Origin of the sequence: Marinobacter sp. MA (genome assembly GCF_048298425.1) — a bacterium.
In the GTDB taxonomy this organism is placed as follows: domain Bacteria; phylum Pseudomonadota; class Gammaproteobacteria; order Pseudomonadales; family Oleiphilaceae; genus Marinobacter; species Marinobacter salsuginis.
Map to the genome: position 1 here is coordinate 56,307 of NZ_CP103059.1, position 53,225 is coordinate 109,531.

The window sequence follows — 53,225 nt, forward strand, 5'->3', positions numbered from 1 at the left end:
GCCTTTTCGTAACGCTGCGGGGTTTTGGAAAACTTGATCGGATTCGCAACTCCCGGAACCTTACCAAGAAGCGGATGTTCCAATTCCAGCTTCATGTTCCGAGCCTTGACCTGCGGATCTTCAAAAACTTCTGCAATATTCTGAATGGGACCGCACGGCACTTGTACTTTACCGAGGCAATCCATCCACTCCCGACTAGTCCTCAAGCGGGTGTACTCACACAGCTTTCCGACAAGCTCCTGTCGATGAACAACCCGCTCCGGATTTGTTGCAAACCGTGGATCCCTCGGCAGTTCTTCGCATCCCATGACGCCACAAAGACGATGGAACTGGGCATCATTACCAACGGCAATGATTACCTGGCCGTCTTTGGTGGGAAACGGCTGGTAGGGTGCAAGATTAGGATGATATTCACCCGTTCGTCCGGGGACACTGCCGCTACAAAAGTAATTCAGAGCCTGGTTCGCCAGCCAACTTACCTGGACGTCCAGTAGGGCCATATCAATATGCTGCCCCTCACCTGTTTTGTTGCGGTGATGAATAGCGGCAAGAACGGCGATCGCTGCATTCATCCCGGTGGTCAAATCAGCCACCGCCATACCCACGCGCTGCGGCCCCGCCCCGGGTTTTCCATCCGCCTCACCGGTGATACTCATTAGCCCTGACTGAGCCTGAATCAGGTAATCGTAGCCTGCGTTATGGGCCATGGGGCCGGTGTGGCCAAACCCTGTGATCGAACAGTAAACAATGCCGGGGTTCAGTGCTGAGAGGTCCCCATAACCTAACCCCTTTTTCTCCAGCCCACCGGTTTTGAAGTTCTCTACCAGAACATCGCAACTTGCGGCTAATTCACGGATCAGCGCCTGGCCCTCTGGCTTACCAATATCGATGGTCACAGAGTACTTGCCACGATTGGCGGAGAGGTAATAAGCCGACTGCTTGGTAGGATTACCGGCCTTGTCCCTAAGCCAGGGAGGGCCCCAATGACGGGTATCATCTCCCTGTTCGGGGCGCTCGACCTTGATGACTTCAGCCCCCAAATCAGCCATGATCTGGGTACACCAAGGGCCGGCCATAACGCGGGACAAATCAAGTACTCGAATTCCTGATAATGGACCAGACATACCAGACTCCTGGATTAGAGTGAGCTTCCAGTGTTGCGAATCATTTGCTTGGCAATGACCAACTGTTGGATTTGGGAAGTGCCTTCGTAAAGCCGGAACAGCCGCACATCCCGGTAGAATCGCTCGACACAATATTCACTGATATAACCGGCGCCACCATGGATCTGCACTGCGCGATCCGCGACACGGCCTACCATTTCGGTGCAGTAGAGCTTGCAGCTGGAAGCATTCATGGACACCGCGGCACCGGAATCATAGGCTCGCGCGGTTTCCTCCACCATGCATTTGCCGGCGTAGTACTCGGTCTGACTGTCAGCCAACATTGCCTGGACCAGCTGAAAGTTGGCGACTTCAGTGCCGAATTGTTTTCTTTGGGTCGAGTAGGCGAGGCTCTCGTCTATCAGCCTTTTGGCTGTACCAACGCTCAGTGCACTTATGTGCAACCGCCCCCTGTCCAGAACCTTCATCGCTGTTTTAAAGCCCTGCCCTTCCTTACCTCCGATCATGGCAGATACCGGCACTCGAACATCTTCGAAGATCACGTCGCAGGTATGAGAACCTTTCTGGCCCATTTTTTTATCGCGCTGCCCCAACGAGATGCCCGGTAAATCCGCGTCCACCAGAAAAGCGGATACACCCCGACTGCCTTCCTCCCGGCTTCCAGTTCTGGCCATCACCGTGAAAACACCCGCCCGAGGCGCGTTAGTTATATAACGTTTGCTGCCATTGATGACGTATTCATCGCCGTCTCGCTTTGCCGTCGTCACGACCGAACCCGCATCGGAACCGGCGTCCGCTTCTGTCAGTGCAAATGAACCAATCAGTTCGCCGGAGGCAAGTTTCGGAAGGTACTTTGCTTTCTGTTCGGGGGTGCCGTCGATGATAATGCCTTGGGAGCCAATGCCTACGTTGGTACCAAACATCGACCTAAACACCGGTGACGTGTACCCCATCTCCTGAATGATGGCCACTTCTTCACTCATGGTCAGCCCAAGGCCACCGAACTCTTCCGGGATTGATAACCCGAAGAGCCCCATCTCTTTCATTTCCTCGATCACCCCTTCGGGTATTTGATCCTCTTCCGCGACCTGCATTTCCAACGGAACCAAGCGACCCCGGACATATCGCCGGACGCTGTCAATAAATTGGTTCAAAGTCTCGTTATCAAGTGGCATCCCGTTCTCCAAAACTTATTAAGTTGTGAATTAAATTAATAATTTATAAACGAAATATCTATTATATGATCAACATATCTTCTATAACTTCTACTGATACCTTTATCTTTGTCCAAAAAAATTAACCACCAACCGGTATAATGGCTATTTATCTTGTGACTATTTTAAAGTTTCATAAAAAAGCCTCGGTAAAACCCAACCGAGGCAAAGGTAGAGACATACTGAAGATTCACGCCTTAATTTAAAACTTGGTCAACGGTTAGCGTTGACCTCAAGTAGCAAGTCTAGGCTCAATTAGTTCTTGAGAATTATTCGTCCGGAAACCTTTCCGTTGGACAGGTCTTCCACGGCAGATTCAGCCCTCTCAAGCGCCCGAATTTCTACGGGAATGTCTAGAAGATCATGTTGATTCGCAAACGTTACCAACTCCTTCATTTCAGCCAGTGTTCCTGTGTAGGAGCCGATTATGGTAACTGCCTTCGTGACCAGGAAAGGAATCGGATAGCGCAGTTCGCCGCCATGTAAACCGATAACGACCAGCTTCCCTCCCTTCTTAAGAACCTTGAGGCCAAACTCAACAGTTTGTTCGTTGCCCACAAAGTCCAGAACAGCCATGCAATTCCCGTCTGCCTCCCGAGTCAACGTGTCAGTCGCATCTAAGCTACGGGGATCGAGGACGACTTTTGCACCGGCCTTCCTGGCAATCTCTCTTTTATCCTCGGAAACATCCACGCCAACAATGTTACTGATTCCGTCGGATCTCAGCGTTCTGATTGCCAATTGGCCAAGCCCACCGCAGCCAATAACAATCACATACTCTTCTTGGTGCAACGGCTGAATTTTCTTGATCGCCGAAAAGGTTGTCAGGCCGGAACAGGCCAACAGAGATGCATTTGCAGGGTTGAGATCGCCAAGATCCACTAGGTAACGCGGATGGGGAACAGTGATGTATTCCGAGTAACCACCGGGTTTAAAAATGCCGAGTGAAGCAGGCTTACCGCACAGATTTTCTTCGCCCCGCTGACAAACAGAACATTCGCCACACCCAATCCATGGATAGATTAACCTCTGCTCGCCGACCGATGCATCGATGGCATCCTCGCCCACGGCCACAATGGTTCCCACAACTTCGTGGCCAAGTGTTACCGGCAGCCTGATTCCACGGTCTCCGAGATTCAGCTTTTTGCCATTGCCAAGGCCGTAATAGCCGTCATGAACATGAACATCACTATGGCAAACGCCGCAGTAATCGACTTTCAGCAAAACCTCATTTCCTTGCGGAACGGGCATCTCATACTTTACAGGTTCCAAGTTTCCCGCGAACTCAGAAAACTCATAACGGATGTATGCTCCGTCAGTCTCAACCTGATTCGACATTGTTATTACTCCCATGGTTCAGATAGGTACCGGTTCGAATAGCACTTATTATGAAACTTGCCCGTACTCGGTACGTCTATCTGGATTATCGGTTTCCTACTTATTCAACTAATAGAAATTCTGTTTGATTATCCCGTTATTTTGCCTTTCTGGATTGAATAGACTTATTTTTCTTTTGTACAAACCTTTGAAGCGAAACCTGTTAATCAACATCAAGACATCTTCGAAATAAAACAACAACCGGGTCATTCTGAAAAAAGCAGGATGCTCCAATATCTGAACAGGAATCTTCAATACTCAGATTTGGCCGGAACTTAATCTGCAGTTGAAAGTCTTCAGCACCAGCGTAATCCGTAAGTCGCAATCTTTTATGTAAGGAGCTGAAAGACGTTGTATTCATCAGCAAAAAACCAAGAGGAAGAACAATGACAATTAGCAAAGAATCCAATGTCTTGCGCGACCTTTATCAGGATTGGACCAATCGCATGACTGCCAATCCTGATCTTTCCATTGAAAACCTGCGCAGCATGTTTGATGAATGGGGCCAGCCTGCTCTGGAACCGGAAAACGTTCGCTATAAGAGCGACCATGTTGGCGGCGTTGAAGCCATCTGGGCATTGCCAGACGGTGCGGATAGCTCACGCGCCATCATTTACACACATGGTGGCGGCTTCGCTGTGGGGTCCGCAGATAGCCACCGTAAAATGGCCGGCCACCTTGCCAAGGCGCTTAAGGTTCAGGCCGTAATTCTCCACTACCGCCGAGCACCGGAACATCCGTTTCCTGCCCAGATTGAGGACGCTGTATCCGCTTACAAAGCGTTGCTGGATCAAGGCTACAAGGCAGACAACCTGATCACCGCAGGCGATAGCGCCGGAGGCAATCTGGCCATTGCCAGCGTGCTCAAGTTCCGTGATCTGGGGCTTCCCCTGCCAGGGGCAGTGATCGCCTATTCTCCGTGGCTCGACATGGCGCTGCGGGGCGCCACTCTGGAATCCAATGCTTCAACCGATGCACTCGTTGGAAAGCCAATCCTGGAAGGCATGGCGGGCATGTTTCTCGGCGACAAAACCGATCCACTCGATCCATTAGCCAATCCGCTGGAAAACGATTTCGACGGTTTCCCGCCGCTTTATATCACCGCTGGAGGCGCCGAAACGCTGCTTAGCGATTCAGAGACCCTTCACGCCAAGGCCAAAGAGCGGGGTGTAAAAACTGTGCTTTCTGTGGTGCCTGGCATGCAGCACGTATTTCCCGCCCTCTCGGGCCGCGCACCGGAAGCAAACGAGGAACTGGATCGTATCGCCGACTGGTATCAGAACCTCTGATACTTCGTCACCCGCGCCGGCAATTGCCGGCGCGGGCATTCCTGAATTAAAAACAAACGAAGAAACGGGGCGCTTCTTGCTCCGGAGATCAATTGTGTTCGAAGAGGAAGCTCACATGAACGAGAAAACCACAAATACAAGAACCGAGACTCCTGATTTTGACGCCGTTGTAGTCGGCGCAGGATTCGGAGGGCTCTATGCCGTTCACAAACTGCGGGATGAACAAGGGCTGAGAGTTCAAGCCTATGACAACGCCAGCGACGTTGGTGGTACCTGGTACTGGAATCGCTACCCTGGCGCGTTATCAGATACCGAGAGCTTCTGCTATCGATTCTCCTTCGACAAGGAGGGATTGGAAAACGCCCGATGGAAGAACCGCTATCTGACGCAGCCCGAAGTTCTGGACTATCTGAACGATGTGGCTGACCGTTACGACCTTCGGCGCAGCTACCAGTTCCACACCAAGGTAACCGCTGCCCATTTCGACGAATCTACCCAACTCTGGCGAGTCTGGACAGACAAAGATCAGATGGTTACCGCAAAATATCTGGTAACCGGCCTGGGCCTTCTGTCAGCAACCAATAAACCGCCTTTCGATGGAATGGACACGTTCAAAGGCGAGATCATCCACACCGGTGCATGGCCTGAAGGAATGGATCTCTCCGGACAGCGAGTTGGCGTTGTCGGCACAGGTTCTACCGGGGTCCAGGTTATCATTGCGATGGCCGAAACGGCAGAACACTTGACCGTATTTCAACGCTCTCCACAGTACGTGGTACCGATTGGAAACTGGCCCGAAAGTGAGGAGAAAATTCAGGAATACAAAGACAACTATGACGCTATCTGGGATCAGGTGAAATCGTCTGCTGTTGCCTTCGGCTTTGAAGAGAGCACAGTGCCTGCCACATCAGTCTCAGAAGAAGAACGTGAACGCGTCTTCGAGGAAATCTGGAACAAAGGCGGTGGCTTCCGGTTCATGTTCGAAACATTTTCGGATATCGCAACAGACCAGGAGGCTAACGACGCTGCAGCAAACTTTATCAAGCGTAAAATTGCTCAGATCGTTAAGGATCCCGAGACCGCCAAGAAACTGATGCCCAGCGATCTCTACGCCAAACGTCCTCTGTGTGGCAATCACTACTACGAGGTATATAACCGCGATAACGTATCCTTGGAAGATGTTAAAGCCGATCCGATTTCAAAGTTCACGGAAAACGGCATTCTTCTTGAAAGCGGCAAGGAGATTGAGCTGGATGCGATCATCTTTGCAACAGGCTTCGATGCCGTTGAAGGAAACTATACGCGGATCGACCTCCAGGGCCGCAATGACGTCACCATTCAGGATAAATGGAAAGACGGCCCCCTGGGCTATTTGGGGGTAATGGAAGCGGATTTCCCGAACTTCTTCATGATTCTGGGCCCGAACGGTCCCTTCACCAACCTTCCTCCAAGCATTGAGACCCAGGTTGAGTGGATTTCCGATGCGATTGCACTGACCGAACGCAACGGCCATAAGACCATCGAACCGAAGCCCGAGGCACAGGAAGCCTGGGTAGAAACCTGCCAATCGATTGCCGATATGACGCTTTTTCCCAAAGCCCAGTCATGGATCTTCGGCGCAAATATACCGGGCAAGAAAAATACCGTCCGTTTCTACATGGCCGGGCTTGGCGCCTACCGGCAAGAGCTTCAGGCCGTCGTTGATGACAACTATTCGACGCTCGAATTCGACAACTGAGCAACGCATGTCCACTACGGAACGGGGCAGTTAAAAAATTGCCCCCTTCTGTCATCGGAGCAGACTCAAGGAAACAATGATGAAACGAGTAACTGGAAAGGTTGCATTGGTTACCGGTGGTGCCATGGGGATGGGGAAATCTCACTCGGAACTACTGGCTGCTGAGGGGGCAAAAGTATTCGTCTGTGACATTGATGTGGAAAACGGCAAACAGGTCGTGGAAGCAATTCGCAGCCAGGGAGGAGATGCTGAGTTTTTGCGACTGGACGTGTCCAATGAAGCTGACTGGAAGGCTGCGGTCACATCGATCAAAGAAAAGGCTGACAGGCTGGACATCTTGGTCAACAACGCAGGAACACTCATTCTCAAACCAGTCCATGAGACTAGTAACGAAGAATGGGATCGCACGTTCGATATAAACGTACGTGGAACTTTTCTCGGCATCCGGGAAGCCGTGCCTCTCATGCAGGAGAGTGGTGGCGGCTCAATTATAAATATTTCATCCATTTATGGCATCATCGGCGCGCCAAGCGCTGGCGCGTACATCGCATCAAAGGGTGCTGTACGTCTGATGACTAAGTCCTGCGCCGTGGACCTCGCAGACTTTAATGTCCGCGTGAATTCCGTGCACCCCGGGGTGATCGATACGCCCATGACTAAGGACTTGCTGCACACGGATGAAGAAACCCGTAAAACGCTTCTTGGCCCCACGCTCATGAACCGGCCCAGCACACCCGACGAGGTATCAAAAGCGGTGCTGTTTCTCGCATCCGACGAATCATCCTTCGTTCATGGTGCAGAAATCATTGTGGATGGAGGATATACCGCGAACTGATTGCACTTCCATCATGGCCTGCTTCAACCCGAAGCAGGCCCCCTTCGACCGTATCTCAATCTTCAAATAGGGGCCGATCATAGTAATGAGCACAAAAGTAAGTAGTGCAAGAATTGGTCGCAAGTTGCAGGAGAACTTCAAAGTATTAATAAACGAGATCAATAAGAAAGTTATAACTCTCGACGGGCTCGCCATAGCGCCGATGATGATACATATCAGCCTTGATATTCTGGCCCGATTTCTATTCAACACCCCCCGCCCGGAATAATCACCATAGTTGCTTACTTATACATCATCATCGCGATCTTCCTGCCACTGCCGTACGCCGAGCGGATCAACTCGTCGATTGCCGTGGAAATACTGACCACAAATTTCTCTCGCAAAACTCAAAACCGCCTGAACGAGTAGATCTACCTGTTGATCAGTACAACCGTATTTGTGATGCCCCTCTAAGCCCTCAGAGTAGCCCTGAATAAATACCGGTCCAACACGTCAATTACTGCAGAGTAAAGTGTCCGGTAAAGAGGGCTACCCTTATTCCCAAGCCATTCTTGAATATATAATGATCAGCTGCCCGGAATATCAGAGTGAATTCGCGTCAAGCAACCAAGTCTATACCCCGATTGTATCTATACCCTCTTACGTAATGTTCTGTAATGCTATAGTAAATACGGTTGAAGAACTAAACGGCAAGCGCTTGCGAATATCTGGGGCTTCCTGGGCTCGCTGGGCGAAGAATTTCGGGAGATTATCGGTAGCAATCCCGGTACATGAAGTTTATGAAGTACTCGAGCAAGGTTTTGTGGATTGCACCTTCCTCTCACCCGCAGAACTGGCCAACTTCAATCTCCATGATGTTGTCAAAAACATAACTACCGACGTTCCAGGTGGTCTATATGCCGCAGGTCGAGCAGCAACTCTTAATCGTGACCCGTGGAATCGTTTCAACACCAGAGAAAATGAGGGTCCGCTGAAGGCCGGACGGATTATGGCTGCCTATGTTAGCTTCCTCTATCAGCAACAAGCTGATAGCGACATGATTAAAGCAGAAAAGAAAGGCATCAACATCCTGGATGGCAGAAGGCAATTTCCTCGAAAAATCAAGAGATCTTATCAAAGAAGATCTAAAATTTTCCCCGGAATTCTACGCAGACGAATATAACATTGATGGGGCGAGAACCAAGAAGCTTGCAGACAAGATGTCCGAACTGATAGAAAAATGGAACGGACTTGTCGGAGTTATCGAGGCAGCAGATCAATTGGCTGAACTTTACTGGAATTAAATTTATTCGAAACCTGATCCTGCTCCTTATGGGACATAAAAAACGACACTGATCCATACAGAAAAAGGCCCCGACTGAGAGTCGGGGCAACCAAAGGCACAACAACGCTTAAGTCAATGTTCAGAAAGTGTATTTGGCCATCGCCTGAAGACGTGTCGCCTTCCCTTCACGCCCCCCAACCAATTCTCGAGTATGGTGGCTCACTTCAATCCCGTAATCGACACTCTCGATGGGCGACCACAGGTAGTTCAAATAAAGGCTCGTATTTTGTTCGCCCTCATTGCTAACGTCGACATTTCTTATGTCATCCAGATCAGCTTCCGACACACCATAGGCCAGGTTTGCTAAACCAGGACCAACAGCCACGGATATCCCAAGAGTACCGCCAACGGCTTCAATAGCTTCGAGTTCGCCAGCAACAGGGTCATAGTAGGCCGGCGCAGCCGGGTTTAACCACAGGTAACCACCAACACCCTCTCCGTAGACTACTGCACCTTGCAGGCTCACCCTTGATGAAACGGGCATTTTTCCCGAGAAGGTGACACCATAACCGAATTCGTCTTCTTCCCGGTCAGCAGCGGCATCATAAACAGTCAACTGCCGCAACACGGCCCCTAAGGAATAGTTCAGACCGCCCAGAGCATCGTCATATCTGAGAGTCAGATCTGGAAGGGTACTCTTGATTTCGACGGTCTCTTCCGTTTCATAGGCTAGGCCTCCTTGCTTGTCAGCTTCCTCTAAAGCTATAGAGAGCCCCCCTGTTGAGTAACGAATCTGCGCCTGACGGTCCAGATTTGTTTGTCCGACCTGACCGGTGAAATCAATGCTCGGCGTGTAACCAAGAAACGTCGAAAAGTTCGTTTCGGTTTGACCTGCAAGAATGCCATTCCATGTACCGTACCCCTGCCGGAGTCGAAAGGTCCCGCCGGGCCCATAAAAATCGCCTTCAACCCGGGTCTCGATATTTCCCAGTTCGGTAGGAGTAACGGTTGAAATGCCGATCCTGGACTCTAGGGCGTGCGCGTCAAAATGACCATCGGGGCCACTTGTATCGTCAAGCCTGATATTCTGGTGGAGAATCGAAATACCAAGAGGCGAATCGAAATCATAGATGAGGTCAAGCTTTGCGTAACCATACAGCGTAAGGTTAGTGTCGCCCACTGTGATGCTTTCAGAAAATGCTGGGAGGGATGCTGTCGCCAATAGAATTGCACACGACAGTTTTGATTTCACCACCTTAAAATGGTTACGATTCGTTTGTTTCTCAAATTTATCAGCAATACTCTTGTTTATTTTTTTCTGGATCATCTGGCTTTTCCTTTGTTGATTTTTTATAAAACCAAATCAAATGATCCTGATATAGACCTTTGGAATATTGAATGTATTTATTAATTTTTTGAACCAGAACATAAAAAATAAATTTTATTAAATGGGACCAAAACATTTTTTTAGATTTCGAGCAAAGATTATAACTAGCATAGACACCGAAATTGCTGCATCGCAATTCTGGTTGAAAACCCCTTGCAACTACAGGATCGGGGAAGACCGTATGGGAGTTGGGTTGTGCCGGAAAAATCAGCCAGGCATCAAAACAATGCCCGACTCACTCTGCAAGCAGAGGGTCGGGCATCTAAGGCAAATATCTTGATCAGCAGTTCAACAAAATTTGGTTAGTTTCGTCTTATTCCTATACCTGTTAGGCGTTGTAGAAAATTTGTTCTTGAACAGACGCGTTAGATGGCTCTGATCGGAAAAACCACACTCCATTGCAATAACCTTGATTGGTATATCCATCGGCGACTCAAGCATCGCCTTCGCCATTTCTAGCCTACGCTGAAGAATATAGGCGTGTGGAGGCATACCAAACGCATTTCTGAACAGACGAATAAAGTACGAATTGCTAAATCCTGAGATTTCCGCTAAATCATCGATACTTATACATTGATCAAGGTTTTCAGCAATATATTCTTCAATCGTTTTTTGTTTTGAAACAGGCATACTTCGATCAATCTGAATTTCACGAAGCTTGCATTGAGAATACTCCCTAATCAGATGGATACATATCTGAGTCTCAATGGTATCTGCATACAGTTGACCACCGAGACTTTCACCCAGGCACTCCCGTTCGTATGACTTCATCAACTCAGCCAGTGTGGCATCCTGAGAAACAGCTCTATGATCGATATTCAAACTGTCAACATCTTTCTCAAAGAGATCATTAGCGACTTTTTTTATCGCAGACTCGGAGACATAAACGTGTGAGACCTGAATATCATTTGTCCAGAACCATCGAGATGGCTCTCCACGCGCCAGAATTGTCACGCTATCGGTACGAGCATCCTGATCTGCCCACTTACCCGAATGGAAGAAACCAAGATTTTCAGGCGGAGACTCCCACCTGACCAGCATGTAATCCCGCATTTCAGGGATATAAACTTCAGTTTTATCGAACCGATAGTTTCTCATCGAAAGCCGATTTTTTAGCGTATTTTCTACAGTACCCTCACAGATTACCTGCCCAGGTATAACATTTAGAATGTCATTTGGTGCTAACAAGCTGCTGGCCATGAACGGTCTCCTTTTTATTTTTGATCGAAAGACCCGAAGATAAAATTAAGTTTATAACCATTTAACTCAAAGCAAACTCTTACTCTTGGCTCTCAACCGACATCAGCTCATCTGAGTCACAAACTTGGTAGCCAGATAACTATCAAAGGTCTCACTGCCACCTTCCCTACCATAGCCGCTTTCCTTGACGCCCCCAAAGGGAGTTTCCGCCAACGCCAGCCCTATGTGGTTCACAGAGACCATACCGGCTTCCAGGCCATTGGTAATACGATGGGCATTGCTAACAGATGAGGTGTACGCATAGGCAGCCAACCCGAAGGACAACTGGTTAGCTCGTTCCAGCACTTCGGTGATGCTGTCGAACGGCACAAAACCTGCAATTGGGCCAAAAGGTTCATCATTCATGAACATCGCATCATCAGGAACATCTTTGAGAACCGTTGGTGGATAAAAGTTTCCCGCGCCAGACGGCGTCTCACCGCCCGTCACCAACACACCGCCCTTCTGACAAGCGTCGTCAACGAACTTCTGCATCTCCGCGACCCGACGAGATTGGGCCAGAGGCCCCATCGTTGTGGAGTCATCGGACCCACATCCTACTTTGATTGTCTTTACCTCTTCCGAAAACCTGGAGACAAAATCGTTGTAGATATTCCGCTGAACAAAGAACCTCGTCGGACAGATACAAATCTGCCCCGCGTTCCGAAACTTGAATCCGACCAGGTCTTTAACGGCTTTGTCGATATCTGCGTCGTCACAAACAATGACCGGCGCATGACCGCCAAGCTCCATGGTGCAACGTTTCATATTAGCTCCGGCAAGTGACGCCAGCTTCCGACCGACCGGCGTAGAGCCGGTAAAGCTGATCTTCTGAACAATCGGCGACCTGATCAAGTACTCGGAAATCATGCCAGAGTCACCAGATACGACGTTAAAAACGCCCTTTGGCAAACCTGCATCATGGAATATTTGTGCCATCAACATTACGGAGGCAGGGGTGTCACTTGACCCTTTAAGAATAACCGTACAGCCAGCGCCAATGGCAGCGACAACTTTGCGGAAAGCCTGACTGAAAGGGAAATTCCACGGCGAAAAAGCAACGCACACTCCTATCGGTTCCTTGAGTGCAGTTTGTTGTACATTCGATTTTCGTGAAGGAATGACACGACCATATATTCTGCGGCATTCCTCCGCGTGCCATTCAGCATGCTCAGCACAGGACAAGACCTCGCCAATGGCTTCGCGAACCGGCTTCCCTTGTTCCAGCGTGAGTACCCGCCCCGTGTTCTCTGCTCTTTCTCGAATAAGCTCGGCCACCTTCCGTAAAATCCGAGAACGCTCCACGGCGGGTTCCTTCTTCCACAAACGAAAGGCTTGTTCCGACGATTCCAGCGCCCGGTCCAGGTCACTCTCACTTGCATAAGGTAGCGTGGCCAGAACCTCATTATTGGAGGGATTCATGACCGACTGGCTGGATTCACCATGTCCGTCCACGAACTGACCGCCGATGTACATCTTGAGATTGGGGTACATATTGCTTCTCCGTCTTGTTTTTGGTTCTCCTCCCGCCCGACAAGCGCTTGTCTCGCGCCAGCAACAACGTGCTCCAGTAGACCAAAGCACTCACATTCCTGCTTTGCTTGGTTGAGCTACTCTTCACGTCGATGGCGAGTACGTCTGAAAGGGGTAGCGCGACCCTCAAAGAATCCGCGCGGGCTGATTCGAACGATTGCTACAACCCTGACCTTTCGTCGTCACAATACTGCAAATGATGCAAGGGCTACTTGATAGCGTCTTGAAGCAATTTGTCCGCTAATTGAATAAAAATGACAAAGATCAAAAAAGCCAAACGCCGCGACAAAGACCAAACCAGAACAGATAACGCATAAACCAATGTTTCCATTATCCTTTTTAATGACCTTGTTTGAAACGTAACCAGTATCGTTTTTTTCTATATTTCCTAGTAACCGTTGGTATAGCTTAAAGGACGGACCGCAATCAGCGGGATACGGCATCTAACAATAAATGGTCAAGACTGTATGGCTTCCAACCTCAAGATTGATCTTCGCCAACTGAACAGCTTTCTTACCATTGCCAAGAGAGGTAGTTTCAGTCGTGCCTCGGAGGCGCTATTCATTGCACAACCGGCCTTAAGCCGCCAAATTAGATTGCTTGAAGAAGCCCTGGATGCTGAGCTGTTTGTTCGCCATGGGCGGGGTGTTTTGCTGACGACCGCGGGAGAAGTTCTTTATGAACGCGCCAAAGGCCTGCTTAAGGATACAGAACAGCTTCAAACAGATGTGGCGGCAGTCTCTGGGACCGTAACCGGTCAGGTGAAGCTGGGATTGCTTCCAACGATCTCCAACGAATTGGCAACGATGATCGTCAAACAGTTCCGCACACTTTATCCACGTGTAAATCTCGCAGTGAGATCAGCCATGAGCGGCACGCTGCAGCAAATGGTTTCTCAGCAAAAGCTGGATTTGGTGATCACTTATGATCAAAGCAAGCATAAGAACTTGCGCCATATCCCACTGATTGACGAGCGTTTTTTCTTGATTGCTCCGCCGGACACCGAAATCTCGAAACGGAATACGGTGAATCTTGACGAAGTTCTCAATCTACCGCTGATCCTACCCGAAGAAAAACATGGCTTGAGAGCGCGAATGGAAAAGGAAGCGATGCAAAGGCACAAAAAAATCGACCTGGCCTTTGAGGTCAGTGCGTGGCCGCTTCTAAGCGAGATGATAAAGCAACAGCTCGGTTATACCATTTTATCCTCTGCCACTGTCAGTGAAATGGTGGAACGCGGAGAGATTGTTGCCGTCCCTATCGTTAAGCCCGAACTCTACCGTTCGCTGGCGATAGCTACTCCAGGCAACCGCCCCGCTTCAATCGCTGTCAGAAAATTGATTGAGGTGATTTTCTATCAGGTTGCACAACACGTCGAATCCGGGCGATGGAGCGGCAAGCTACTATTTGAAAAACCCGTTGATTGTAAACATCCCTGTTTTAGTTGCACCGCTGATTAGAGTTTTCCGCCCGTTGGTGTTTCGCCAGATATTCCCATGGCGTCAGATCTTCCAGTGAATCGTGGGGCCGGACATGGCTCTGGCGCGAGTCATCCAGGTGTTTGGTTAAGGCAGGCCCCACTGCGCCTACCTGTTCGCCAACAAACGAGGCAACCGGATTAAAGTGCTGGTCCACGATGGTCTTGGTACTAGATGTGTGCCCACCGGCTGAACCGGGGCAAACTCCACTGGGGCGAAACCTGGCGCGGTGAGCAACTGCGCCTGACCGAGTAACAGTTATACGCCTTGGTTCAGGGCTTGCCGTGGCAACGCCTTGGGGCCGAGGGCGTCCCTGCAACCACAAATGCCGTGATGCCGCTCTAGCCAGAAGACCGCATTAACTGTTTTACTCACGGCAATAAACTCATAAATCAGCTGATCAAATAAAGCTGAGCGCAAAACCCGATTAATTCTTCGAGTCGCATGAAAAGCAGGTGTGTAGCCTGAGGAGTTACACGAATGCTCTCACAAAAAATGAACTCCTCCGATGCTCATGATCTCGTCCTCTACTGAGGGCAGTTTTCGCGGGCCTGAAAAATTAGCACAGTCTAAAACTCTGACGGTCGCGAAGGTCGCAAAGCGAACATTCACATTTTCAGATAACACTGAAGCGTACCGATGTGTTCTTGGCGCAGAAAAGCGCAGACGAGGGCATGCGAGTACCACACCTTGTTAACTTCTGAACGTTACCGAGCCTTCAATATACTTTTTATATCCTTCCACCAAGCACTCCTGAAGTTCAGGAACATCAAAGATATTTAAGAAGGGGGCCATTATAAATTTTGAGCGATTTGACAGGACTCCCCGCGCTCTCCTCGGCTTGGCCCTTAAGCCAGGGATAAAATTTCTATGAAAAAACCTTCCAAAATAAAGCAAAAAGAATAACAGCCTCGACGATATCGACGTGGGAAAGGACTTACGAGCATCGACTTCAAATTTTGCTGGGTAAATCCGTTCTTTTTAGTGCTGTCAAATAATCTGGATATCTTTACTGTTGCCAAGTTTCGGGGAACCAATTCATCCGCAGCCAGCATAGCCCTGATTTGATCGTTCCAAGGTTCAGGAATGTAAACCTTCGAGTACGATTCATGCTTTGAGTTTGCGGCTCTCCAAAATATCGAAATGAAGAAGCTCACGACCTTTCGTGTTTCAACATCTTCAAAGGTCACACCACTAGCGTGCTTTTTTACAACTCCAACCTTCCCGCGTAAAACCCTTATTGAGTAGTTCTCATAGTTTGTATTGAGCAGCCCTTCACAACGTTTACAGAGCTGCTCAGTGTCCCACGTGTCGTTCGAATAATGCACAGGTGTGCTGCCAACACCTGGTACAACGATGAGTTTGCCGCTATTTTCTCTCAATATTCTCTTGAAGATGGTGTCTGGAATAGCGTGAGAGCTCTGGAGAACAGCTTCGCTTTTGCACATTTCACAAAGCTTCATACGTTCCTACCTGAAAAACTACGCGAAGAAGAGTTTTTTTCTGCATCCAGTGCACGGCATTGTATGCATTGCTTCCCCCCACTATGGAGCAAGCGCAGGGAGAAGGTTTTTGAAAGCATCTACAATTTCGGATTCTTTATTGGAGTGTAAATGCCTTCTAACGAAGTTGGTCAGGCCGTCTTCTCTTCCGATCTTGGCCAACCCAAACACTGAATGTGAGGCGTGACTTGACAACCCTTTCGAGTTGAAAATTCGCAGGGCCAATCCGTAATCTCTATTTGATATTGCCGTCTCTATAGCTTCCCGAGATTCGCGCAAAATATCTTGTATGCCAATATCTGAAGGGAGATTCCCCACAATTTCGTTAAGGTCTGACTCGGAGCTTGCTTTTTCATCAAAATAACTTAGAAGCTTTATTCTCGTGGAATGGAGTGCTCTCTCGCCAATTTGCTTTTCTTTCTCAGCCTCTAAACGTTGAAAAACGAGATCCTGTGTTTCTGATATTTTCTCTTCATCGAATCCCAGTTTTTTAGCCACTTCTATTAACACGCCTGGCGTTAAAATTAGGTTCTCCACTTCTGCCACTTCCAGTACATGAACACCTCGCTCGACAAGTACTTGGACCTCATCGTCTGGCCTTCTATCCCTATCTACAATCCCAACCGCGCTCAAATGATGGAGCTGGGGAGAGTTGTTAATAGCTTTTGTGAACTGGATCACTCGTTCGCAGCTCCCAACTGAAACGACATAGCGGCCAGGGTAAACAGCCGAATATATCAAGTAGTCCAAGCTGTTATTATCACCTTCGACAAACAGTACTGGCCTACGGCTACCAAGCAACTCTGCCACTAATGCAACAGGTAACCCTTCGGTTTCTTCAAGTTCTTCCCAATGCCAGCCATTCCCGGTGAACTCTTTTAGCCATAACTTTTTCGAGACGGGCCTAGTGGTCGCAAAGTCCACATCATGGGTGAGATAGATAAACAAGCAATCGGCACGCTCTGCTTCGATATAGTCGAATAGTGTATCCCTTATTGCTCGATGCAGATGGATCTCCGGCTCATCAATAACAATCACTGAGTCGGTCGGCGCTACAAAAGCACTAGCCATCAAGTAAAGCGCCACCCTTTCACCGTCACTCATTTCTGCAGCGTTATAGTCTCTACCTTTATCGGATGCCAACACTTTCCCTGAATCGAAAACCAGTTTCCGGTGAGGGAAAACCATAGACCATACGCGCTCAACAATATCAGACGGAGATTCTGGTGGTTTATCTAAAGGATTCCCATCGAGATGAGATCTTGTGAATTCGTGGTTTCGGTCATGCGTCTTTGCGAAAACAAGTCGCATAAGTCGCTCGTAATCATTCAGAAGACCTGTTACCGGTTTCTGGTTCCATCTTGTTCGGTCACGCAGATCCTCATTACTTCCGTCCTTACGTCCGTAATACCATTCGTTCAGAGCGTTCTCCGATACAGTTGGAGTCACCGATTCCGGCACTTCAAGCGCTCGTTGGGCTGCGATGCGTTGAATGCGACAGTGATTCCTATTTGCTTTTTCTATTGCATACCCAAATCGACTTTTACCTGAACCATTTGCTCCAACTATTACAAGAGACTCTATGTCAGACAGTGTTTCAAAGGAGCCAACACTGTCTGGGGCCGTTGATCCGTCACCTTTTGGGATTTTGATCTCATTCGGGCGTGCCATACTTTTCCTATTATGTTGGAGTGTTTAGGCGCTTTTCCACATGCATAACGCCAGTTGTATTGGGCGCAGCGTGGTCCAGGAGTTATCCATGCGCGTCTATTGAAGTGGGGGAAGTGCACCATGGACTACTTTGCATGGTTATGCGGGCGCAACTATTTCCTCTAGGCTCATGATTAAATCCTGTTTCACCAATCTGGTGGAGCCGTCAGCTCTTTCTACTCGATATGATTGCGGAGTTACCTTTATGCAGGTAACTCCGTTTTCATACTCAATTTCATAGCGACCTGTTGCAAAGACAACGTTGTAAGTTTTGCCAACTTCCATCGCGAAACCTCCTAAAACCTGAGTCCCCATTAACAGTATCAGTTTTTTTAACGAAGATTTTCACATTCGTAACTGTGCCCACTGACACCGTTAACGAAAATTAATGCTCTGCGATAAATTCAGTGCGGATAACGCTTGCAGCATGCGGGCCCATGGATTGGAGCCAAAGGCGCAATGAAAAGGGTGTCGCCGTGCCTGTATTGGTTAGTGCGGGATGCTCGATCGGTAAGACTTCGCCGCCTCAACAAATTGGTCCCGAAGCCCCCGCGAGCATATGCTAACCGCGGATGAATATAGTTTTTCCGCAAAGTTTACGTGCTTGGACGTCACTTCTTTGCTCACGGATTGTGGTGTGTGCCACCGGCCTTGATCAAAGGCGACATAAAAGCCCGCCTGCTTAATTGAGTCAGCAGAGCGATACCACTCATCTACTTCTTTCATATTACGGATAATAGTTGGTGGCTCCTCCTGCGCCATAGCACTCTCTATAGCTTCCATCAATTTCTCGTAGACAAATCCGCCCTGATCTTCGTCATTTTTTATAACGAGTACCTCGATTTGTTCCTTAAAGGCATGCATTGCTTCCGCTAGCTGCATTCCGACTGTTAGTGCAGCAGCCATGCCCTGTTTTTTCTTATGACTTTTAGAATAGGTTTCGAATGGTCGGTGCTCGAAATCTGGATCTACAGCGCTCACGGCGAGGCCAAATGCTTTTGCACTCTCCTCTGAGCTGAGTACCGCAAGTGCCGCTGAAACTCCGTACCTCCCGGCAGCTAAGGCATCCCTAGATGTTTCTAGTAGAGAACTTGCGTTGGCGACGGAAGACTCAGCGCCAACCCATTTTTGCTCCGTATTCATAGGTTCCTTTCAAAATTGCTAACGTGTGGATTTGCTTCGTGCAGGAGCCCAGCTACGGCGCGCCTGACAATAACCAGTTGTTAGCGACCTGAGTCATTCTTAGGAGGCGGCGGATTCGAAGGCGGAGTTGGCCTTACATTCGTCGGCGGAGGGTTGGTATTAGCTTGCTCTTTACCTCTACCACTTGAGGGTGGTGGTGGGTTTGACCCTTTGCGTCTATTCGTCATTGGTTTTCTCCTCAAACCTCAGGAACTCTACCCATTTAACATCATCAGCCCTTATAAGCACTCCGTCCAGTTCCGGGAGATCTAATTGGCTACCATCTTCAAGAATCCAAGCTGGAAGCATTATGTAAAACTGGCCTTTATCCGGCTCTAGGGGCCACTCTTTGGGCCAGCCATAAAGTCTTCTACCGTCTTTTAGGTTCAGGATAACGAAAGTCACCTTTTCCGAAAAAACATAGAACCATTCAGAGGGATGAGACGTTCGGGTCGTCAGCTTTAACTTACGTAGATAGCGGTGAAGTACATCCGCATTTACCAGATAGGCAAATATTGCCCCGAGGACAAGAGCCATTACCAAGGAGACAACTGCCTCGGCGGAATCATCCCATTGACCAATACTGAATAAGCTATCTCCGATGGCAGCGAATAACCATTCGGCACCGATAAGGTTGGCTCGGACAATGAATGTAAATATCAGAGCTTGAATAATTCGCTCAAATTGGTGGGGCTTGGGATGAGAAGTCAACCCATAGAACACCCACGCACACACGAACCCCGGAAGGAGAAACACTATCAGGTCAATTATGTTCCCAGAGATTCCCTCTGCCATAGATCCTCGCTAACGATAAAGGTCAGCCGCTACGTAGCCTTCGGCTGCCGCCATTGGTTAGGCATACTGCTGACCGTAGCTCTTCAAGTCTGAGCTCGCGCCATTCTCTATTCCATGAAGATATGCCTGCCGCTGCCCGAAGAGCGGCTGCTTCAGGTGTCTAACATATCCCAGTCGTCACCCAAGACCCAGCGGAGTGCTGATAGCTTTCCGTTGAGCATTCCCCACTCGAAGTCATCCCAAGGCCCCGTATCCTCGTACTTCGCAGCAACCTTAGCAGCTGATTCACGGGCGCCCTTCCATATACTCTCGTGGATCACGCCATTCCCGTACCTCTTCTCAACATCAGGTATGATTTTTATATCACCTCTTTCTATTTGATAAAGCCTGTTCCAGTGCCGGTTATACCATACCTTATCGACCAGCTCGTCCATGGCAGATAAGATCTCCTGGAGGCTACGTGTTTCCTCCGTGAGGTCATACTCAAACTGAACATCATCAAGAATGCCATCGTCTAGGGACTTGATCGCAGAGGATGCGGTGCTGAAATAGCGAATATTTGCTTCAGAAAAGATGCTAGAGAAATCTTGATGGGGCTCTCGGTGGTCCTTTGAGGAAAAGTCGTGGTGGTTATGCGTGACGAACAAAAATGAATCACCGCTCGAACGTTTGCCTGCAACAAACTCAGCGAACAGCTCAATGATTATGGCGTCTGCAGTGGAATTTTTGCTGATATGGAAAGGAGCCCGCTTGTCGAGCCCCCTGGCGACAGCTGCGAGCTTGGCAGCATCTGTCGTTTGCACCTTCAACGAAGTTTCTATCAGGCGTTCAACCCGGGATATGGTTGCGTAGTTGGCCTCGGAAAGGAGCGGCAATCTGGAGCCAACCTCGTTCAATACTTCTATCGCATAAGTTTTGTTGTTGCCGCCGAATTCCTCGACGACACCTCTTACTTGCTTAAACTCTTGAGATAACCGCCGCCGGGTTTTCTCCGCGACGTTATCCTTATTTCTTTCGAACTCAGTTACGACCAGATCCGGGACAACAAGCCTTAGACTACCTGCCGAAACCAGCTCCTCAAGCGCGGACACGATAGGTAGATCCGCTTTCCGCGTAGCTATATCTAGCAGGACGCAGGTATCGAGCATCATATAGTGCATGGTCGGATTCCCTGATTGTCTGAATTTGTGTCCCAGAGCCTAACGCGAAGTGCAGAAAAGGCCTTCCGTGTGAGGCGCATTGTTATGGCCGGTAGCTGATAATAGAGTCACTGATGTTCGGCCGGATTCTTTGCTGCTGTTGGTAACAAAACTCTTGTGCAGCCGTTACTAAAGCCCGTAGATCGTAAATCGAATTTTGATTAATTGGGCATATGCACCAATTTATGATGTGGTCGTTGAGATTTCCTGGCTTTAGAAAAATCATCGGCTGCAATTTCTCGATATCCAAATGCGCTACCAAGGAGTTTCTCCCCTCGTTTACCAACTCGTGATGAAGCGCCCGCTGCTTGTCAGGCAACCGTGTGACCCAGCGCGTTGAAATACTGCCTACCCCGTGTCCACCTACAGCATTATTTTTTGTAAATGGTCTAGCGTAGGTGATAACAAAGGCTTTAGAAATTGAGCGTTCAAACGCAAGCGGCTCCTCCGAAAAAAACTCCACACCTTTTTCGTAGAGATCCAGGTAATCGAGACATTCAAGAAAGCTTAGCTTGGCCAGCTCATACTTCGTGTATTCAACCTGATAGTGTAGTGGTCAACTAATCCCGGACAGTATTTTAAGGTTTTCCTCAGCTGCAACGGGCGGAATGCCATCGTTGAATGTGTGAGGTCGCTGCCGGTTGTAATAGTCCATCAGATAGCCACCAACATCTTTTTTGGCCTCAGGCAGATTCCGATATCCCATGGCCGGTATCCACTCGGATTTCAGACTCCGGAACAGTCTCTCCATCGGTGCGTTGTCCCAGCAGTTGCCACGTCGGCTCATGCTTTGTGTCATTCGATAGCGCCAGAGCCGCTGACGGAACTTGCGGCTGGCGTACTGACTGCCCTGGACGCCCTTCTAAGAGTCAAGCAGCAATTCTCGACTGGCCAATCTCACGTTGCCGGTGGCGTAAAAGATAGAACAGCTCTCGCGCTATGTAACGTTTTAGACAACGGATAGCTTCCAACTTTGAATGCCCTTCTGTTAGTCGTCTTGCAACGTACTCCTGGGTTTTAACATCAAGCCGAAGCCTGCCGATCGCAATTATGTGCAGTGCACTGTTGGCTGCGCGATCGCCTCCTCGGTTAAGCCTGTGGCGCTGCGTCTTTCCGGAAGATGCCGGTATGGGATTGACCCCGCAAAGCGCAGCAAAACTGGCTTCGGAGCCAAGTCGATCAGGGTTGTCACCTGCGGTAATCAACAGCTGCGCCGCCGACTCATAACCGACAGCTGTTCTTGCAACCAAGTCGGGCGCAAGTTCGTCCACGATGGCCTTGATCATGGTATCCAAGTCCGCGATCTCGTCATGTAGCTCTACATATCGGCGAGCGAGGGACTTCAGGGCTATCCGATAGGCCGTCATGACGTCTCGGTATCCGCCTAGATCGGGACGCGATGATGCCAACGTCCGGATAAGTTGCATGCGCGTCATGCTCCTAAGCTGGTCCCGTAACTCCTCCGGTGCGGAGACAATCTGGGTTTGAATCATCTGAAGCGCTACCCTGCGGGCTGCGATCGCTGTCTTTCGACAGACTTTCAGAACACGCAAGGATTCAACCATGCCGTCACGTGTCTTCGGTGTTACCGTACGAATGCCCGCAAAGGCCGCGTGCGCAGCATTTTCAGCATCAATGCTGTCGTCTTTGCCCCGCTTGCGGCGGACGGATTTATCGGGACTTGTAACCTCCAGAGTCGTGATGCTGGCCTGCTGTAAATAGCGCAACAGACCCGCGCCATAGGTTCCTGAGCATTCAATCCCTATTCTGGTGACGTCGCCAAAGCTGCGCATCCACGCCAACATGGTTTTATAACCATGGCGCGTCGCTGGAAAGGTGTTTGTTCCGAGAACCTGGTCATGACCATCAACCGCGGCAGCAACATGCAGATCTTTATGGGTATCAACACCACCGACAATCACCGGGCGAACATCCTGCTGTAAAGACATGACGAAGCTCCTGGCTATCTATTTGAAGATGGCTTCACCATGCACGATAGCCTGGACACGACAGTAACGAGACAGGCTGTCAGGCCCTTCTTGAGTCACATGCATCGGCGGGGTGAAACCCCTGCCGCTAGGTGTTCTCGGAATTCCGACAGGTCCAGGGAAAGACACATATCTGGGTCGATCGGAGTGCGGGTCAGGAAACCCGAGAACACTTGCGACACCCAGTATTTCAAGTTGAGCCAAAATCAGAAATACCCGGCACTGACAGTATTACTGTCCGAGTGGAACATGACTTTCTCCGGTCGACCACGCTGTTCCCAGGCGTGGTCTAGAGCTTTGACAACCAGGTCAGCATCAGGACTGGATGACATGGCCCAACCAACAACCCGGCGGGCATACAGATCCAGCACCACAGCCAGATAACTCCATCGCTGGCCGCTCCAGATGTAAGTGATATCACCGCACCAGACCTCGTTAGGCCGTTCTGCTGCAAACTCACGATCCAGATGGTTCGGGATATCCGGTCGCTCAACGGTCGCCTGCTTGTAGGCGTGAGGCCCCGGCTGCTTACAGATCAGCCCCAGCTCACTCATCAATCGTCGAACCTTGAAGCGCCCGATGACAACGCCGTCGTCATTGAGCATGCCCTTGATCGTTCTACTGCCGGCAGAGCTGCGGCTCTTGGTAAATAGACGGTTTACCTGAGCCTTCAGGGCCAGACGCTCAACATCCACGTGCTTCCGCCGTTGGCGGTACTCGTAATAGCTGGAACGGCTGATATCAAACGCATTGCAGACCATTTCAACAGGCATTTGCTCACTCAACTGGTCTATCAGCGCGTACGATTCATGTCGTCCGACATCAAGAGAGCGGTAGCCTTTTTTAGTATGTCTTTCTCCTGCTCAAGGCGTTTGCAGCGGGCTTCCAGCTCCTGAATCCGGCGCTGCTCCGGGGTCAAGGCTTTGCCTTTCGGGGTCATACCCCCACGCTCATCCGTCAGTTGCTGAACCCAGCGTCGGAGGGGGCTTTCTCCCACCCCCAGCGAAGTACTCGCCTGGGCGATGGTGTAACCTTGGTCCAGCACCAGGCTGGCTGCTTCCTGCTTGAACTCAGGAGTAAAGGAACGTCGTTTTCTGGTCATCAGACACCTCGTTTATGGTGGCGATCTTACCACCTACGTTGGTGTCCGGAATCATTGGACCACTACATAGTGATCCAAGCCTACCCCCTCCTCTTAGCCATAACGTCCGCGTTTTCGGCTGGTTTGACGCCCAGCGGAAAAACAGTCCGACTGGAAACGACCGCATGGCCAGGATTTTCGCAGATTCATTAATTTGGGACGACCGAAAACCGCTCTCAAGGTGAAGGGGGTTAATGTTCGCTTTTGTTTAAAACCCGGCTTGGACGTCTGTTGTTTCGTGGTCACTGGCGTGTTTCAGTCTCCCCTGCATCCTTGTCGAAGGTCAAATCCTTTGCTGAGCTATGCTTTTGTCCGAAAACGGTCGTTTGTTGGACGCTTAAGGCTAACCCTCAAAAATACCCGATTTCGGCTTGTTTAATGTCCAACAATTACGTACAACAATCTATGAGCAGAAAAGGTGCCTTTTATGATCATAGGTTATGCGCGTGTCAGCACTAACGACCAAAATCCCGAACTCCAAGTGGATGCCCTGAAGAAAGCCGGGGCCGAACAGGTCTTCCAGGAAAAATTTACCGGAACCTTACGTGAGCGACCCGAGTTGTCGCAGTGCCTCCGTATGCTCCGACCGGGCGATGTCTTGGTCGTGTGGAAGCTGGATCGCCTCGCTCGATCATTGAAGGACCTGGTGGAGATTGTTCAGGACCTCCAGGATCGCGGCATCGGGTTTAAGTCCCTGACGGAATCCATCGACACTACCAGTTCAGGTGGCCGCTTGGTGTTTCATATCTTCGGGGCTCTGGCTGAATTTGAGCATGATCTGATTCGGGAACGGACGATGGCTGGATTGGAGGCTGCCCGGGCCAGGGGGCGTAAGGGCGGTCGGAAGCCCTCGTTGTCAAAGACGGACACACAGAAAGCTGCCGCAATGTTATTGGACCCGAAGATCACCAAGACCGAGGTGGCTCAGCACTTTGGGATTAGTCGGACCACGCTCAACGCTTCACTTCGGCGTAATGGGCACCCTATTTAGCTTGTGTGCTAACTAACTGGTATTTTTACCGCAAAGATTCCAGAAGCAGTAGTCCTAGACTGCGGATGAAAACAATTGACCAAGGAATGATGATGACAGCCCTCCAAAGAATACTGTCGCAGTTCAGAGAAATGACGCTGACAGAGCGTGATAAGGGAACCAGCTTCGAGAACCTGATGGTTCAATACTTCAAAACGGAACCATTCTATAAAGAACAATATTCTGAGGTGCTGTCCTACTCCGACTGGGTTGACCGATACGGCACAAACCTTGGCATCAGCACGAAGAAAGATACCGGTATCGACCTAGTAGCCATCACCACCGATGGCGAGTTCCATGCAATTCAGTGCAAGAACTATTCGCCAGACCACACGATCGGCAAAAGCGACATCGACAGCTTCTTCACAGCCTCCGGCAAAACCTACTTCAGTCACCGGATCATTGTCACAACGACGGATAAGTGGACGGGCAATGCCCAGGACTCCCTGGAGAATCAGCACCCACCCGTGTCCCGAATTGACCTCCATAACCTGGAAAACAGTGTCATCGACTGGTCGCAGTATCATGAGGATACAAAGCCAGTCCTCAAGGCTCAGAAGCAACTCCGTGAACACCAGGTTGATGCTCTTAACGCTGCGGTGAGCGGGCTGAAGACCGCTGATCGCGGCAAGCTGATTATGGCCTGTGGCACAGGCAAGACGTTCACTTCGCTGAAGATAGCCGAAACAATGGCTGGTAAAGGTAAACGGGTACTTTTCCTTGTCCCCAGCCTCTCGCTACTTGGTCAGACACTCACCGAGTGGACTCAGGAATCTGCGATCCCCCTGAAAAGCTTTGCGGTCTGCTCAGATAGCGATGTCGGGAAGCGGCGCGGTAAAGATGATGACCGAGTGATTGCCGGCATCAGTGACCTGCAATATCCAGCCACCACCAACGCGGCCTCACTGCAGAAACACATGGCAGATCACCACAGCGGTGATGCAATGACTGTTGTGTTCTCCACCTATCACTCTATTGGAGTTCTGAACGAGGCTCAGACCACTGGAGCCAACCCGATCCCGGCCTTTGACCTGATCGTCTGCGACGAGGCGCACAGAACCACCGGTGCAACTTTTGATGGTGAGGAAGAATCAGCTTTTGTTCGAATCCATGACAACAGCTACATCCAGGGCAACAAACGCCTCTACATGACAGCAACCCCCCGCATCTATGGAGATGATGCCAAGAGCACCGAGAACGTCACGCTATGCTCAATGGATGACAAGTCGCTTTACGGAGAGGAACTGTATGTCATCACCTTCTCTGAAGCCGTGGCCCGGAAGCTGCTTGTCGATTACAAGGTGATTGTCCTCGCTGTTGAGGAAACTCACGTCAACCGGCGCCTGCAGAGCCTTCTGAAAGACGCCGACAACTCACTCAAAGTGGATGATGCCGCAAAGATCGTGGGTTGCTGGAAAGCCTTATCGAAACAGGGCTTGGTTGAAACCATGGGACAAGAGCCCGATCCCATGAAGCGAGCGGTCGCTTTTTGCCAGGTCATCGAAAAGGAATACAAGGGCAAAAACCACAAGGTCAGCTCGAAGCTGATCTCTGAGATGTTTGGTGCAGTAGTGTCGCAGTATCAGGAAGCCGAAATAGCAGCGCTCCGCGACAAAGATCCTGATGCCGCGCTTGATCAGGCGTTGACCATGACCTGCGAGGCCGAACATGTCGACGGCGGCATGAACGCCAGTGAAAAGGAAGCCAAACTGGAATGGTTGAAGGCCACTACGGAGGACAATACCTGCCGTATTCTCTCGAATGTGCGCTGCTTGTCTGAAGGGGTCGATGTCCCCGCACTGGATGCCGTGCTGTTCCTGACACCAAGATCCTCTCAAGTGGATGTGGTGCAGTCCGTTGGCCGGGTGATGCGCCTGGCTCCGGAAAAAGACCTGGGGTACGTGATTCTGCCGGTCGTTATTCCTGCGGGCGTTGAGCCCGAAGAAGCCCTTAATAATAACGAAACCTACCGCGTGGTTTGGCAGGTTCTAAACGCCCTTCGGTCACACGATGACCGCTTTGACGCCATGATCAACAAGCTGGAATTCAACGGCAGCATGCCCAGCAAGATGGAGGTCGTGGCAGTTGCAGACAAGGTGACGCCAAAAGCCACTAAAAAATCGACCAAAGAGCGTAAAGCCAGTCGTGCCAAGGGTGGACGTTCGATTGGGTCTAACGACCCGAACCCGAATCATCAGCAGGCAGAGTTGGTGTTCGAGGTCGGCGATATTGAGCGTGCGCTTTACGCCAAAATCGTTAAGAAGTGTGGCAACCGGCACCACTGGGAAGACTGGGCGAATGATATTGCCAAGATCGCAAACACCCATATCGACCGGATCAGGGCGATATTGGAGGATGAGAGCCACGTTGAGGAAATTGCCGCGTTCAATGCATTCGCAAACGAGCTGCGCGACGACTTGAACAACAGCATTCCAGATGAAGAAATCATCGAAATGTTGGCCCAGCATCTGATCACCAAACCTGTTTTTGATGCGCTGTTTGAGCAATACAGCTTTGCCAAACACAATCCGATGTCCCTAGCGATGCAGCAAGTTCTGGAAAAGCTGCATGAACATAGCCTGGATAAGGAACGCAGCACACTGGAGTCCTTCTACGAATCCGTAAAGCTGCGGGCCGAAGGCATCAACAGTGCTGAAGGCAAGCAAAGAATCATCGTGGAGCTCTACGATAAGTTCTTCCGAAACGCGTTTCCTCGGATGACTGATCGCCTAGGTCTCGTTTACACCCCCGTCGAGGTGGTGGACTTCATCATCCATAGTATTGAAGAAGTACTCAAAGCGGAGTTTGGTAAGAGCATGGCCGATGAGAACGTCCATATCATCGACCCATTCACTGGCACTGGCACATTTGTTACCCGGTTGCTTCAGTCCGGCCTGATTCCGAAAGATCGATTACCACATAAATACAAACATGAACTTCACGCCAACGAGCTAGTGCTGCTGGCCTATTACATTGCGGCCATCAATATCGAAGCCACCTACCACGGCATCATGAATGACAACGTGACGGGTCTGGAAGAAAGCGCCCAGATTTTTGAAGTCCCTTACGAGCCATTTAATGGCATTTGTCTTACTGATACATTCCAGATGTACGAAAGTGAAGACATGATTGATGCGCTACTGGTTGAAAACAGTTCACGTCGTAAGCGTCAGAAAGAACTGGATATTCGGGTAATCATGGGGAATCCGCCGTATTCTATTGGGCAAGTTAGCCAGAACGATAACAATGCCAACGTCAGCTACCCCAAGCTGGATAGCCGGATTGAAGAGACCTATGCCGCCCAGTCGAAAGCAATGCTGTCGAAGGGGCTGTACGACAGCTACATTCGGGCCATTCGTTGGGCATCCGACCGCATTGGTGATGCGGGAGTGATTGGCTTTGTGACCAATGGTGGCTTTTTGGAGGCCAATGCCACCGATGGCTTGCGCAAGTGTTTGGCGGAGGAGTTTTCCAGCATTCATGTGTTTCACTTGCGAGGGAATCAGCGCACCTCTGGCGAGCTATCGCGAAGGGAGGGCGGGAAAATTTTCGATAGCGGCAGCCGGGCTCCTATTGCGATTTCGCTGCTGGTTAAAAACCCCGAGGCAGCAGAGCACGGACGTATCCTGTTCCATGACATTGGTGACTACCTGAGTCGTACGGAAAAGCTGGAAATGATTGCAGGCTATGCCAGCCTGAAGGGTATCCCGAACTGGCAGCGAATTGTTCCTGATCAGCATGGCGATTGGCTGAGTCAGCGCGATGATAGCTTTGGTGAGCATATCGTGTTGGGTGATAAGAAGGGCGATGGCCCAAAGCTATTTAGTAATTACTCATTAGGGGTGGCAACGAACCGCGATGCTTGGGTTTACAACGCCAATAAGGTGAAGCTAAAAGACAACGTTAGTAGCATGATTGATTTCTACAACGCCGAGTTGGGTCGCTTTAATGCAGCCCATTCAGGGCTAAGTACAAAAGCACGTCAGGCGGAAGTAGATGGTTTTGTTAATACCGATCCAACTCGCATCAGCTGGACAGTAAACCTCAAGCAGGATTTGGCCAGAAATAAATCTTTCGCCTATGAAGAGTCATCAGTTACTACCTCTCTCTATCGACCGTTCACCAAGCAATGGATCTATTTCAACCGCACCTTCAATGAGAGGGTGCTTCAAATGCCCCGCATCTTCCCGAGGGCAGGGGCGGAGAACTTGGTAATTCAGACCACGGGCGCAGGAGCAAAGAGTTTTACTGTACTTATTTCTGATGCACTTCCATGCTTAGACAACATCGAAAAAGGCCAATGCTTCCCGCTCTACCTTTACGATGAGCAGGCCCAAAAGCAAAATAGCAGCCGAGATGACTTGTTTGAACAAGACGAGCAACCTGCAGCTGGCCTCAAACGTCGCGATGCAATCACTGACGAAGGGCTGGCCCACTTCAAAGAAGCATATCCTAGTGAGCAGATCACCAAGGAAGACCTGTTCTATTACGTCTACGGCATACTGCACAGCGAGGACTACCGTATCCGCTTTGCTGACAACCTGAGCAAAGAGCTTCCGCGCATTCCAAAAACTAAAAAAGCAGCCGATTTCTGGGCGTTCTCAAAGGCTGGCCGTGACTTGGCCAAGTTGCACCTGAACTACGAAACCGTAGAAAAGTATCCGCTGTCCATTCAGACCAAAGGCAACCTGGTGGACGAGGATTACCGCGTAACCAAGATGAAATTCGGCAAGAAGCGCTGCGAGAAAACCGGTAAAAATATTAACGATCTAAGCACTGTCATCTACAACGGCAAGATCACCATGACCGGCATCCCGGACGAGGCATGGGATTACGTTGTCAACGGTAGGGCTGCTCTGAATTGGGTGATGGAGCGCCAGTCAGTGACGACTCACAAGGCCAGCGGCATCGTCAACGATGCCAACGACTGGGCCCTTGAGACCATGGGTAATCCAAAGTATCCCCTGGAGCTGTTTCAGCGGGTGATTACGGTGAGTCTCAGAACCCAGGAGATCGTTAGAAACCTGCCGAAGCTGGATCTCTTGTAAAAGACACGTTCTCAATCAGATGTGGGTGCTCCGAGATGAGTCGGAGGAGCCCCCACACATCACTAAAACCTTTCTAACCTGTGAAGCAGAAACCCATAAAATCGGTTTAGGTAGGTCTGCAATCGCTCATTACGCTTGGCGTGTCTGCGCTTAAAGCTGAAAAATGCTGTCGAGCGATGATTTAGCCTATGAAAACTGAAAATTTCATTGTTAAAACCTTAATTTGTCGCTAGAGATTCACCTATTCCTTTGTTTTAAAAGGGCCTTTTACCTTACCGAAGATGAGGCTGACGAAGTTGGAAAACGCAAGTATCATTAGTCCATCGTCTTTCGTTAGGCGATAAAAAACCCCAGGACCGAAGCCCTGAGGTTTTACCGGGCGGTAGGGGATCATTCTTGGCGGAAAGCCCTACCTATATCCACACAGCCAGTAAGACTGATGGATTGAGAATAGTACAAAACGAGACGCTTGTATGCCAATTCCCTTTGGATCTATCGTCCCGTGATCGTTACGCCTCTTGCCGTCACCTCACTGGCTATCTCGTACAGGAGATCAGCCATGGTCATCAGACCCGCTGTCTACGTTCGAGCCTACTTCCGAATGGTCAACGGCACGCTTCAGCGTGTTTGCGCCCATTTCCGGAGTTGGCCAAACCGCTAAATGAGGATGATGCCGAGGGCATCCCTCGGCATCGCTAGAATCTTTTCATTGATGTGAGGTGACGCATGTCCAAAAAATACCGAAGCGCTGTAACAGGCCGTTATGTAACCGAGACCTTTGCCAAGAAACACCCGCGGGAAACCGTCGGTGAAAAGAGTAAACCGTCTCGGAAGAAAAAATAACGAAGTCGGCACAAGGACGTGCCCTGGAACCCGCTTCAGGCTCTGGTGGGGGTCAGCTCACGAAACGGAAAAAATCGTACGCTAAGACCTCTGCAGTGTTCGTAACGATCGGTACTTTCCTTGTTCGACCTGTTTGTCCTGCTGCCAGATATAGTCGCCGGTCAGGTTGATGTGCTCCCAGCCCAAGGGAGAAAGATGCCGCAGAAGCGTCTCGTCGATATCCCGGCCGTCTTCGCGCAGTGCTTGAACCGCCCGCTCCATATAAACCGTATTCCAAAGGATAATAGCGCTGACGACGAGATTGAGTCCGCTTGCACGGTAGCGTTGATTCTCGTAACTGCGATCGCGGAGTTCACCGAGCCGGTTCAGGAAGACGGCACGAGCCAGCGCGTTCTTAGCCTCGCCCTTATTCAAACCAACCTGCACGCGGCGACGCAGTTCGACGTTTGCAAAAATTGCCACGACTATTGAAATCGTTTTTTGGCCATCCGGATTTGGCTTATATCTCCGGGTAATGTTCGCTTACTTTATTTCGAATTAGTAAGTGCAAGGCTGTCCTTGCCCACCCTTAAGGCCACACCTTGAATTGCTGCCCGTTTCCAGATCCACCCCACCATAGTCAGCACCTGGAAGCGCGACCTATTGGAGAGCGCGTCCGACCTCCTCGAAGGCAAGAGTATAGTCGGTAAGCAATTCGATGAACTCAGCACGGACGAACTGTACCGTGAGATTCGCCGACTGACGGTGGAACGCAATTTTTGTTGCTTAAGCTCCTGGGTGGCTCGTTCCACTTTGGCTGAGCTCCATGTATTTCACAGAGCCCTTCGGAAAATCCTTGCGAACCAAAAGCACTTCATCAAACTGTCACGTCAGTGACACGACAGTGTCATCTCTCAGCTTTACCGTTCAATTGTAACTCGCAATACGGCGAGCTTATTTATTGCAAAAGGTGATCCTGTGGCGCCAACTCAATCAACCAATGTGATGCTTCGAGTCGAGAGTATGGGCGTAACCTACCCGGGAAACGTCCTCGCGCTCAAACCCACCAACGTTCACTTTCACAAGGGCGAATTCACCGTGCTACTGGGACTTTCAGGCGCGGGTAAATCCACTCTGCTTCGTTCACTGAATCACCTGGTTAAGCCCACAACCGGGAAGGTTGTGTCTGGCGAGTTTGGTGAACTGACCAACCGTAGAATCCTGCGACAGCACCGCAGCCGCACCGCCATGGTGTTCCAGCATCACCAGCTGATCGAACGATACACCGCGTTACAGAATGTGCTGACAGGCAGACTTGCGTATCACGGTACTTGGCGAAGCCTGCTTCCCCTGCCCCGGCAGGACCTGGAGTTGGCTCTGCAATGCCTCGACCGCGTAGGTCTGGCTGACAAAGCGCTTTCCCGAGTAGATCAGTTGTCCGGCGGCCAGCAGCAGCGGGTTGGAATCGCCAGAGCATTGGTGCAGCAACCATCCATGATTCTTGCCGATGAGCCCGTTGCCAGCCTGGATCCGGCCACTTCTGAAAAGGTACTCGGCCTACTGCGCGATATTTGTCAGGAAGATGGAATCACCGCGGTTATTTCCTTGCACCAATTGGAATACGCCCAGCGTTTTGCAGACCGGATCATCGGCCTTTCGAACGCTCATATCGTTTTTGACGATGCTCCTGAAAACCTGAAATCGAAACACCTGGACGAGATTTACCACCGTTCACCCAGCGTGGTAGCTGCGGAAGGCAAACCAGCCATCCATAAACCTAAGACCACCCCGATAACGACAGACGTACTGGAGATAGCACAATGAAGACAATGATTCACTCTTTGCTGGCTCTGATAATGATGCTCGGCATCCATTGGTCAGCCCATGCCGCAGATACAGACCCTGATCTTTTGAAAGTTGCCTTGCTGCCGGATGAGAACGCGTCAGAACTGATCAAGCGAAACCAACCTTTGAAGGATTACCTGGAAACCACTCTTGGTAAGGAAGTAGAACTGATTGTTACCACCGATTACTCCTCCATGATCGAAGCCATGCGTTTTGGCCGAATTGACCTGGCTTACTTTGGTCCGTTGTCCTATGTGATGGCCAAGAGTAAGAGTGACATTGAACCCTTTGCCGCCATGGTGGTAGACGGGAAGCCGACTTATCGCTCCATCATTATTGCCAATGCGGACTCTGGCGTTGGCTCCTTCGCGGATATCAAAGGCAAGAAAATGGCCTACGGTGACCGCGCATCCACTTCCAGCCACCTGATCCCCAAGACCGTACTCCTTGAGAAGGCAGAGCTCGAAGCCGGAAAGGACTATGAGGCTCATTTCGTCGGTAGCCATGACGCTGTTGCGGTTAACGTCGCCAATGGCAATGCCGACGCCGGAGGGTTGTCCGAAGTTATCTTCGAGCATGTGATGGACCGCGGTTTGATTGATCGGAGCAAGGTCAAAGTGCTGGGCTACAGCGGTGACTTTCCTCAATACCCCTGGGCCATGCGTTCGAACCTGGCCCCTGAGCTGAAGAGCAACATTCAGAAAGCCTTTCTGCAGATCGATGACCCGGAGATTCTCGACAACCTGAAGGCTGAGGGATTCGCGGCAATTACCGACGAAGATTACGATGTCATCCGCGCTATGGGTGGCCTGCTCAATCTTGATTTCGCAAAAATGTGAGGAGTGCCCCATGAACTATACAACGACGGAACCGGCGACTCTGTCGCCGGCCCCGTCGGCCTCCGTGCTGGATGAGCACGCGAAAGGCTGGCGGAAAAAACTCGGACAGTCGCTGTTAGTGCTGCTCATCATTTTTGTCGCAAGTTGGTACGTAGGGCTGCTCAATTTCAATACACTTGCCAATGGCGTGCCAGCCATAGGCACACTCATTGGCGAATCTCTTCCACCTGACTTCACCAATGTGGCCAGCTGGGTGTCGCCGTTAATCGACACGCTTGCGATGAGCATTGCCGGTACTGCCATTGCAGTAACCTTGTCTGTGCCACTGGCATTCCTGGCTGCGCGCAACACCTCTCCACATCCGGTGGTGTTCCAAGTAACTCGAACCCTTTTAAACGGTTTGCGTTCAGTCCCGGAACTAATCATGGGCATCATCTTCGTGGCTGCTGTTGGTTTTGGGGCGTTGCCTGGCGTACTGGCGCTCGGTCTTCACTCCATTGGCATGGTTGGAAAGTTTTTTGCCGAAGCGATTGAGCATGTAGATGAGGCGCCAGTGGAAGCGGCCGATGCTGCCGGCGCTACTCGCTTGCAGGTGCTCTATCACGCCGTGCTGCCACAAGTACTTCCTCAGTTCGCGGACGTGTCCATTTATCGCTGGGAATACAATTTCCGTGCCTCGACCGTAATGGGCATGGTGGGTGCCGGTGGTATTGGCTTCGAATTGATGGGCTCGCTGAGAATCATGCAGTATCAGGAAGTCAGCGCCATTCTCATTGTCATCTTGTTGATGGTCACCGTCGTGGACAGTCTCAGTGGCCGCCTTCGTAAGAAATTCAAATAAGGAGCGTCGATGAAACCCAAGGTTGTGATAACCCATAAGGTCCATGACAGTGTTCTGGATGAACTTGCCCAAGATTGCGAGCTGGTCACCAACCAATCCGGCGCCACGTTGCCCCAGGAGGAAGTGGCTGCGCGCGTTGCAGACGCTGATGCGATGATGGCGTTCATGCCAGACCGAGTTGGAGTGGAGTTCCTACAGGGGTGTCCGCGCTTGAAGGTGATTGGTGCAGCCCTGAAAGGCTATGACAACTTTGATGTGGATGCCTGCACGCGTCATGGGGTTTGGCTGACATTTGTACCGGATTTGCTAACCGTGCCTACTGCAGAGCTAACGGTCGGGCTGACGATCAGTCTCACCCGACAAGTCAAGGCGGCGGACCACTTCGTTCGATCCGGTGAATTTACTGGCTGGACACCACGCTTCTATGGGCAGGGGATCGAAGGCTCACGGATTGGTATTGTGGGTATGGGGGCCATCGGCCAAGCGGTGGCGCAGCGCCTGAACGGATGGGGAGCGGATTTAATCTATTCCCAGCCGGAACGTTTACCCGTGCAGCATGAGCAGGCACTGGGTTTGTCCCATACTCCCCTCAAGATGCTGCTGGCCCAGTCAGATATTGTGATCCTGGCACTGGCGCTCAATGAGCAAACTCTCCACACCATTAATCGCGAAACGCTAACAGGAATGAAACCGGGCGCATTCCTTATCAATCCCTGCCGTGGATCTGTGGTGGATGAGGGTAGTGTTCTGCAAGCGCTTCAATCCGGTCAGTTGGGGGGGTACGCCGCTGATGTGTTTGAGATGGAAGATTGGGCGAGAGAAGATCGTCCGAGGGAGATCGCCCAGGGGCTCAGGGCCCACCCCAACACGCTGTTTACTGCTCACATCGGATCGGCAGTCAGCCAGGTGCGTCTGGCTATCGAGCAACGCGCTGCTCGGAACATTCTGCAAGTGCTTCGGGGTGAGCGGCCGGGTGATGCGATCAATGATCCCAGTGGCCGCGAGAGCGGCCCATGCTGAATCTTGTCTGGCTGAAGAGTTTCGTGGCGGTGCTGGACCACAACGGGTTTCAGGCCGCAGCCCGCCAGTTGGACATCGCACAACCCACACTGTCCCAGCACCTTCAAAAACTCGAAAACCAACTTGGCGTTTTATTGGTCCACAGGGGGCGCTCTGGCTGTGAGCCAACCCGGGCTGCCTTAACCTTGTTGCCTTTTGCCCGAAGTCTGCTCCGGCTGGAGGAGCAGGCGAGATCTTCCATTATGGAGGCTCGACTTCGCGTTGGGGCGAGCTCCAATATTGGGATTTATATGCTCCAGCCCTACATCCGTCGTTACAAGGAGCTGGGCGTAGGGCCCGAGGTGGATGTGGTAATAGATTCCAATCCGACTATTGCACGGCATTTATCGGACGGTGAGCTGGACGTGGCGATTATGGAGTGGTGGCATGATCTACCCGGATTCCATGCTCAGGCGTGGCGTAACGAGCCCGTTGTTCTAATCGTTCCGCCTGGTCACCCGTTAGCCCGTCGAACCGATATCGACCGCGATACGCTGTCTAACATGGCTCTGATCGGCGGCGAACCCGGCACCGGCACTGGCCGGCTTTTGGCGACCTACTTCGGTGAGCATGGGCCATTTCCGACGGTATCTATGCAGCTGGGTAGCACCGAAGCCGTCAAGCAAGCGGTTAAGGTCGGACTTGGCGCATCGTTGGTGCTTGAAAGTTCTGTACGGGAGGAGGTCCAAAATGGAAGTCTGGTGGCTATTCCCGTGAGTGAGCCTGGCCTTAGCAAGGAGCTGATGGTGATTTATCCGAGCAGCCTGGACAAACACAGGCCAGTATACTCGTTTGTTGGGCATCTCTGTGAATAGCTATTGGGTCCACCTCACGCATATCTAGCTGGGAATGCAGATACTGAGCCTCACGCTCACTTCGACAACGCAGTATTCCGTCATCTGCATATCGGCAGAATGGGATATCCGGATGACGAACGGTCAGCCAACGATCCAATGCATAATGCAGAAACAGGTTTGCCAGAACTGGCGATAACGGGCCACCTTGTGGTGTGCCAACGTTCCGTCGTTCCTGCTTACCATCTTTCGTCTGCATCGGTGCCGTTAGCCAGCGCCTCACATACAGCAGCACCCAGGATTCAGAGCAATGGTGGTCAAGAGCCTTGAGCAATAGCTCATGATCAATATGATCAAACAAGCCACGGATGTCATACTCCAGCACCCAGTCCCTTTCCCAGCACCGCTTTCGCGTGTTTGCGCCCATTTCCGGGGTTGGCCAAACCGCTAAATGAGGACGATGCCGAGGGCATCCCTCGGCATCGCTAGAATCTTTTCATTGATGTGAGGTGACGCATGTCCAAAAAATACCGAAGCGCTGTAACGGGCCGTTATGTAACCGAGACCTTTGCCAAGAAACACCCACGGGAAACCGTCGGTGAAAAGAGTAAATCGCCTCGGAAGAAAAAATAACGAAACCGGCACAAGGACGTGCCCTGGAACCCGCTTCAGGCTCTGGTGGTCTTCCAATTACACTGCGCATAATCTGAGGTTATGGTGAAACGGCTCTGGGGCAAGGAGCCAGGCCTCTCCCTGGCGCGTCACACCACTGGGCAGGTGTCGCGTTTGCCTGGCATCCATGCCGGCGCTGAGCCCCGATCCTTCTGATCAAATGACTCGTTGTCAGAATCTACTAGATCGACGTCCGTCGGAAGCCGAGATCGCCTATACGATCAAAAAGTGGCCGAACAGGCCAACTTATGGTTCCACGAACAGCTTCCTTGCTGTTACTGGGCAAAGTTATTCGCCATTTTCGTGGATAAATCGGTGGAAATGGGACCTAAAGAGCTGTTTTTATTGCTGATAAAACGGCAGTCAAAAATTGATCAAGTCTAAGGATGGAATTGAATGAAGAACTTCAAACCTATCATTATTGCCCTTGTGGCTTTGGCAGTCTTCGGATGTACTAGTGAATCTGAGCCAGATCAGGTTTCTCAGGCTGCGTCTGACCGAGCCCCCGACGAAAAGAAAACCCAGGCAACCATGCGCACTGAGGATCCCGTATCTGGGAAAATTCGGGATGTTCAATTCTCCGTGGAACAGGCCATTCTGAAATCAGGTACGTTGGAGTTGCGGCAGGGCTCAGACTTTTTTGCTGATCTTTCTGCAGAAATCGTATTGTTTGACGATAATCCGGCGGGCAACGGGTTCAAAGTCCCATCGGGCGGGCCAGGCCTAGTGCCGCACCTGCGCTTGAAGCAAAAGCTTGAAGATCAAGGCGTGCCTGACACCCAATCGCTTATGGGAAACTATCAGCTGGACCTCGTGTTCGGAGATTCTCAGCCACTCGGAGTACCCTTCTCCATCGTGTTGACCGCTGAACAACATGGGACAGAGCTGCGAGGAAGTGGTTTTGCCACATATGGCGATATCAAGGTCATCCAGGGGAAGTTAGATACTACCTACCAAAGTCTGGACACGTTGAAGCTGCTGGCAAAACGATACACCCGGCGGAATTATGAACGTCTCACAGTATTGAATGACTTCGGTACGACACTCTATACCAACGGTTCCGCTAACCCGGCGACCGCATTTGTTGGTTTAGAGGCCCTGGACGGTAATGACGAGCGAAGGTTGGTCAAGCTTCAGTTCATCATGGGCCAGAATGGCTGGGAAGTGGCGAACGAGCTGGAAATCGACCAGATCCATGAGGCTCATCCTGTGTTGTCGGAGCTGAAAGGCAACCTCAGGACGGTTGAGGGTGCAAAGGTGCAGAGTGTTGCTGGGGATAGATTCGAGAAAGAGCTACAGGCGAGGGCTTTGGTGGGCAGAATTCGGGGTACTTCAGTAAATTGTTACTTATCTGAGGCTGCGAATAAAGCCAGTTGCAGGGCTGCCGGGAGCCTGGTGAACGAGGGTGGATATGACTGTTTCAGGAGCTTTTATCTAATGACGAACGACGGTCCCGGGTGGCGTTACGAAACCGACTTGGAAGAGACGCAGAAGGTGGATTACAAGACGGGACAAGTCGTGGAAGGTCGAGCCCCTTCTCAGTATTCTTGCTCCGCCTGATCCAGTTCCCGCATGCCAGGACAGCGAGTTAAGTAATAGTAAGCACTTACTACGATTCTTGGCTCCTCGTTTCGTCCTGCTTTTCCATCTCGAAAGCCCTCCTGATAAGCTGTATATTTATACAGTTTATCAGCGAGTGACATTGTGGAATTCCGCCGACGACATAACACCTATTTTGCCACCCTCAATGCTTACGCCTCTCACCAGCCAATTGGTGTGGTCACAGCCCACGAGATTGAAGTGAGATCATGGCTCGGCATTGCCGATCGGGATGTCATCCGCAGACTCCCATCGTTTTCAGCTGTGCTCCTGGATATAACATCGTGGCGGCGGATGATTCTGGAGCCTTATCAAAGGCTGGGACCAGGAATATATATGGTGGGTGCGGCGATCGATACAGGCGTGATTGGCGTAATGGACAAGGGGCGGCCAATGGTTCGGATGGTTCGGAACAAAAATGACCGGCTGGACAGATCAGGGTAGCCGCCCTGCCCTGCCCCTCCCAAAAAAAGGAGGTTGGTGCCGGGTGCCCCCGGCCAGGCTCACCACTGAGCAGGTGACGCACCCGAGAGACCATACTGCGGTGAACGGGCATCCTTGCCTCATCTCGACCCAACGAGATAGCCAGAGTGTACCTGGAGTCGAGTTTATTGCCAGTAGCACGTTTTGATCATGCCAAACGGTTCATGTTTCCGGGCGGAAACGGATCCCCCGGAAACTAGAAAGGGTTCGGGTTGCTTCTTTTTCTCTGCAAGAGCGATTGTTTGTTTTCTTCAAAAAACCGATTGATCGCCTGCTGGACATATTGGATCTGGGAGCTCAATCGATGATCAAGCGCCGAATACCGGTCATCGATCTGCACTTTTGGGTTATCGTCCGTAAACCAGAGCTTCGTTCGACAGGGCCCTACCCCTGCCGGCATGCTATAGAGGTTTATGTAGTAGCGAGGTTCTGAATTTAAAGAAGCAGACCATGCGTTGATCTTCACCCTGTAAGGCCTACAACTCCGCTCAATCTGCCCCATCTCTTCCCTGGAAATCATATCGCCGCTCTCTATGCGTTCACCCTTCTGACTCAGGATAGCAGCGGACGTTATGGGCGATACTAAAGATATACCCAAAGATTGACAAAATGCGGTAGAAATGTGAGTATTTGAGGGTGCCAGTAGTTAGCTGGCAGCGCGTTCGCCGGCGTCGAGGCGAGTTAGGAGAATCCCATCATGAGTACACTTGCGCTTGTTTCCGCACTGAAAGACCATTCCGAAGATTTCGAGTTTTATCCCACTACCAATGAGATGTTGAGTGCTGTCCGAAAGGACATACAGGCAATTCTTTCGGATCCGTTCAGCGACAAATACCCTATCTTTTCGGCGCTTGATGTCGGTGCTGGGGACGGGCGCGCCCTAATGCGTCTGACTGACGGCGATCGATATGCCATTGAAAAGAGTCTGATGTTGGTTGAGCGCCAGGACCGAAGCATTGTCACTGTTGGAACTGACCTATTCGCCCAGGTGCTTTTAGATCTGCGATGCGATGTGATCTTTTCGAACCCGCCCTACTCTCACTTTGGAGCCTGGTCAGAAAAGATCGTTCGCGAAGCTAACGCAAAGCTTATCTACCTGATCATTCCGGTACGTTGGCAGAACGATAAATCTCTGCAGTCTGCCATTGAAAGTCGAAAGGCCGAAACCGAAGTTTTGGCTCAGTTTTCTTTTGATACCCCCGATGCCGACCGTCGCGCGCGCACTGTCGTTGATGTGGTCCGAATCCGCTTAGATAAACACAGCCACAATCGTGGCCGGAGCTATCGGTCTAACGAGTTGCGGGTGGATCCGTTTGATCTTTGGTTTGAGCAACACTTTGCTCCTCAATCTACGGTCGCGGATTGTTCCAATCTTGATCCAAAGGCAACCATTGAGGCCAGAGCCAAGAAGCGTATCAGTACCGGCCGGGAGTTAATCACTAGTCGCGGTCTGGTGCAGGCGTTGTCTGATTTTTACCAAAACGATCTATCGGATTTGGTCGGGGATTATGAGCGGATCTGCGGCCTCGATCCGGTGTTGCTTGGGGAGCTCGGGGTAAGCACCGAAGCCTTGGCCAAAGGGCTGAAGCTCAAGATTGAGGGCCTGAAGCACGTTTATTGGCGTGAGCTGTTCGAGAATTTCCGGCCGGTTACCTCCCGGCTGGCTACGAAGACAAGGCAAAGGGTTATGGACAAATTACAGGCCTCGATGAGCATCGATTTCACGCCGGATAATGTGCATGCGCTCTGTGCCTGGCTCATTAAAAACTGCAATCAATACTTTGATGACCAGCTGATTGAGCTCGTGGAGCGAATGACCAAGAAAGCCAATGTCATAAATTACAAATCCAACGTCAAGACGTTTGCCGAGGAAGGCTGGCGTTACGGGCGCACGCCCGAGATCGAAAGGTTCAAACTCGATCATCGGATTATCCTGGAGTGTTGGAAAGCGCTGGATTATGGGTATTTTGGAGATCAGTCCCCTACCCTCGATTCTACCGTGGCAGACCTTTTGAACGATCTAATGACCGTTGCTAATAATCTGGGATTTGAGACCAGGCATGAGTCGCCAGCGGGCCGGCGGGCATGGGAGGCCGGCCAGAAAGTGCTTTTTCATTTTACCGACCGAAAGACCGGGCAAAGAGCTGTCGCTTTCGAGGCAAAGGCTCACAAGAAGGGAACGCTACATCTGAAGGTAAATCAGCGTTTGATGTGCCGGTTGAACGTGGAATTCGGGCGCTTGAAAGGATGGGTGCGAAATGCCCAGGAGGCCGCTGACGAAATGGATATTTCTGTGACGCAAGCGCAAGCAGCCTTTCATTCGAACTTGCGGTTGGGTAATGATGCATTGCTGGCTTTGGCAGCACCGCTTCCGTAAAAGTTTCCGCCCGGAAACAAATTGGATGCAGCAGGGATTGGTCCTGCTAGGCTAAAGGTGACTAAAGACGAAGGCTCGCGCGATCGCGGGCCTTTTAGTTTCCGGCCGGAAACTCACCTTAAAATACACGCCACTTGGACAAGGACAGTAAATGGAAAGTATCAGCGGCGAAAGGCTTCAAACCCTCCTGCAGACGATTTTGCAGTGTCGAACCCCTGATGAAGCAAGCCAATCTCTTAAGCGTGAAGCGAAAGATGGCGCTGAGATTTGCTTCGATGCGGTAGATTGGGAGCAGTTGCGGAGCGACATTGGCCAAAGAGATTTGAAATTTCCTTTTATTGGCTGGGGCGCCAGGACTCTGCATTTCGGTGAGTGTGACTTTGGCGATGGCGATATTACGTTTGCAGGGACGTTCCAAGGCGCTGTCGTGTTCCAGGACGCTCATTTTGGAAGCGGAACCTTATCCTTTGCTGGATCCTCGTTTGATGTATTTAAGTTCAAGGGGGGCTCCTTTAGTGGCCAAGGCAAGGTTCTGTTTAACGGTGCGAGGTTTTACAACAATGCCGAGATTCAGATTCAAGACTTAGGCGAGAAGCGTTTGAGCTTTGGGCCATTTAAGAAACCTGGGCAAGCTGACTCCTGCTGTGTGATGCAGGGTCCAAAATTCCACTTCCAAATCAAAGCGTCGACGGGCACAAGTATTTCATTCCGTGAAACCATTCTGAATGTAGGCGACCTGCTGCTGGACTTCGCGGGCGCTTCAAATCTGTCTCAGGTCGACTTCACAAAGACGGAATGGCGAAGCGGGAACGTATGCGTGAATGGCCTGCGACTCGGATTCCCGGATCATGAAGGGACGAAGAACTATTTGCGCTTCACCGATGCCAATTTCGAAGAAGTCAGGCGGCTGCGCTTCGATGGGCTCGGCATGGTAAGCGGGCATATGATCTTTGCGTTTACCAGATTTCCTGAGCGCGCAATAACAGAACTAAACTTCAGTGATCTTGGCCCTGGTGAGGTGGTATTCAAACAGGCCCACTTTCCTGGAATACTGGAATTTAGTCAAAAAGACGGAGAGGTGTTTACAAGCGAGCTCTCTTTTCGAGGATCCACCTTTAAAGGCCCGTTATTTATTAATGGTCTGAAGTTTGGACCTGTTCCAAATCTAGTGGGTACTGAATTTCAAAAACACCTCAGTCTTACAGATGTGGAGTTTGGCTCCGAGATGACCAGCAAGCAAAAGCGGCAGGAGCCCAACAGGGGCGCCAAACTGCAGCGAATCAAAGAGCTTGCAGAGGCTAACAAGGATCATGGCCTGGCGTTGACGTGTCACGCCGAGGAAATGCGATTTAACCGTTTTCGCAGGAAAGGAGTTGGCAGGTTTCTCGCGGATACGCTCGACCTAATTTATGAATGCACTTCCAACTATGGGCAATCGATAGCTCTACCGATGCTTTGGCTCATTTTTACTTGGGCGGGTTTTGGCCTTATCTATCGTTATGTGTTCGATAGCATCGAGTCACCGTTGTTGTTCTCGTTTGCATGGACCTTCCCGTTTCTTCCTGCTGCGGGTGTTTTGCGCCTCATCGGGTTTCGGAACATTTTCGAGGATGCAGAACCCGCACTGTATGCCTTGATGGCAGCCCAGGGCTTGATTGCAATCGCGCTTATCTTTCTTATAGGTCTCGGATTTCGGAATCGATTCCGGATCTAATAGATATAAGTTTCCGGCCGGAAACTCAGCGGCGTCACGTCGTAGAAGGCCTTCCCTCCAGGTTCTACCTTCTCCGAGTATTATATAATAACATATAGCGATGTTAAGCGACCTTTGAGGGAAGAAAAGCATGATTAATCGAGAGGCCCATTGCCAGGGCTATGGTTTTCGAGAGGGTCAATCGTGAAAGTGAAATGCCCCGAATTCTGCGGTGCCGTAATCGCCCAGGTCGCTGATGAAATAGGCGGCACCGCCGCTACCAGTTACTTGCCACCCAATTACTCGGGACGTTGTGCCGTCCTCTCTCAATCGTCGTTTGAAACGATTGCAATTCTCCCAAACGGACTGGAGGCCTTTCGAGTGGCGGCATATGCGATTACACCTGATGGAGGCTTTGGCTCAGTGGAGATTCAGCCTTCGCTTGAATGTGAGACTCACAAATCCTTCATGGACTGGTTTGGATCCTAACCCGCCGATATGTTTCCGGCCGGAAACAATTTTCAGTATTGTCTATTTTTTGAACGTTTCTAGGAAATTGGCTTTAATTCTACATAAGATTGGCATGGATCAGCGCGGGAGTTCGCTGTAGCGATCGATCATTGGCCGAGTTCAATGAACCTTTAAGGGATTAAAGCGATGAATCACCGTTTTCTGATTTTCCTATCCATGTGTTTTGCCTTGTTTGGGTGCGTCTCCCAAAGTACTGAGACTACGCCCGATGAAACTATTGAAACTACATCAATCCTTTTTTCGGCGCACTGTCCAGGTCTTCCAATGGAGAGCTGGCAGCGTCAGGCTCGTGAACTCACATATGAGCAAGTTGTGAACTCTGGCCGAGAATTGAAGGCTGAGCTCCAAGCTGAGGGTTCGCTCTCTGAAAACGCGAATGCTTCGGGTGGCGTAAGCGGAAATATTAAGGGAGGTTCGAACACATCGGTAAAAGGAACGGTCAAACAGGAGGTTCCGATGTCTGACCGAGAGGCCGCAGCTGATAGGCGTTATCGTCAGACACTTTGCCCACTCTTGGCATTGAGAGAAGATGACAATCTCACCCAAGAACAAAAAGGCGAACTGTTCACCTTGATAACAGCACTTATAAATGGGTATAAACCGGAAAAGGAATAGGCGGCTGGATTGAGCCAATTATTACTTCCAACATCAGGAAGACGGATTCAGCCGCCTGGCTAGACGTAGAAATATCTAATCATAATGAATATCCAATGGACCTTACGGGTCTTGAAGCGACGTTGCGCGTATACGAGGGAAACCTTCCAACGAACGCACATCCAGCTTTCGCAGGCCTTGAGAAATATTATCGCGAACCAATAGGTGCTTTAGTTTTCGCGAAAGGGGGCTCGCGTTTTGGGACGGAAGTAGGTGAAACAATTTACAAAATCCCACAAAAGGACACTGCCTACATTAGGATCGGGTTATGCAGATTTTCGAACATGGCGTCATCGTTGGATGACAAAGGAATTATCGATGTGTCGGTTTTAGTGAAAAACTTGGTCGACGGTTCACATGTCGAAAAAACCCACGCGCAAGTAGTAAGCCTCTTGTCTTCCATGCCTGATTGCCGCACAAGCTTTGCAAATTTGGACATCTTTAGCTTGTTTAAAGAGGGGTTTACTGCACTAGACAGAGCGAATGACTCGGACTGAGGACATATTACTGGTCCGTGTAGCTTTGATTCTAAGAAAAAGTCAGAGAATTTCCGGCCGGAAACTTCAGAGACGCGCCCTTCGGGGCGGGCTTCTCCGGGTTCGCTATTCGCTCATCCCGCCGTTGGCGGGACTGACGCCCTCCGTATCCCTCGCGCTTCCGACCTCCGGCCGGTAAAGGATCCCCGCTGATCGCGGGGCCCCTGAAGTCGGATCAACAGACGCTTCGCGACTGTTAAGACGATCCTCCAGGAGCGAGTGGCTGTGCCACACGCTCTAAAAGCAGGGTGAAGTGCTTCCCGCAGATCGATCCCGACCCCCATCAACCTTTATGCACCCTCAGACACCAGGACGACCCTCACAAGGTCTACTCGCTGCGCTACGTTCCACCTTGCAAGGCTCGCCCCGGCGTCTGCTTCGACGGGTGCGGTTGATGGGCGGTCGGGATCTCACGACAGGGCAGGGGCCTGGTCAGCATTCACCAACGATGCGGCGGCGAAGCCGCGCTGAATCTAAGTCGGGCTCTGCCCGATCCCGGCGGCATCCGGACAATCAAGATCATCACACTGCAAAAGACAAGTCTGGCGTTAGACGAAGATGCACAAAGAGGGCTGATTTATATGGGTTTTTATTCTTTGAAAGGTATACAAAGAGATTGACAGACAGGGAAGGAAAACCGATAATAATCACATGGTCAGCGGGGTGCTGGCCACCGCGATACGCCGGCGGTCATCGAGGCGAGTTAGGATATTTGCTATGACTACTGCACAAGCTCTCCCTGAGTTTTTTACCCGTGTTCCGACCCTCCAACGCGCAGAAACAATGCACCAATACTGGGGCGATCGTTGCGTGAACCTGGAAATGTTTGTGTTCAGCTTCATGAACACCTTCAACGAAGCGTACAACGGTGGCTATTGGGATCTTAATATCACCTCGAATGACGCGCTTTATATGTCTCTGAGTACCGACGAGCCGGTGCGTTTGGTAAGCCCGCTGAACTATGCGGATGAAACCATGAGCGCTGATGCCGCTGGCCTGGTTCTGACCATTTATGCCAGTTCCTATGGAATGCACAAATTCCCGGAAGACGCATACCTCTTGGAAACCTACGACAAGCTAATGGAAGTCGTTGGTGACCATCCAGAGGCCTCCAAAATCTACCGTCTTCTCGACTAACCAGGAGGGGGCGAAAGCCCCCATGTTTCCGCCCAGAAACTCTCAGAACCAGAGGAAAATACCATGTTCTACGTTATTGCCTTGGAGCGCGTTACCATCACTAAGTCCTTCTCCGAGACTTTCGAGGAGGGAAAAATCATTAGTCGCCACAAGAGTCAGGAGACAGCCGACGAGCGGTGGCGAACCCTACAGCGAAAGGCTGATTATCCCGAGCGCATTGCCATGATTGACGCGCCTTATGGGCACGCTGTTGGCGATGTGGTCCCAAGTTTGGTGGCCCAGGCAAAGCAGGAGCGGCACGAACGTTTGGGCTTGAGCCTGGCACGAGACCTAATTCTTCAAGAGCGAGGCACACCAATTGAGCGGCCGGATTTCTTCGCTTCCTGGTTGGAAGATCTTGGTCTGACTGTAGATGAGCTCAAGGCTGAGTTCGGAGAGCGCGCAGCAGCCAAGCTAGACGAGGAAGAGGCCCAGCGCCAGGAGTTTGCCGAGCGTATGGCGCGAATCAATGCCATCGAGGCTAATGTGTCGGAGCGCTCTGAGATCACTTACAGCTTCCCAGCCGTGAAAGGAATTCAGGCGGGCAATGAGTTCTATACCGCCCAGATTCCTTTTAAGTGCCTGGTGAAGTTGTTTCGATTTGATGAGGATACCTTGCCACCTGAAGCGCGGGCCCAACGTCATCTTAATGAGCGCCGTGCTCGGGATATCGCTGATTACATCCTTGAGAATCGTCACGAATACGTCCTGCCGGCAATTACGGCGAGCGTGAGCAGTGAAATGGCGTTCGAAGGTTTGCAGGTTTCTGGCGCCGGCGCTCGGGTGGGGGTTCTTCACATTCCAATGGACGCCGTAATGCTGATCAACGATGGCCAACACCGGCGCCGGGGCATCGAATTGGCCCTGGAATCCATGCCGATCCTGGGTGAGGAAACCGTCTGTGTGACTTTGTTTTTTGATCAGGGATTGAAGCGGAGCCAGCAGATGTTTGCCGACATCAATGCAAACGCCAAGAAACCGAGTAGCTCGCTGAGTGCTCTGTATGACCAGCGGGATCCGTTCAATGGGTTTGTTCTGGATCTGCTCAAAGAGATTCCTGAATTTCGGAGCCGGGTTGAATTTGAATCGGGCAGTGTGGGCCCGAAGAGCTTTAAGCTGTGGAACCTGGTGAGCTTCAAGAAATTCATTTCCAATCTGACCGACCTTACCAAACGGAGCATTGTCGATTACGACGAAGCCTACCTGAGAGATGCGAAAGAAGGCGTCATTCTTTTTCTTGAAAAGGCGCGCGCCCATGTACCGATGTGGGATCTGATGCTATCAGGGAAGATTTCCGCGCAGGAGCTACGTGAGCAATACGTGGTCGGGCATGCCGTGTTCCTGGAAGCCCTCGGGTTATACGGTGCTGAAATTGTGAACAAATACTTGGTGTATGGGAAAACGGAGGGCGTGGATAGGTTTGAAGCAATGGAAAAGCTGGAAAACCTGGTACCAGATAGGACCGCTCCGGTTTGGGAAGGTCGGTGTGTGGTGGCTGGCCGGATGCAGAAAACATCCGATGGGGTCAAAGGTACTGCTGCCACTCTGATGGGGTTGTGCGGTATGGCCCTCACGCCGACAGTGGCCGAAACTGAAATGCGAGTCGGTTCGCTGCTCAAATAAGGGAAAGGATCCGGCCGGAGTTTCCGGCCGGAAACTGATAGGGGAGGGGAGTGATGTTTGTGCCTTATAGGGAGCGAAGCGTCCAGGTCGGAATGAGAGTGCGCGTCTATCGCAATTTGTTAAAGCCGAATTTCTTTTCCATTCAGGCGATGGAAGGCCCTGATAAGGGCAAGGTGGTTGGCTACGCACGGGCCGTGGGTCTGGAGAATGTCCGGTTTGTCGTGTCCAAAAAAACATGGGAGAGAGTAATCTCCGAGGGCGTCCGCACCGTGTTCGCCTTTGCCGATGGTGCCCTAGTGGATTGTTTGGAAGCGCTACCGGCGGGATTCGATGAACGAATCACCTTGATGCCGTTTGAGCGCTGCTATTTTTTCAACCGACAGCGACCGGAAATTCCCGTCACCGAAGCCGCGCGCGGCTATCTTTTCGGTGCCGATTTCTGGGGCGCTGCCGAGCCCGCAGGGCTGGACCTTTAATGGGTCCAGCCCACCCTTCGGGAAAAGAAGGCGCATCCTTCCGGCCACGCTTCGCTGGATGAGCTATTCGTTGATCCCGCGTTGCGGGACTAACCCCCCCCCTCTAAATCCTGACTTCTCAGAGATCCCACCGCGCCGATATTTTTGAAATTCCAACCGGACTGCCTCACCACGCAAGATAGCCGTTCAATTTCTGCATTTCAGTAGCCCCGATATGAGGCGCAAAAAGCGACTCGCCAACTTTTTCAGTCCACGAAACCTTGTTGTATTGAAAGCTCTGAAAATCGTAAGGCCGGTCGCCGAAAGGACGGGGTGTTTCCGTTGATGTCGGTTAAAGCGAGCTTTTTATAAATAGAGATTACCTGGACCGAATTACGAGCAGGCAGTGGTGGGTGAATACGTTTTTGCAGCCTGAAGCGAGAACAGTGTCCAACGGTATAAATAGGTTACGAAATATTGAAAAAGAGCGAGGTAATCGAATGAAAGAAAGCAAAGTAATAGATATCGGATTGAACAAGCTGGCTGCGACGATTGTCACCGTGGGCTTGGGCTCTATGGGAACGATGGTGGCATTTGGGGCTTCGACCTGGTGGGTAGTCGTACCTGTCTTAGTCGTGGTCGCGGGTTTGGCGATTTGCACTAGGTCATTTTGGTGGCGTCGCTGAATATCAGCGGCGCAAGCCTCAGCCGATCAGGGATTGGTTGTACCGATACTGTCGAATACCTATGGTTTCCCTGGGAAAATGCATTGTCGACGCACGAAAAGCCACAGTTACTAAATGAGTGCTTTTCATGAACTATCAAAAATTATCTAACCTATTGTGTTAAAACATATAACCGTTGAATTTGGCAATTCTGTACTCTAGAGATTAGGGCGCAGTCAGTTTAAATTCGTTGCATGCTTGATAAACAGGAGCCTGCAACATGACCGATTCACCAACCTGGTTGGAAAGCTTTATCGCTGCAGCCAATGGTATGCCCACAGAGAATTTAGCCATACTCTCGATGGCCCTAGTGGCGCTCGCCGTGATTTATAAAGGACTTTGAGATGAGCGACGAAAGCACAAGTTTGAAGGTAGATCGCTTTTCGCCAATGCCCCGTCATTGGCTGGGCAAGGTGGGGGGCTCTCCTTGGCTTTTGGCAAGTGCGACACGTGTGGAGCGTTGGGAGGTGATGTTGGGGCTGCCTTTGCCGTTAGGGCTCCCTCGAAAGCCGACCCCTGGCGAGGTTATTGCCGCATTAAAGATCTATATTGCGTTGGTGGCGATGGCCGATGACAAGAAACAAGAGAGGAACGCGGGTAAGCACTGTTTGCGAACCACCTACGAGGAAATCCAACTGTATCTCAAGCTGTCCAGGGCGATGGTGTGCGAAGGTCTCAAACTGCTGGAAGCTGCAGACGCGATCGAACGGCTGGGGTACAAACCTCTGGTTTACAGAATCAAGGGGCTGGATCCGAAGAAGCCGGAGGAGTGGAAAGGACACGTCAAATTACCGAAGGGGCATTTGTTTGGTATGCGCCGCTACTCGAGTGACCTTCCCATCATGCTTGCGGATTATCCGAGTCGAGGGAAAGCGGCGATGAATGGCCTGGTGATATACCTGCTTCTGCTGTCAGTGTGTCAACGAGACACCAACGTTTCACTGATTTCTTACGATCAGATCCAGAAGCGAGCAGGGCTTTTCAGCAAGGATGTTCGGCAGGCGATCGATATTCTGGTCAATCACGATTTGATCTCTGTTCTGAGAGTGACGGACGAAACCACGCTTGAAGCATTTGGATTGCCTTTGCCTACTCAGGCGCTTAAAGGCAGCCCGAATGTGTATCTGATCAAAGGTGTGAAAGGGCGGAGGTACAACGAACGGATCAATACGTTGGGAGATTATGTGACGCTGGCAACCAGCCAACAAGCCAAGCAGGACTTCTCTCAGTGAGGCATGGCCTTTGGCGCGCCCTTCGGGGCGGGCTTCTCCGGGTTCGCTATTCGCTCATCCCGCCGTTGGCGGGACTGACGCCCTCCGTATCCCTCGCGCTTCCGACCTCCGGCCGGTAAAGGATCCCCGCTGATCGCGGGGCCCCTGAAGTCGGATCAACAGACGCTTCGCGACTGTTAAGACGATCCTCCAGGAGCGAGTGGCTGTGCCACACGCTCTAAAAGCAGGGTGAAGTGCTTCCCGCAGATCGATCCCGACCCCCATCAACCTTTATGCACCCTCAGACACCAGGACGACCCTCACAAGGTCTACTCGCTGCGCTGCGTTCCACCTTGCAAGGCTCGCCCCGGCGTCTGCTTCGACGGGTGCGGTTGATGGGCGGTCGGGATCTCACGACAGGGCAGGGGCCTGGTCAGCATTCACCAACGATGCGGCGGCGAAGCCGCGCTGAATCTAAGTCGGGCTCTGCCCGATCCCGGCGGCATCCGGACAATCAAGATCATCACACTGCAAAAGACAAGTCTGGCGTTAGACGAAGATGCACAAAGAGGGCTGATTTATATGGGTTTTTATTCTTTGAAAGGTATACAAAGAGATTGACAGACAGGGAAGGAAAACCGATAATAATCACATGGTCAGCGGGGTGCTGGCCTCCGGGTTCGCCGCCGGTTATCGAGGCGAGTTAGGAGATTCCCACCATGTTGAAAGTCATTTCTACCCCTCATCTGGAAAACCGTGCGGCTTGGGTAATGGCCTTTGAGCTGCGAGACCTTTTCGTAGCCCAGCCTGCCGCTCACGTTCGTCGCTACGGTCTGCACAAAGACGATTTCAACCTTGTCATCACTGACACAGCCGAGGCCATGAGCCGTGGCAAGACTCTGAACCGCTTCAGTTTGGGCGGTAACGAGTCGGACGTGATGGATTTTCTGGCGATCTGTGGCTGGTCACTGAAGAAGGTCCTGGAGGTTTGCGCGGCCTTCTATTGTGAGCCAACCAAGCATGTGCGCCTTCGGGATACGTTGAAGCTTTGGGGCTATCAGAGGGACGCGAAAATCGAATTTTGCCCGTTTGCTGCACAGCGGGTGAACCCACTGCAAAAGCTGCCCAAGAAATGGACGATTCCCCACGTCGTTCGCCTTTTGGCTCGGGATACCGATGCTCGGGTGAAAACTCAATGGGAGCTCACCGACGATTACAAAGCCGATGCCGATCGCAATTTTGGGCGCGACCATCTGCCGGATCGTTTGGCTCTGTTGCGTGAGTTGGTTGAGGCCGGATCGGCTTGGCGGATTCATGAGGACCATGAGGGGCTGTCCATTTCCCATGGTCAGCGCTCATACGCGATTCACCTCCCTGATCGGCTGATCGCCGCTTAACCCATGCGGGGGCGAGAGCCCCCAACGGTTTCCGGACGGAAACACCCAACTGACAAGGAACTGACACCATGGAACAGAACATCAAATTGAACGCCCTCACAATCTCTGAGAAGAACGTTCGTAAGGTATCGGCGGCAGATGTAGAGGATCAGCAGTTAATCGCTTCTATCGGCTCTCAGGGGCTGCTACAGAACTTGATTGTTGTGAAGTCGAAGAAGCGCGGTAAGTTTGAGGTTGTCGGCGGTGGCCGCCGTCTGGCTGCGTTGCAGCATTTGGCAGAGAACGGCGACATTGCGAAGGATTACCCTGTGCGCTGTGTGGTGAAAGATCAGACCGACGCCACCGAGGCCTCAATGGCGGAAAACTTGAAAGCGGCAATGCACGACGCGGATTGGTTTTCGGCCTATATGCAGTTGAACGAGCAGGGCATGAGCGCCGAGGACATTGCCAAGAAATTCGGCCACAGCGTGACGGATGTTCGCAAACTGTTGAAGCTCGGCGGGGTGGCCCCGGTGATTTTGCAGGCTTTCCGTAATCGGGAACTGGATAAAAAGGAGGTCATGGCCTTCACCGTTTCCGACGATCAGGAAAAACAGGCGGCGGTTTTTGCTGAAATGAAGGAGGGCTATGGCTTCTCGGCGTGGGAGATTCGTTCTCGTTTGCTGCCTGAGAATGTTCGAAGCACCGAGCCTATGGCTGTGTTTGTGGGCTTGGAAGCCTATGAGCAGGCCGGTGGTAGTGTGGCGTCCGATCTGTTCCAGGAGGTGACCTACCTCAACGATCCGGAGCTTTTGAAGTCGTTGGCAGAGGCCAAGATCGAGCGACTGGTGGCTGAGAAGAAGGTCGAGGGCTGGAAATGGGTGGAGTATACCTTTGGTGGTTTCTGGTCCTCACCGTTTGCCAGCATGAGGCGCGTGGAGCCGGAAATTGAAGTGGACCTGCCCGAGGCGTTGAGCGCCCGACTGGCCGAGATCGATGGCCGTTTGAATGTCTTGAATGAGAAGCCGATGCCGGAATGGACAGAGGAAGAGGATGAAGAACACGACCGACTGACCGACGAAGAAAGGGATTTGCAGGAGCAGAAAGAAAACTCTCGAGTATTTTCCGTAGGGCAGAAGGCGGAGGCGGGCGTTCTCATTCTGATTGGACGGGAAGGGGAGCCGGAATACCGCGAAGGTATTGTGAAGCCCGAAGACGGTGAGAAAGGTAGCGAGGGCGAAGACGAGCAGGGCGCGGTTGATGTTCCTAAGAAACCGGACGAAAGCGCGGCGCTCTTGAGTGATCTGAGTGCTTATAGCTTGCAGGCCCTGCAAGCTGATCTGATGGATTCACCGGAACTGTGCTTTGATTTGTCGGTGTTCAATATGGCGTTGCAGCGTGTGGCACAAAGCTTCCTCCGACTCTGTGACATCAGTGTTCAGTGGGCCGAGTTCAGTCCCAAGGACATCCTGGAAACCAAAGCCGCCGAAAAGATTCAGAAAACGCGAGACGGTTTGAATCTGGTTTGGATGAATGAGGAAACCGAGGCGGATATGTTCAGGGCGTTCCAATCACTGACGATGCCGGACAAGCTGGCGATTCACGCTTTTTGTGTCGCTCAGTCGCTGCGTTCATCCAGCTCGGTCATTGCCGAACTTGTGAAAGAGCAAATCAACTTTGATTTAAGCGCTCTCTGGCAGCCGACCAAGGAGAATTATTTCAAGCGGGTCAAGCGCGAAAAGCTGTTGGATATTCTGGTAGAGCTTAAAGGCACCGATCTGGCAGCAGGTATGGCAAATGCCAAAAAGCGCGATTTGGCTGAGTTGCTGGATGGTCTTGAG

Annotated in this window: 36 protein-coding genes and 4 pseudogenes (1 of these 40 only partly in view); 23 read left to right on the forward strand and 17 right to left on the reverse strand. The window is 51.1% G+C overall.

The annotated features are described in order from the left end of the window. The 3 genes from NUW46_RS20040 to NUW46_RS20050 form a co-directional block, all read right to left on the reverse strand. Nucleotides 1-1,124: the 5' portion of a CaiB/BaiF CoA transferase family protein gene (locus tag NUW46_RS20040; protein ID WP_069183795.1), read on the reverse strand. 100 nt of this gene lie to the left of the window's left edge; 1,124 of the gene's 1,224 nt are visible here — the first part of the coding sequence; its start codon is at nt 1,122-1,124; its stop codon lies beyond the left edge, outside the window. A 14-nt stretch (nt 1,125-1,138) separates the two neighbouring features. After that, on the reverse strand, nt 1,139-2,299 hold the full coding sequence (locus NUW46_RS20045; RefSeq protein WP_069183794.1) for an acyl-CoA dehydrogenase family protein: 1,161 nt from the start codon (nt 2,297-2,299) through the stop codon (nt 1,139-1,141). A 294-nt stretch (nt 2,300-2,593) separates the two neighbouring features. Further along, nucleotides 2,594-3,676 (reverse strand): alcohol dehydrogenase, encoded by a 1,083-nt coding sequence (locus tag NUW46_RS20050; protein ID WP_069183793.1) that lies wholly within the window; start codon nt 3,674-3,676, stop codon nt 2,594-2,596. A 425-nt stretch (nt 3,677-4,101) separates the two neighbouring features. Between NUW46_RS20050 and NUW46_RS20055 the strand changes: the two genes are divergently transcribed. The 4 genes from NUW46_RS20055 (at nt 4,102) to NUW46_RS20070 (ending at nt 8,739) form a co-directional block, all read left to right on the forward strand. After that, nucleotides 4,102-5,004 (forward strand): alpha/beta hydrolase, encoded by a 903-nt coding sequence (locus NUW46_RS20055; protein ID WP_069183792.1) that lies wholly within the window; start codon nt 4,102-4,104, stop codon nt 5,002-5,004. A 115-nt stretch (nt 5,005-5,119) separates the two neighbouring features. Continuing rightward, nucleotides 5,120-6,742, forward strand: coding sequence for a flavin-containing monooxygenase (locus NUW46_RS20060; RefSeq protein WP_069183838.1), 1,623 nt, complete (start codon nt 5,120-5,122; stop codon nt 6,740-6,742). A 79-nt stretch (nt 6,743-6,821) separates the two neighbouring features. Next, nucleotides 6,822-7,577, forward strand: a complete 756-nt coding sequence (locus NUW46_RS20065) for a glucose 1-dehydrogenase (protein ID WP_069183791.1) — start codon at nt 6,822-6,824, stop codon at nt 7,575-7,577. Between the two features lie 511 nt (nt 7,578-8,088). Then, nucleotides 8,089-8,739 (forward strand): hypothetical protein, encoded by a 651-nt coding sequence (locus NUW46_RS20070; protein WP_141697212.1) that lies wholly within the window; start codon nt 8,089-8,091, stop codon nt 8,737-8,739. Between the two features lie 241 nt (nt 8,740-8,980). On the opposite strand, the gene NUW46_RS20075 is transcribed toward NUW46_RS20070, so the two are convergent. The 3 genes from NUW46_RS20075 to NUW46_RS20085 form a co-directional block, all read right to left on the reverse strand. Continuing rightward, entirely contained in the window at nt 8,981-10,168 is a 1,188-nt protein-coding gene (locus tag NUW46_RS20075; protein WP_069183789.1) for a DcaP family trimeric outer membrane transporter, read from the reverse strand. A gap of 348 nt (nt 10,169-10,516) precedes the next feature. After that, nucleotides 10,517-11,428, reverse strand: coding sequence for a helix-turn-helix domain-containing protein (locus tag NUW46_RS20080; RefSeq protein ID WP_069183788.1), 912 nt, complete (start codon nt 11,426-11,428; stop codon nt 10,517-10,519). Between the two features lie 102 nt (nt 11,429-11,530). Further along, on the reverse strand, nt 11,531-12,961 hold the full coding sequence (locus NUW46_RS20085) for an NAD-dependent succinate-semialdehyde dehydrogenase (RefSeq protein ID WP_069183787.1): 1,431 nt from the start codon (nt 12,959-12,961) through the stop codon (nt 11,531-11,533). A gap of 506 nt (nt 12,962-13,467) precedes the next feature. Here NUW46_RS20085 and NUW46_RS20090 point away from each other — a divergent pair. Further along, on the forward strand, nt 13,468-14,460 hold the full coding sequence (locus tag NUW46_RS20090; RefSeq protein WP_069183786.1) for a LysR family transcriptional regulator: 993 nt from the start codon (nt 13,468-13,470) through the stop codon (nt 14,458-14,460). Nucleotides 14,461-15,326: 866 nt separating this feature from the next. On the opposite strand, the gene NUW46_RS20095 is transcribed toward NUW46_RS20090, so the two are convergent. The 9 genes and pseudogenes from NUW46_RS20095 to NUW46_RS20135 form a co-directional block, all read right to left on the reverse strand. Then, complete coding sequence (locus tag NUW46_RS20095; RefSeq protein WP_418142097.1) at nt 15,327-15,941, reverse strand: hypothetical protein; 615 nt, start codon at nt 15,939-15,941, stop codon at nt 15,327-15,329. A gap of 81 nt (nt 15,942-16,022) precedes the next feature. Beyond that, nucleotides 16,023-17,651, reverse strand: a complete 1,629-nt coding sequence (locus NUW46_RS20100; RefSeq protein ID WP_418142098.1) for an AAA family ATPase — start codon at nt 17,649-17,651, stop codon at nt 16,023-16,025. Between the two features lie 138 nt (nt 17,652-17,789). Beyond that, nucleotides 17,790-17,975, reverse strand: a complete 186-nt coding sequence (locus tag NUW46_RS20105; protein WP_418142099.1) for a hypothetical protein — start codon at nt 17,973-17,975, stop codon at nt 17,790-17,792. Nucleotides 17,976-18,179: 204 nt separating this feature from the next. Beyond that, nucleotides 18,180-18,833 carry an AbiV family abortive infection protein gene (locus tag NUW46_RS20110; protein WP_418142100.1) on the reverse strand — a complete coding sequence of 218 codons (654 nt, stop codon included), beginning with the start codon at nt 18,831-18,833 and terminating at the stop codon, nt 18,180-18,182. 216 nt (nt 18,834-19,049) lie between these two features. Continuing rightward, nucleotides 19,050-19,667, reverse strand: a complete 618-nt coding sequence (locus NUW46_RS20115; protein WP_418142101.1) for a DUF6338 family protein — start codon at nt 19,665-19,667, stop codon at nt 19,050-19,052. A 152-nt stretch (nt 19,668-19,819) separates the two neighbouring features. Beyond that, nucleotides 19,820-20,827 carry a PIN domain-containing protein gene (locus NUW46_RS20120; RefSeq protein ID WP_418142102.1) on the reverse strand — a complete coding sequence of 336 codons (1,008 nt, stop codon included), beginning with the start codon at nt 20,825-20,827 and terminating at the stop codon, nt 19,820-19,822. A 595-nt stretch (nt 20,828-21,422) separates the two neighbouring features. Beyond that, a pseudogene (locus NUW46_RS20125) lies at nt 21,423-21,719 on the reverse strand (integrase core domain-containing protein); the annotation flags it as partial. Nucleotides 21,720-21,735: 16 nt separating this feature from the next. After that, complete coding sequence (locus NUW46_RS20130) at nt 21,736-22,815, reverse strand: IS110 family transposase (protein WP_069185208.1); 1,080 nt, start codon at nt 22,813-22,815, stop codon at nt 21,736-21,738. A gap of 266 nt (nt 22,816-23,081) precedes the next feature. Then, nucleotides 23,082-23,956, reverse strand: a pseudogene (locus NUW46_RS20135) (IS3 family transposase); the annotation flags it as partial. A gap of 466 nt (nt 23,957-24,422) precedes the next feature. On the opposite strand from NUW46_RS20135, the gene NUW46_RS20140 reads away from it, so the two are divergent. Then, nucleotides 24,423-24,986 (forward strand): recombinase family protein, encoded by a 564-nt coding sequence (locus NUW46_RS20140; protein ID WP_418142103.1) that lies wholly within the window; start codon nt 24,423-24,425, stop codon nt 24,984-24,986. 92 nt (nt 24,987-25,078) lie between these two features. Next, nucleotides 25,079-30,073, forward strand: a complete 4,995-nt coding sequence (locus NUW46_RS20145) for a DEAD/DEAH box helicase (protein WP_418142114.1) — start codon at nt 25,079-25,081, stop codon at nt 30,071-30,073. A gap of 924 nt (nt 30,074-30,997) precedes the next feature. Here NUW46_RS20145 and NUW46_RS20150 read toward each other — a convergent pair. Next, nucleotides 30,998-31,363 (reverse strand): annotated as a pseudogene (locus tag NUW46_RS20150) (Tn3 family transposase); the annotation flags it as partial. Nucleotides 31,364-31,873: 510 nt separating this feature from the next. On the opposite strand from NUW46_RS20150, the pseudogene phnC reads away from it, so the two are divergent. The 5 genes and pseudogenes from phnC to NUW46_RS20175 form a co-directional block, all read left to right on the forward strand. Further along, nucleotides 31,874-32,620 (forward strand): annotated as a pseudogene (gene phnC, locus NUW46_RS20155) (phosphonate ABC transporter ATP-binding protein); the annotation flags it as partial. Nucleotides 32,621-32,715: 95 nt separating this feature from the next. Then, complete coding sequence (gene phnD / locus NUW46_RS20160; RefSeq protein WP_011784780.1) at nt 32,716-33,579, forward strand: phosphate/phosphite/phosphonate ABC transporter substrate-binding protein; 864 nt, start codon at nt 32,716-32,718, stop codon at nt 33,577-33,579. 10 nt (nt 33,580-33,589) lie between these two features. Continuing rightward, a complete protein-coding gene (gene phnE, locus NUW46_RS20165) occupies nt 33,590-34,420 on the forward strand; it encodes a phosphonate ABC transporter, permease protein PhnE (RefSeq protein ID WP_011783501.1) in 831 nt (276 codons plus the stop codon). Nucleotides 34,421-34,429: 9 nt separating this feature from the next. After that, entirely contained in the window at nt 34,430-35,440 is a 1,011-nt protein-coding gene (locus tag NUW46_RS20170) for a phosphonate dehydrogenase (RefSeq protein WP_026949874.1), read from the forward strand. Continuing rightward, nucleotides 35,434-36,294 (forward strand): LysR family transcriptional regulator, encoded by an 861-nt coding sequence (locus NUW46_RS20175; protein ID WP_011783503.1) that lies wholly within the window; start codon nt 35,434-35,436, stop codon nt 36,292-36,294. The genes NUW46_RS20170 and NUW46_RS20175 overlap by 7 nt, the downstream gene beginning before the upstream one ends. On the opposite strand, the gene NUW46_RS20180 is transcribed toward NUW46_RS20175, so the two are convergent. Next, entirely contained in the window at nt 36,209-36,700 is a 492-nt protein-coding gene (locus NUW46_RS20180) for a reverse transcriptase domain-containing protein (protein ID WP_094182553.1), read from the reverse strand. The two genes, NUW46_RS20175 and NUW46_RS20180, sit on opposite strands and share 86 nt — an antisense overlap. A gap of 641 nt (nt 36,701-37,341) precedes the next feature. On the opposite strand from NUW46_RS20180, the gene NUW46_RS20185 reads away from it, so the two are divergent. From NUW46_RS20185 to NUW46_RS20235, 11 genes are all read left to right on the forward strand, one after another. Further along, entirely contained in the window at nt 37,342-38,505 is a 1,164-nt protein-coding gene (locus NUW46_RS20185; RefSeq protein ID WP_418142104.1) for a hypothetical protein, read from the forward strand. Nucleotides 38,506-39,724: 1,219 nt separating this feature from the next. Then, on the forward strand, nt 39,725-41,404 hold the full coding sequence (locus NUW46_RS20190; RefSeq protein WP_418142105.1) for a DUF4942 domain-containing protein: 1,680 nt from the start codon (nt 39,725-39,727) through the stop codon (nt 41,402-41,404). A gap of 151 nt (nt 41,405-41,555) precedes the next feature. Next, entirely contained in the window at nt 41,556-43,118 is a 1,563-nt protein-coding gene (locus tag NUW46_RS20195) for a hypothetical protein (RefSeq protein ID WP_418142106.1), read from the forward strand. 636 nt (nt 43,119-43,754) lie between these two features. Then, nucleotides 43,755-44,243, forward strand: coding sequence for a hypothetical protein (locus NUW46_RS20200; RefSeq protein WP_418142107.1), 489 nt, complete (start codon nt 43,755-43,757; stop codon nt 44,241-44,243). Between the two features lie 1,292 nt (nt 44,244-45,535). Further along, complete coding sequence (locus NUW46_RS20205) at nt 45,536-45,955, forward strand: antirestriction protein (protein WP_091643496.1); 420 nt, start codon at nt 45,536-45,538, stop codon at nt 45,953-45,955. A gap of 63 nt (nt 45,956-46,018) precedes the next feature. Then, a complete protein-coding gene (locus tag NUW46_RS20210) occupies nt 46,019-47,617 on the forward strand; it encodes a DNA sulfur modification protein DndB (protein WP_418142108.1) in 1,599 nt (532 codons plus the stop codon). Between the two features lie 98 nt (nt 47,618-47,715). Further along, nucleotides 47,716-48,093 (forward strand): hypothetical protein, encoded by a 378-nt coding sequence (locus tag NUW46_RS20215; protein WP_418142109.1) that lies wholly within the window; start codon nt 47,716-47,718, stop codon nt 48,091-48,093. 924 nt (nt 48,094-49,017) lie between these two features. Continuing rightward, a complete protein-coding gene (locus tag NUW46_RS20220; protein ID WP_274540928.1) occupies nt 49,018-49,140 on the forward strand; it encodes a hypothetical protein in 123 nt (40 codons plus the stop codon). A 1-nt stretch (nt 49,141) separates the two neighbouring features. Continuing rightward, nucleotides 49,142-50,029, forward strand: coding sequence for a hypothetical protein (locus NUW46_RS20225; RefSeq protein ID WP_418142110.1), 888 nt, complete (start codon nt 49,142-49,144; stop codon nt 50,027-50,029). Between the two features lie 698 nt (nt 50,030-50,727). Further along, nucleotides 50,728-51,405 carry a hypothetical protein gene (locus tag NUW46_RS20230; protein ID WP_418142111.1) on the forward strand — a complete coding sequence of 226 codons (678 nt, stop codon included), beginning with the start codon at nt 50,728-50,730 and terminating at the stop codon, nt 51,403-51,405. Between the two features lie 68 nt (nt 51,406-51,473). Then, the coding region (locus tag NUW46_RS20235; protein ID WP_418142112.1) for a ParB/RepB/Spo0J family partition protein at nt 51,474-53,225 on the forward strand (1,752 nt) is incomplete at its 3' end.

Bases quoted from the DNA above. Each gene is read 5' to 3' on its own strand.
- NUW46_RS20185 (WP_418142104.1), top strand. From the start codon at position 37,342: ATGAAGAACTTCAAACCTATCATTATTGCCCTTGTGGCTTTGGCAGTC.
- NUW46_RS20195 (WP_418142106.1), top strand. From the start codon at position 41,556: ATGGAAAGTATCAGCGGCGAAAGGCTTCAAACCCTCCTGCAGACGATT.
- phnE (WP_011783501.1), top strand. From the start codon at position 33,590: ATGAACTATACAACGACGGAACCGGCGACTCTGTCGCCGGCCCCGTCG.
- NUW46_RS20220 (WP_274540928.1), top strand. From the start codon at position 49,018: ATGACCGATTCACCAACCTGGTTGGAAAGCTTTATCGCTGCAGCCAAT.
- NUW46_RS20110 (WP_418142100.1), bottom strand. From the start codon at position 18,833: ATGAATACGGAGCAAAAATGGGTTGGCGCTGAGTCTTCCGTCGCCAAC.
- NUW46_RS20075 (WP_069183789.1), bottom strand. From the start codon at position 10,168: ATGATCCAGAAAAAAATAAACAAGAGTATTGCTGATAAATTTGAGAAA.
- NUW46_RS20145 (WP_418142114.1), top strand. From the start codon at position 25,079: ATGACAGCCCTCCAAAGAATACTGTCGCAGTTCAGAGAAATGACGCTG.
- NUW46_RS20095 (WP_418142097.1), bottom strand. From the start codon at position 15,941: ATGAAGCTTTGTGAAATGTGCAAAAGCGAAGCTGTTCTCCAGAGCTCT.
- NUW46_RS20045 (WP_069183794.1), bottom strand. From the start codon at position 2,299: ATGCCACTTGATAACGAGACTTTGAACCAATTTATTGACAGCGTCCGG.
- NUW46_RS20130 (WP_069185208.1), bottom strand. From the start codon at position 22,815: ATGTCTTTACAGCAGGATGTTCGCCCGGTGATTGTCGGTGGTGTTGAT.
- NUW46_RS20060 (WP_069183838.1), top strand. From the start codon at position 5,120: ATGAACGAGAAAACCACAAATACAAGAACCGAGACTCCTGATTTTGAC.
- NUW46_RS20080 (WP_069183788.1), bottom strand. From the start codon at position 11,428: ATGGCCAGCAGCTTGTTAGCACCAAATGACATTCTAAATGTTATACCT.
- NUW46_RS20200 (WP_418142107.1), top strand. From the start codon at position 43,755: ATGAATCACCGTTTTCTGATTTTCCTATCCATGTGTTTTGCCTTGTTT.
- NUW46_RS20055 (WP_069183792.1), top strand. From the start codon at position 4,102: ATGACAATTAGCAAAGAATCCAATGTCTTGCGCGACCTTTATCAGGAT.
- NUW46_RS20210 (WP_418142108.1), top strand. From the start codon at position 46,019: ATGTTCTACGTTATTGCCTTGGAGCGCGTTACCATCACTAAGTCCTTC.
- NUW46_RS20140 (WP_418142103.1), top strand. From the start codon at position 24,423: ATGATCATAGGTTATGCGCGTGTCAGCACTAACGACCAAAATCCCGAA.
- NUW46_RS20100 (WP_418142098.1), bottom strand. From the start codon at position 17,651: ATGGCACGCCCGAATGAGATCAAAATCCCAAAAGGTGACGGATCAACG.
- NUW46_RS20065 (WP_069183791.1), top strand. From the start codon at position 6,822: ATGAAACGAGTAACTGGAAAGGTTGCATTGGTTACCGGTGGTGCCATG.
- NUW46_RS20090 (WP_069183786.1), top strand. From the start codon at position 13,468: ATGGCTTCCAACCTCAAGATTGATCTTCGCCAACTGAACAGCTTTCTT.
- NUW46_RS20190 (WP_418142105.1), top strand. From the start codon at position 39,725: ATGAGTACACTTGCGCTTGTTTCCGCACTGAAAGACCATTCCGAAGAT.
- phnD (WP_011784780.1), top strand. From the start codon at position 32,716: ATGAAGACAATGATTCACTCTTTGCTGGCTCTGATAATGATGCTCGGC.
- NUW46_RS20175 (WP_011783503.1), top strand. From the start codon at position 35,434: ATGCTGAATCTTGTCTGGCTGAAGAGTTTCGTGGCGGTGCTGGACCAC.
- NUW46_RS20085 (WP_069183787.1), bottom strand. From the start codon at position 12,961: ATGTACCCCAATCTCAAGATGTACATCGGCGGTCAGTTCGTGGACGGA.
- NUW46_RS20225 (WP_418142110.1), top strand. From the start codon at position 49,142: ATGAGCGACGAAAGCACAAGTTTGAAGGTAGATCGCTTTTCGCCAATG.
- NUW46_RS20105 (WP_418142099.1), bottom strand. From the start codon at position 17,975: ATGGAAGTTGGCAAAACTTACAACGTTGTCTTTGCAACAGGTCGCTAT.
- NUW46_RS20170 (WP_026949874.1), top strand. From the start codon at position 34,430: ATGAAACCCAAGGTTGTGATAACCCATAAGGTCCATGACAGTGTTCTG.
- NUW46_RS20115 (WP_418142101.1), bottom strand. From the start codon at position 19,667: ATGGCAGAGGGAATCTCTGGGAACATAATTGACCTGATAGTGTTTCTC.
- NUW46_RS20230 (WP_418142111.1), top strand. From the start codon at position 50,728: ATGTTGAAAGTCATTTCTACCCCTCATCTGGAAAACCGTGCGGCTTGG.
- NUW46_RS20205 (WP_091643496.1), top strand. From the start codon at position 45,536: ATGACTACTGCACAAGCTCTCCCTGAGTTTTTTACCCGTGTTCCGACC.
- NUW46_RS20120 (WP_418142102.1), bottom strand. From the start codon at position 20,827: ATGCACTATATGATGCTCGATACCTGCGTCCTGCTAGATATAGCTACG.
- NUW46_RS20180 (WP_094182553.1), bottom strand. From the start codon at position 36,700: ATGGGCGCAAACACGCGAAAGCGGTGCTGGGAAAGGGACTGGGTGCTG.
- NUW46_RS20050 (WP_069183793.1), bottom strand. From the start codon at position 3,676: ATGTCGAATCAGGTTGAGACTGACGGAGCATACATCCGTTATGAGTTT.